The organism is Stenotrophomonas sp. GW821-FHT01H02A (assembly GCF_059422145.1).
In genome coordinates this window covers 55,001-110,181 of sequence record NZ_JBWKWI010000003.1, presented here as the reverse complement: position 1 = coordinate 110,181, position 55,181 = coordinate 55,001, and the positions used below count along the sequence as shown (strand labels likewise).

The following is a 55,181-nucleotide window of genomic DNA, read 5'->3' as shown; positions in this document are numbered from 1 at the left end:
ACCTACCCTGTTCCGCGCATCAATGGGCGCAGCGCGCGTGCATCGATGGCCGCGCGGGTAGATGCCGACCGTTGGTCGGCATCGCTCCTTCCGGTCAGGCCATCTCGACCAGGTTCGGAATCTTCACGTCCGGGCTGACATCGGCGTCGTAATCCACGCCTTCGATGCCGAACCCGAACAGACGCAGGAAGTCGGCCTTGTAGCCGGCCAGATCGCTGATCTCGTACAGGTTCTCATTGGTCACCTGCGGCCACAGCGCGACCACTTCGCCCTGTACTTCCGGCGCCATTTCCTTGTAATCCGCGCGCAGGCGACCGGCGTCATCGATCAGCGCCACCTTGCGACCGCCATCGGTGACCAGATCGTGGCGCAGACGCTCGGTCGCCGTGCCCGTGTCCTTGCCCCCGTAGAGGATGTCGTACAGCGTATCGAGCTGCTCGATGCAGCCTTCGTGCGTGCCCTTGGCCTTCATCACCTTGAACAGCAGCGACAGGTACAGCGGCATGGTCGGGATCGCCGAGCTGGCCTGGGTGACCACCGCCTTGAGCACCGACACGCGCGCATCGCCACCGATCGGGGCCAGCTTCTGACGCAGGCCGACGACCTTCTCGTCCAGATCCTTCTTGGCCGCGCCGATGGAGCCGTTCCAGTAGATCGCCTGGGTGATTTCCTCACCGACGTAGGTGAACGCCGTAGTGGTCGCGCCCTCGGCCAGCACACCGGCCTCGAGCAGCGCATCGATCCACATCTGCCAGTCTTCGCCGCCCATGACGGCCACGGTACCGGCGATCTCTTCCGGGGTGGCCGGTTCGATCGTGGTCTCGGTGATCACTTCCTTGTCGGTATCCAGGCCACGCAGCGTGATCGGCGCACCGATCGGCTTGAGCGTGGAACTGATCACTTCACCGGTCTTGGGATGCTTGCGGCGCGGCGCGGCCAGGCTGTACACCACCTGGTCGACCTGGCCGAGATCCTGCTTGATCAGCTCGATGACCTTGGCCTTGACCTCATCGGAGAAGGCATCGCCATTGACGCTCTTGGCGTACAGGCCGGCCTGCTCGGCGTACTTGTGGAACGCGGCGGTGTTGTACCAGCCAGCCGTACCCGGCTTGGTCTCGGTGCCCGGGCGCTCGAAGAACACACCCAGCGTGGCGGCATCGCTGCCGAACGCCGCCGTGATGCGCGCAGCCAGCCCGTAGCCGGTGGAGGCGCCGAGCACCAGCACCTTCTTCGGGCCGTTGGTGATCTTCGGCTTGGACTGGATGTACTCGATCTGCTGCTTGACGGCTGCATCGCAGCCGACCGGATGGGTGGTGACGCAGATGAAGCCGCGCACACGCGGTTTGATGACCATGTAAACCTCGAGGAGACTGGCGCAGGGCGGACCGGCGCGATGAAAAGGGAGGTCGCGCGCCACCGTAGCGGCTGCGCGGAACGCAAGGGATCGTAGTGCGCAGCGCTGCGGAGTACAACCAACGGGGGTGTATGGGGGTCGCTGCGGACGGGAGAGCAGCCGCGCATGGCGTGGCTCTACCCGTTACACCTGGCGCTGCGCCGGCTGCATTGGACGACAGCGATCACGCACAGAGTAGAGCCACGCCATGCGTGGATGCCGTTGATTTGCTTCGATTCGCCTTGCTCTGCCACCCGCCCTCCAGCACCCTTTCTGGAGGGTGACGGATAGCGATGTGCAGGACCGTTGGAGCGCCATGGATGGCGCTCACGAGCCCCCAGGGATGGGTTTACGGCGGGTCCAGCACAGCGCTATCCGTCGCCCTCCAACAGTGAGCATCCAAGGCGCCGCTCTGGCTTCGGCTCCGGCTCCAGCATTGACCCTGAACAAAAAGAAAGGCCGCGCAATGCGCGGCCTTTCAGATGTCTCATACCACCAGAAAACTTACGGACGACGCTCCAGCGCTTCCACGTCCTTGGCCTTCGGCAGCAGATCCTGCTTGGTCACAGCCAGCGCACCCATCGTCAGCAGCGGGCAGGCAATGAAGATCGACGACAGCGTACCGATCACCGCACCGATCATCTGGCTCAGCGCCAGCCCTTCCAGCGAACCACCGCCGTACAGGTACAGCGCCAGCACCGACAGGAAGAACACCAGCGAAGTGATGATCGTGCGCGACAGCGTCTGGTTGATCGAACGGTTCATCACTTCCAGCGGCTCCACACGCAGGCTGCGGAAGTTCTCACGCACACGGTCGAACACCACGATCGTGTCGTTGATCGAGAAGCCCATCACCGACAGCAGGCCGGCCAGCACCGTCAGATCGAACTCGCGGCCACTCAGCGAGAAGTAGCCTGCCACCACCAGCACGTCGAACAGCGTGGTGATGATCGCCACCATCGCGAACTTCCACTCGAAGCGGAAGCCGATGTAGATCAGGAAGCCGATCAGCACGAACAGCGCCGCGTACAGGCCGTTCAGGGCCAGCTCCTTGCCGACCTGTGGGCCCACGAACTCGGCGCCCACGATGGCGGCCTGGTTGCCCTCCACCGAGATCGCCTTCTGTACCGCTTCGGCGGTGCGGTTGTTGGCTTCGCCGGCGTTCTCGCCTTCGGCCACTTCCTGCGGCTGCAGGCGGATCAGCAGGTTGCTGCCGCTGCCGAAGCTCTGCACCTGGGCACCGGCATAGCCGGCGCCTTCCAGATGGTCGCGCACGGCATCGACGTCAGCCGGCTTGTCGAAACGCACTTCGACCACGGTGCCGCCGGTGAAATCCAGCGCGTAGTTGAAGCCCTTGAAGGCAATGCAGCCGATGGCGGCAATGAACACCAGCGCGGCCAGCGACACGGCCACCCAGCGGGTACGCATGAAGTCGAACTTGGTGTCGTTCGGGATCAGATGCAACGGGAAAAGTTTCATGGTTTCTATTCGCTTCCCGTCAGATGGCCAGGGTCTTGAGCTTCTTGCGGCGGCTGTAAACCAGCACGGCAAGGGCACGCGAGACGGTGATTGCAGTGAACATGGAGGCCAGGATGCCGACGATCATGGTCACGGCGAAGCCCTTCAACGGACCGGTACCGAACGCATACAACGCCACACCCGCCAGGATGCCGGTGAGGTTGGCGTCCAGGATGGTCCCGGAGGCCTTCTCGTAACCAGCCACGATGGCCGTCTTCGGCGGCATGCCCGCCCGCAGCTCTTCGCGGATACGTTCGTTGATCAGCACGTTGGCATCGACCGACAGGCCGATCGACAGCGCCAGACCGGCGAAGCCCGGCAGCGTCATCGTCGCACCGAACAGCGACATCACCGCCACCACGATCAGCAGGTTGAACAGCATCGCCACCGAGGTGATCACGCCGAACATGCGGTAGTACACGGTGAAGAAGATCAGGGTGAACAGGAACGCGAAGCCGACCGCGGTCACGCCGCGCTCGACGTTCTCCGCGCCCAGGCTCGGGCCGACGATGCGCTCTTCGACGAAGTCCATCGGCGCGGCCAGCGAGCCGGATTTCAGCAGCTTGGCCAGGTTGTCCGCCTCGAGCTTGTCCAGGCCGGTGGTCTGGAAGTTCTTGCCGAACACGCCGTTGATGTTGGCGACCGAGATCACCTCTTCCTTGACGCGGAAGCTGCGCACTTCCTTGCCGTCGACCACGTTCACGGTCGGGATGCGTTCGGTGTAGACCACCGCCATCGGCTTGTTCACGTTGGCGCTGGTGAAGTCGAACATGCGCTGGCCGCCGACGTTGTTCAGCGTCACGCTGACCGCCGCCGAACCGTTCTGGTCGGTGGTGGCCTGTGCGGCGACCATCTGGTCGCCGGTCACGATCACGCGCTTGTTGAGCAGGATCGGGCCACGGTTGTCGCGCTGCTGGTAGACCTTGGCCTCCGGCGGGATGCGGCCGCTGGTGATCGCGTCCTGGGCATTACCCTCGACCACGGCGCGATACTCCAGCGTCGCGGTCGCACCGATCATGCGCTTGGCTTCGGCGGTGTCCTGCACGCCCGGCAGCTGCACGACCACGCGGTCGGCACCCTGGCGCTGGATGATCGGCTCGGCCACACCGAGCTGGTTGACACGGTTGCGCAGCGTATTGACGTTCTGCTCGATGGCGCCGTTGGCGATCGCGGTCAGTTCGGTCTCCGGCATGCTCACGGTGATGCGGTTGCCGGCCACTTCGTAGCCCAGCGTCGGCTGCGCCTTGACCATCACCTCGCGGGCACGTGCGGCCGCATCGGCACCGGCGGACGGGCTGATGGTCGCCACGATGGTGTTGTCGCCACGACGCTCGACCGACTGGTAGGCGATGCGGGCATCGCGCAGGCTGCTGCGCACGTCTTCGGCGTAGGCGTCCAGACGCTTGTCCAGTGCCGCCTTCTGGTCGACCTGCAGCACGAAGTGCACGCCGCCCTGCAGATCCAGGCCCAGCACCATCGGCTTGGCGCCGAGGTCGCTCAGCCACTCCGGCACGGTGGAGGCCAGGTTCAGGGCGACCACGTAGTCCTCGCCCATCTCGTCGCGCAACGCATCGTTGGCGGCGGTCTGCGCCTGCAGCGTCGGCAGGCGCACGATCAGGCTGTCGCCTTCCTTGGCCACCGACAGCGGCTCCACGCCGGCCTGCTTGAGGTCACCCAGCACGCGGTCGCGCAGGGCGTCGTCGATCTGCCCGCCACGGTTGGCGGTGATCTGCACGGCAGGGTCCTTCTGGTAGATGTTGGGCAGTGCGTACAACGCACTGACCGCCAGCACGATCAGGATGAGGAAATACTTCCAGCGTGGAAATTCGAGCATTGCTTGGGTCCCGCGCGGTGCCCGTCCCGGCACCGCGGTTGAACGGAAAGGAGGTGGATCAGTTGGCCGACTTCAGCGTGCCGGTCGGCAGCACATTGCCCACGGCGCCCTTCTGCACGCGGATGCGCACGTTCTCGGCCACTTCGATGGTGATGAAGTTGTCGCCGATGTCGGTGACCACGCCGGCGATGCCGCCGTTGGTCAGCACTTCGTCACCGCGCTTGACCTTCTCCAGCATCGCCTTGTGTTCCTTCTGGCGCTTCATCTGCGGGCGGATCATCAGGAAGTACATGATCGCGATCAGGATGATCGGGAACAGCAGGGTGGTCAGACCCATGCCCTGCGGCTGGCCACCGGCGGCCTGGGCGTTGGCGGTGGGAATCAGGAAGGCGAGCAGGTTCATAGTGTGTCCTTGGGTTGGGAGGCGCCCCTCCCCCCTTTGAGGGTCAGGGTGTCGCCGCGAAACGGGGGTCAGCCTCGCAGTATGCCATGGCCCCGGGAGTTCGTCCTTGGGCCGTTTGGCAGGGTCCGCGCGCCGGATCGGCCGGCGGGGGTCACTTTACAGCGGGGGCGTGACCGCGCCACGGGCCGCGTAGAAGGACTCGCGGAAGGCGGCAAAGGTTCCCGCCGCGATCGCTGCGCGCATGTCGGCCATCAACGTCTCGTAGTAGTAGAGGTTGTGGATGGTGCCCAGCATCGGCGCCAGCATCTCGTTGCAGCGGTCCAGGTGACGCAGGTAGGAGCGCGTATAGCCGCTGGTGCAGGCATGGCAGCCGCAGCCCGGCTCGATGGTGTCCATGTCGCGCTCGTAGCGGGCATTGCGGATGCGCACCGTGCCGAACGAGGTGAAATAGTGGCCATTGCGGGCGTTGCGGGTCGGCATCACGCAATCGAACATGTCCACGCCGCGGGCGACGCCTTCGACCAGATCCTCCGGGCGGCCGACGCCCATCAGGTAGCGTGGGCGGTCGGCGGGCAGGATCGGGTGCATGTGGTCGAGCATGGCGTTGCGCTCGTGCTCGGGCTCGCCCACGGCCAGCCCGCCGATGGCGTAGCCGTCGAAGCCGATCTGCTGCAGGCCCTCGGCCGAGCGGCTGCGCAGGTCGTGATGGACACCGCCCTGGACGATGCCGAACAGCGCCGCGTCATTGCCCAGTTCATCGTGGGCGTTGCGGCTGCGCTGGGCCCAGCGCAGGCTCAGCTCCATCGAGGTGCGCGCGACCGGCTCGGTGGCCGGGTACGGCGTGCACTCGTCGAAGATCATCACCACGTCCGAATCGAGCACCTTCTGGATGCGCATGCTCTCTTCCGGGCCCAGGAACACGCGGGCGCCGTCGGTCGGCGAGGAGAAGGTCACGCCCTGCTCGGTGATCTTGCGGCGGTGGGCCAGCGAGAACACCTGGAAGCCGCCGGAGTCGGTCAGGATCGGGCCATTCCACCGCGCGAAGCCGTGCAGGCCGCCGTGGTCGGCAATCACGTCCAGACCCGGGCGCAGGTACAGATGGAAGGTGTTGCCCAGGATGATCTCCGCACCCAGCGCGCGGATCTGCTCCGGCAGGATGCCCTTCACCGAGCCATAGGTACCCACCGGCATGAAGGCCGGGGTTTCCACGGTCCCGCGCGGGAAGGTCAGGCGGCCGCGGCGGGCGCGGCCGTCGGTGGTCTGGAGCTGGAACTGGAGTCGGGACATGGAGCGGTCATTCGGACAGATAGTCTGCCATTGTCGCCGAAAACGTCCGCGCCTGCCCCGCCCCCGTCATTCGCCCTGCGGGAACAGCAGCATCGCATCGCCGTAGCTGAAGAACCGGTACTTCTCCGCGATCGCGGCCTGATAGGCCTCGAAGACGCGGTCCTTGCCGGCAAAGGCGGAGATCATCATCAACAGGGTACTTTCCGGCAGATGGAAGTTGGTCACCATCGCGTCCACGCTGCGGATCCGGTAGCCCGGCGTGATGAAGATCTGGGTTTCCCCGGCGTACGGCAGCAGCTCACCCTCGCGCATGGCACTTTCCAGCGCACGCACCACGGTGGTGCCGACGCCGATCACCCGGCCGCCCGCAGCCCGGGTGCGGCGCACCTGCTGGACCAGTTCGGCGCCGACGTTCAGCCATTCGCGGTGCATCACGTGGTCGGTCAGATCGTCCACGCGGACCGGCTGGAAGGTGCCCGCGCCCACGTGCAGAGTCACATGGCCGAACTCCACGCCCTTTGCCTTCAACGTGGCCAGCAGGGCCTCATCGAAGTGCAGGCCGGCGGTCGGGGCCGCCACCGCGCCGATCTCGCGGGCGAAGACCGTCTGGTAACGCTCGCGGTCATCCACGCCCGGCTCGCGCTGGATGTAGGGCGGCAACGGCAGGCGGCCGGCGTGCAGCAGCCACTGTTCCAGCGCCTCGGGCACATGGAACTGCAGCACATAGAACTCGCCATCGCGGCCCAGCACCTCGGCCTCGCCACCGGCATCCAGCGCGATCCGGCTGCCCGGCTTGGGCGACTTGCTGGCGCCGACCTGGGCCCGCGCCTGCTGGCCGCCGAGCAGGCGCTCGATCAGGATCTCGACGCGGCCACCGCTGGCCTTCTGGCCGAACAGCCGCGCCGGAATCACCCGGGTATCGTTGAACACCAGCAGATCGCCTTCCCGCAGCAGTTCGGGCAGGTCGCGCACCTGGCGGTGGTCGAAGGCGGCCGGGGCCGGCGGCACCACCATCAGGCGGCTGGCCGAGCGCTCGGCGAGCGGGGCCTGGGCAATCAGCTCAGGCGGCAGGTCGTAGTTGAAATCGGACTTCTTCAAGGGAGCGCACGGCAACGTGTAGGCAATGTCGGCCATTGTACGACTGGCCCTCGGTAGCAACGCAGGAGTTGCCGAACGTCGCGCAAAATGCTGCTTTGCAACAGTTTTTGACGGGGTTATCGCGCGAAAAACCGCGTGCTAGCATCGAGCCGGAAGTCTGATGCACGAGCAGGAATGCCCGAAGCGCGCGCGAATAGACGCGCGTTTTGCTTTTCCGCCGTGCCGCCATCGTTTCAGGAGATCTGCAATGAGCTTCATCGAACGTCTCGCCCCACTCCGCGCCCAGCCCGGCACCCGCCTCACCACCGGCCTGGATGACGCCACCCTCGAACGCCTGGCCGCCGGCCACCCTGCCCTGGTCGCCGCCATCGACGCCGCCGCCGCTGAATTCGAGCGCGTGCGCGCCGGTCTGGGCGATCTGCTGGCCCTGGACGAACGCGCCCAGATCGATGCGATGCAGGACGGCTTCGTCAATTTCTATGCCGATGATGCGGTCACCCCGTACGTCGCCCTGGCCGCCCGCGGCGCGTGGGTGGTCACCCTGAAAGGTGCGGTGCTGTACGACGCCGGCGGCTACGGCATGCTCGGCTTCGGCCACACTCCTGAAGCGGTGATGGAGGCCATGGCGGCCCCGCAGGTGATGGCCAATGTGATGACCCCCAACCTGTCCCAACAGCGCTTCATCCAGGCCCTGCGCAAGGAGATCGGCCACCGCCGCGGTGGTTGCCCGTACAGCCACTTCATGTGCCTGAATTCGGGTTCGGAAGCGGTCGGTCTGGCCGCCCGCATCGCCGACGTCAACGCCAAGCTGCAGACCGATCCGGGCGCCCGCCATGCCGGTGCGAAGATCAAGCGGGTGGTGGTCAAGGGCAGCTTCCACGGCCGCACCGACCGTCCCGGCCTGTACTCCGATTCCAGCCGCAAGACCTACATGCAGCACCTGGCCAGCTACCGCGGCGAGGACAGCGTGATCGCGATCGCGCCCTACGACGAAGACGCGCTCAAGCGTGTGTTCGCCGAGGCCGAGCAGAACCACTGGTTCATCGAGGCCATCTTCCTGGAGCCGGTGATGGGCGAAGGCGACCCGGGCCGCTCGGTCCCGCCCGCGTTCTATGCACTGGCGCGCGAACTGACCCGCCAGCACGGCAGCCTGCTGCTGCTCGACTCGATCCAGGCCGGCCTGCGCGCGCATGGCGTGCTCTCGATCGTGGACTACCCGGGCTTCGAAGGCCTGGACGTGCCGGACATGGAGACCTATTCCAAGGCGCTCAATGCGGCCCAGTTCCCGCTCTCAGTGCTGGCCGTGACCGAACATGCCGCGCAGCTGTACCGCAAGGGCATCTACGGCAACACCATGACCTCCAACCCGCGGGCGCTGGACGTGGCCTGCGCCACGCTGTCACTGCTGACCCCGCAGGTGCGCGAGAACATCCGCGTGCGTGGCGAGGAAGCGGTGCGCAAGCTGGAGCAGCTCAAGGCCGAGCTGGGCGGGCTGATCACCAAGGTCCAGGGCACCGGCCTGCTGTTCTCCTGCGAGCTGGCCCCGCAGTTCAAGTGCTACGGCGCCGGTTCCACCGAGGAATGGCTGCGCAACCACGGCATCAACGTGATCCATGGCGGCGAGAATTCGCTGCGGTTCACCCCGCACTTCGGCATGGACGGCGAAGAGCTGGACCTGCTGGTCGGGCTGGTCGGCCGCGCCCTGAAGGAAGGCCCGCACCGGGAGCAATCGCAGGCGGCCTGAGGTCGGCTGCCATTCCCCGGGCTCGATTGGCCTCCACGCCCGTAACGCGCGATAATCACCGCCCGCATCCGCGGAACGACACCCCGTCACGAGACCAGCGCACCGGTCATCGGCGGGGCTTTTTCGTTTCCGCCGCGTCAGTTTCTGAACACAGGAAGATCCAATGAAGTCGATTTGCGTTTACTGTGGTTCCAACCCCGGCAGCAAGCCGGTCTACACCGAGCGCGCCATCGCGCTGGGTGACCGCATCGCCCGGGATGGCCTGCGCCTGGTCTACGGCGGTGGCAACGTCGGCCTGATGGGCACCGTGGCCAATGCCGTGCTCGAAGGCGGCGGCGAAGTCACCGGCGTCATCCCGCAGCAGCTGGCGGACTGGGAAGTGGCCCACCGCGGCCTGACCGAGCTGGAAATCGTGGGTTCGATGCACGAGCGCAAGTCGCGCATGTTCGACCTGTCCGACGCGTTCGTGGCGCTGCCCGGCGGTTTCGGCACCATGGAAGAAATCTTCGAGATGCTGACCTGGCGCCAGCTGGGCATCGGCAACAAGCCCTGTGCGTTCCTGGATGTGGACGGGTTCTACGCCCCGCTGATCGGCATGATCGATCGCATGGTGGAAGAGCGCTTCCTGCACCCGGCCCAGCGTGCCGACCTGTGGTACGGCTCGGACATCGATGAAATGCTCGCCTGGATGCGCGCCTACGAGCCGGCGCAGGCCTCCAAGTGGATCGACGAGAAGCGGGCCAACGCGCTGCGTTGATTCCCCGCTGCCGCGGCGGCTCAGGCCGTCGCGGTGGTCGCCATCGGCGCCGGCCGGCCGAGCAGATAGCCCTGGCCGTAATCGCAGCCCAGCTGCAGCAACGTGTCGTGCTGGGCCTGGGTTTCGATGCCCTCGCCCACCGTTTCGATCCCCAGCGTGCGCGCCAGCGACAGCACGCCCTGCACCAATGCGTGCGTGCTCTGCATGTCCTGCCCATGCAGGCCGGCAATGAACGATTGATCGATCTTCAGCGTCGAGATCGGGAACCGGTGCAGGTAGGACAGCGCCGAGAATCCGGTACCGAAATCATCCAGCTGCACCAGCACGCCCCGCTCGCGCAGGGTCTGCAGGATGCGCAGCGTCCGCGGGCCGTCATCGAGCAGCGCCACCTCGGTGATCTCCAGCCGCAGCCGATGCGGATCGGCGCCGGCAGCCTCGATCAGGCCGAACAGGCGCGTAATGAACTCGGCCGAGCGGAAATGCCGCGGCGATACATTCACCGACAGATAGCCCTGCCCGCCGCGCGCGAGCTGGGTGATCACCTGTTCGTACAGCAGCCAGTCCACCTGTTCGATCAGGCCGCTCTCTTCGCCCAGATCCAGGAATGCGCTGGGCAGCAATAGCCCGCGGCGCTCATGCTGCCAGCGCAGCAGCGCCTCGTGGCCGACCAGTTCGCCATCGCTGAGCCGCACGATCGGCTGGTAGAACGGCATGAAATCGCGGTTGATGATGGCCCGGCGCAGGTCCGCCTCCAGATCCAGGCTGCGCAGCGCCTGTTCGCGCATGGCTTCGTCGAACACCGCACAGCGATCGTTGCCCTGTGCCTTGGCCCGATACATCGCCGCATCCGCATCGCGCACCAGCTCCTCGCCGTTGCGGTAGCGCGAGTTCCACATGGCGATGCCCAGGCTGCCGGAGGGGAACAGCTCGCGCCCCTTCACCCACATCGATTCCTCCAGCGCCACCAGCATGCGCTGCGAGAACTCCAGTGCCGAAGCCAGCCCGTCGCCGCACTGGAGCAGGATCGCGAACTCATCCCCGCCCAGCCGCGCGACCACATCCTGCGCAGAGATCATCGAGACGATGCGCTTGGCCACTTCGACCAGCATCTGATCGCCGGCGGCGTGGCCGATGCTGTCATTGACCAGCTTGAACCGGTCCAGGTCCAGGAACAGCACCGCAAAGCCCTGGCCGTCGCTGCCCCGCGCCCGCGCGATGGCATCTTCCAGCCGATCCAGCAGGTGCAGGCGATTGGGCAACCCGGTCAACGCATCGTGCATGGCCTGGTGGGTGAGGCGCTGTTCGGCACGCAGGCGCTCGCCGATCTGGCCGAGCAGCTTGTCGTTGACGTCGGCCAGCTCGCGGGTACGCTCGTCCACGCGTTTTTCCAGGTCGGCATGCGCATTGCGCAGCCGCTCCTGGTCGCGCTGCCGTGCCAGGCCGTTGCCGATGTTCTGTGCCACGAACGTGAGCAACCGCTGGTCATGGACGGTGAAGACGACGTCCGGCGAATAGCTCTGCACCACGATCACGCCGACCACATCGTCATCGCTCAACAGCGGCACGCCGAGCCAGCAGTTCGAGCGGGCGCCGAACTCGCGGACCACGCCACTCTCGCGCAGTGCATCGATGCGCTCGCGGGTCGCCAGCAGCGGCTGGCGATTGCGCACGATGAACTCGGTCAGGCCTTCACTGAAGGGGCGCGGTGCGCGCGAGGGGTTGTATTCATCCACGGAGTACACGAACTCCAGGCCGTCACCGCTCTCATTGACCAGCGCGATGTAGAAGTTGCGTGCATCCAGCAGGGTGCCGACGACGCCATGCACCTGGCCGTAGTACTGCGACAACGACTCGGCGCTCATCGCCAGCTCGGCGATGTTGAACAGCGCTAGCTGCAGCTTTTCGGCACGGCGGCGCTCGACCACCTCTTCCTGCAGGTTGCGGTTGGCGCGCTGCAGCTCGACGGTGCGGCGCTCGACCTGCCGCTCCAGCTGCACCTGTGCCTGGCGCCGGTCCATCGCGGTCAGGATGTGCTGGGCGACATAGCCCAGCAGGGTACGGTCGGCTTCGCCATAGCGCGCGCGATGCTCGTAGCTCTGCACCACGATCGCGCCACACACGCGTCCATCGCGCAGCATCGGCACACCCAGCCAGTCCAGGCTCTCCGGCCCGCGTTGCGGGTCGTGCTCGTTGTCGAGGATGGCCAGCAGTTCGCGCGATGGGCCGCTCAGCGGTTCGCCATGCCGGAGCAGCGCGAAGGTGAGGCTGCGCGGCATTTCGTGTTCTTCGTAGCTGCGGTCCGGGTCGGCGACGAAATCGTCTTTCTGGTCGGCGAAATACAGGAACCGGACCCGGTGGCGGATGTCGTCGTATTCGACGATGAAGCAGTTCTGGGCGTACATCAGCGAATTGAGCACGCGGTGGAAGTGGCGCAGCATCTCGGCCATTTCCAGGTCCGCACCGGCCAGGTCCGCGATTTCATACAGCGCCTGCTGCAGCCGTTTGGACTCTTCCAGCGAGGCGATCTCGCGACGCTGCCGGGCCAGCGACAACGTGCTCTGGAACAGGCAACGCGCAGCCGTCCACCAACTGTCCGGTGGCGGGGCACTGCTGGCCGGGCTCACCGCCAGCGTGAGCTCGGCACCACCGTGGCTCCACCGTTGCTGCAAGGCCAGCGCGACCGATGCATCCTTCCCGCGTGCCACGGTGGGTGCCGGCGTCGCGGGACCGTCCGCCGGATGCGTCTGGCTGCCCTCGCCCAGCACCGGGTCCGACCACGCCATCGCGATCGCCGACCCGGCCGGCAACAGGGCGCACAGGGCCGTGGCGACCGCGGCAGGGATCACCGCGTCACCGTCCCGTTGCACTGAAGAGGTCACCATCTGGCTGGACACGTTGCTCATCTCTCGGGTGCCGGCTGCCCGGCACCTCCCCTGTGCACCGAGCATAACGCGCGGACCGGGGGGCAGTGGAAGAGCTTCAACCCCATCCTGCCCCGCTGGACGTTGTTACTGCCGTGCTCCAGGTCATCACCATGCCATCCCCTGCCGCCGCCCAGCGCTGCATCGACTATGCGAACACCCCCGCAGCGCTTACTCTGTGCGGCGTGGACGCCCTTGCCCTGCCGACGGATGAAGCACTGATGCTGGCCTGGGCCGGCGGCGACCTGCGCGCGTTCGAGGCTCTGTATGGCCGCCATCGCAGCCGGCTCTACAGCTTCCTGCTGCGCCAGCTGCGTGATGGCGCACTGGCCGATGAGATGTTCCAGGACGTCTGGCAGCGCGTGATCGCCGCACGCGCTGGCTGGCAGCCCGAGGCCGCCTTCACCACCTGGCTGTTCCGGATCGCGCACAACCGCCTGAACGATCACTGGCGTGCCGCCAGGCATCGGCCCTCCGCGCCAATCGACGCCGATGAGCGGGTCGCTGCGATCGCCGATGCGAGCACCCCGGAAACCCGGCTGTCCGAATTCGAACAGCGCCGCCAGCTGCAACTGGCCATGGAGCAGCTGCCGCCCGAGCAGCGCGAGGTCCTGCAGCTGCGCCTGGAGCAGGAACTGAGCCTGGAAGAGATTGCCGAGATCACCGGGGTCGGCCGTGAAACGGTCAAGTCACGGCTGCGCTATGCCATGGACAAACTACGTTCGGGGTTGACCGGATGACCCGCCCCGATCCGCTGACCCCTGAAGAGCGCGAGCTGGCCCGGCTGCTGGGTCGGCCCAGCGCCACCGCCCCCGCTGCGGCGCTCGACGAGGCCGTGCTGGCGGCCGCGCGTACCGCGGTGGATGCCCCGGCTGCGCAGGCCAGCACCTGGGCGCTGCCGCCCGAGGCACCCGCACCGACGCGACGCCCGCGCTCCCGCGTGCCGGCGGTGTTCGGGCTCGCCGCCTCGGTGATCTTCGCGGTCGGCATCGCGTGGCAGCTCAAGCCCGAAGCCCCGCCCGCGCCGCCGCTGGCCGAACCGGTCGCCGCACCGGCATCGACTGCCGCAGTGACCGAGGCGGCGCCGGCGAGGGATGCCACGCCATCGCCGGCCGTGGCACCGCCCATCGTCCAGCAGCCGCGCCAGACGAAGGCAGCGGCACAAGCGTCTGCCCCAGCCGCCGCGCCGCCTGCGCAGCACGTGTCAGCGCCGCGGCCCGAGGCGATCGCCGCGCCTGCGTCACCCGCCCAGGCACCGCCCGCCCCGGCACCAGTGCAGGCACCGGCACCGATGATGTCGGCCCCCGCGCCCGAAGCCGCCTCGTCCTACGCCATGGAGGCAAGCCAACCGGCGCTGGACAGCGTCGTGGTGACCGGCTCGACGACCGACCGTTCGGCGCCGCGTGCCACGCTCAAAAGCACGGCGCCGGCCAAACCGGCACCCGGCGCGCCCGGCGTGATGCGGCGTGCGGCCGCGCCGATGGCGGCGCCCGCTTCGGCAGACGAAGCCGTGCGTGCCCTGCACCAAGCCGTCGCTGCCGATGCCGGGCTGCCGCGCAAGCAGTGGCTCAAGCGCATCCGCGAGCGCCGCGATGCCGGCGATGTGGATACCGCACGCGCCAGCCTGGAACGCTATCTGCAGCAGTACCCGGAAGTGCGCATCCCGCGCGACCTCCGCCAGCTGCTCGAGAACTGACGCTGCGCATACGGTGACCCGGCATCCCCACTAGAATGGTGGGAATGCCCGATACGCTCGCCACCCCCGTCAGCCACAGCCTGGAGATCAAGCACAGCCGCTTCATCGCCCATGCCGCGCCGATCCAGCACGCGGCGGCTGCGCTGGCGTTCCTGCAGCAGGTCGCCGTCGCCGATGCCACCCACAATTGCTGGGCGTACCGCTACGGCAACGACTACCGCTCCAGCGATGACGGCGAGCCGTCAGGCACCGCCGGCCGCCCTATCCTGGCGGCGATCGACGGCCAGGGCTTCGACCGGGTGATGGTGGTGGTGACGCGCTGGTACGGCGGCATCAAGCTGGGCGCCGGTGGCCTGGTCCGTGCCTACGGTGGCACCGCCGCCGAGTGCCTGCGCGTAGCGCCGCGCCTGCCCCTGATCGTCATGGCCGAACTGGATGTCCACGCCGGCTTCGAGGATCTGGGCCCGCTGCATGCCGCATTGGGCGCGCATCTGGCCGAAAAAGTGGGCGAAGCGTTCACCGCCGATGGCGTGAACCTGCACCTGCGCTTGCCGGCCGATCAGGTCGAGCCGTTGAAAAACCGCCTGCGCGACGCCACTCGTGATCGTGTCCGCATTGAATCCCGCATCGAACCAGGCCCATCGAATGACTGACCTCCCCGCTCCGCAAGACACGCCGATGCGCCGACTGGGCAGCTTGAACACGCTGTGGCCGTTCGTGCGCCGGCATGTCGGGCTGTTCAGCGCCTGGCTGGTGGCCCTGGCGGTCTCATCGGTCGCCACCCTGAGCCTGCCGGTGGCGGTGCGCCAGATGATCGATCATGGCTTCAACAGCGGCGGGCAGATCAACAAGGCGTTCGCGCTGCTGTTCCTGGTCGCGGTGGTGCTGGCGCTGGCCACCGCCGCGCGCTTCTTCTTCGTTTCGCTGCTGGGCGAAAAGGTGGTCGCCGATCTGCGCAGCCGCCTGTATGCGCACCTGATCACGCTCGGCGCCGGGTTCCATGACCGCAGCCGCAGTGGTGAGCTGGTCTCCCGGCTGACCGCCGACAGCGAACTGCTGCGTAGCGTGATCGGCTCGACCATGTCGGTGGCCCTGCGCAGCAGCGTCACCGTGATCGGCAGCCTGGTGATGCTGTTCGTGACCAGCCCGCACCTGGCCGCCTGGTCGCTGGTCGGCATCCCGCTGGCGGTGCTGCCGATCATCATCGGCGCCCGCCGCCTGCGCAACATCGCCCGCGCCAGCCAGGACCGCATCGCCGATGCCAACAGCCTGGCCTCGGAAACCCTCGGCGCGGTGCGCACCGTGCAGGCGCACGCACGCGAGCCGTATGAGCGCGGACGGTTCAACGCCGCCCTCAGCGATGCGATCGGCGCCGCGCGGCGCCGCATCCGCGCCCAGTCGATCGTCACCGCCAGCGCCATCGTGCTGGTGTTCGGCGCCATCGTCGGCGTGCTGTGGCTGGGCGCGCACGAGGTGATCGACGGCAACATGAGTGCCGGTACGCTGGGCCAGTTCGTGCTGTATGCGCTGATCGGCGGCGGTTCGGTCGGTGCGCTGGCCGAAGTCTGGAATGAACTGCAGCGTGCCTCGGGTGGCATGGGCCGGATTGCCGAGCTGCTGCAGGAAGACGTGGAGATCACCGCCCCCGCCCATCCCACCCCGTTGCCGCAGCCACTGCGCGGCGAAATCCGTTTCGAGGACGTGGTGTTCCATTATCCGCAGCGCCCGGATACCGCGGCACTGGATCATGTGGACCTGCACGTGCGCCCGGGCGAGACGGTCGCGCTGGTCGGACCCTCCGGCGCCGGCAAGAGCACCATCCTGTCGATGCTGCTGCGTTTCCACGATCCCGCGGCCGGTCACATCCTGGTGGATGGCGTGGACCTGCGCGAAGTCGATCCAGCGCAACTGCGCGAGCAGCTGGCACTGGTGCCGCAGCAGCCGACCCTGTTTGCCAGCAGTGCGTTCGAGAACATCCGCTACGGTCGCCTCGATGCGACCGACGAGGAGGTGCAGCGCGCGGCCGAAGCGGCCGAGGCCGATGAATTCCTGCAGGCCCTGCCCGAGGGCTATGCCAGCGAGCTTGGCGAGCGCGGCGCGCGCCTGTCCGGCGGCCAGCAGCAGCGCATCGCGATTGCCCGCGCCCTGCTCAAGAACGCGCCGATCCTGCTGCTCGACGAAGCCACCAGCGCGCTGGATGCCCAGAGCGAGCGCGCGGTGCAGCAGGCGTTGGAACGACTGATGGCCGGCCGCACCACGCTGGTCATCGCGCACCGCCTGGCCACCGTGCTCAAGGCTGATCGCATCGTGGTGATGGACCACGGCCGCATCGTCGCCCAGGGCACGCACGCTGAACTGCTGGCCGAAGGCGGTCTCTACGCCGAACTGGCGCGCCTGCAATTCATCGATTGATGACGGGCCGGTAACACCGGGCATCGCATCCTGCAGCCCTCACTGGATGCGCTGCAGGAGGTGTTTCATGTCGTTCCGACAGTTTCCCGCCACCGATGCCAACGGCGACGACTACGTCATCATCGAATTCAAGGATGAGCAGGCCGATGCGTCGGCCGGCAACGGCCAGAGTGCGCGTTACGAGCTGGCCGATGGCCGCCATCTGATCCGCGACGGCCGCGAATTCCGCACCGCCGGTGGTGAGCTCACCCTCACCACCTGAACCGCCTGAAAAAAGTTGCACGGATATTGGTCATTTTTTGACCATGTATCTTGACAGCCTTTTCCGTCAAGGCACGGACGCACTTATCCACATGTTTGTGCGCAGATCATCCACACCCCCTGTGGATGAATGTTGCAGTGCACCGCGTCAGCGGAGCAGCACGCGGCCGATGCCGGAGGCGTCGATCTCGATGGCGGCCGCCTGCAGCGCCAGCGCATCACTGCCCGCGACGAAACCCACCCGGAAGTGCACCTCGCCGGCCGGGGTGCGCGAGGAATGGATCGAGGCCAGGCTGACCCGGTGCCGCTCGAACACGTGCAGCAGCTCGCGCAGCGAACCCGGCCGGTCTTCGGGCAGATGCACGCTGATCGCATTGCGCTCGGTCAGGTCGGCCAGCAGATAACCGACCCGCTCGAACGTGTAGTTGCCGTCGGCCAGGACCTGCGCGCCCATGCTGTCCCGGTTGTCCAGCAGCAGCTGCTGGCGGAACGCGGCGCGTGCCGCGTCATCCCCCTGCTCCAGTTGTGCCCGCAGCTGCTGCAATTGCGCCAGCAGCCGGTCCAGCATCGGCGCCACGTGCGGATTGCCGAACTGGATGTCTTCGTAGATCGCCGGATTGAGCGAAAGGATGCGCGCGATGATCGCGGTATCCAGTTCGAACGATGCCGAGCGGTACGGCATCAACGCCGGCAAGGCGCCCAGGATAGGCGCGTACTCGCGCAGCACGCCGGCCTGCGCCAGATGCGTGGCATGCACCATCGCCTGCACCAGCGCCATGACCTGGTCATGATGCTCGGGCGTGGCCTGCACGCACTCGGCTTCCAGCGCATCGCACAGCTGCTGCACGAACGGCTGCCACTGCGACAGGCGCGCCTCGCAGACTACCATCACCCTGCCCTTCAGCGTCGGCGCCTTGGGCGGTGCGGTCATCGGATGCAGGCCGACGACCTCCGCCTGCGAGGCGAGCATCGCCGCCACCGGCGCCGACTTGACCGAAGTGACATCCAGCCACAACCGGCCGGCTTCGCGCCCAGCCGAGCGCGCGACGTACTCGGCGATCAGTGTCGGCGTGTGCCGGATCGGTGCGGAGAAGATCAGCACCTCGGCGCGGTCGAGCAGCGTCTCGGGGCTGTCCGATGCGGCATCGGCCGGGTCATGCCCGATCACGTCCAGACCGAGGCGTTGTTCCAGGAAGCGACGCAACCAGCGCCCGTAGGCACCGTCACTGCCGACGATGCCCACCACGGGGGTCAGGCTCACGCCAGACGCTCGGGAACGAAACGATCGGGCAGTGCCAGCGCCGCCGGCGCCGCGGCCAGTACATCGAACTCTTCGTGGCCGTTGGCCAGCGTGGTCTCCAGCGCGACATGCACGCCGGCAATGGCGCGCGAGATCGACTGTTCGAAGGTTTCCCCACGCAGCAGGAAGGCGACCAGCAGCGACATCAGCACATCGCCCGTGCCGGCCACGTCCACTGGCAGATGCGGCGAGGACCAGCGCCAGATCGCATCGCGGCTGACCGCCAGCGTGACCAGCTGGCCCGGGTCGCCACCGACGCTGTGCGCGAGCACCCATTCCGGACCGCGCGCGAGCAGGGCCTGCGAGGCGGCGATCGCATCGTCCTGGGCCAGGCTCGGCATCCCGGTGAGACGACCGAGTTCGAAGGCATTGGGCGTGACCAGCCAGGCGTGCGGCAGCAGACGTTCGGCGAAGACGGTTTCCAGGCCCGGCTCGACGTACGGGCCGGTGTGGGTATCGCCGATGACCGGATCCAGGCAGTAACGCAGCTGCGGCGAGGACGGCAGCACCGCATCGAGCCAATCGGCGAAGGCCGCACCGTTGCCGACACTGCCGAAGTAACCGGAGACCAGCATCCGCGCGCGCTGCGGCAACCCGCGCTCACCGGCGCCCAGCAGCAGATCGGCGAACCAGTCCGAGGGCAGCACGCGGCCGCGCGTGGTCGCATAGAACGGCGCATTGCTGAGCAGCGTGGTGGGGATTTCGGCGACGCGCACGCCCAGCGCGCGCAGCGGCGGCACCGCGGCGCTGTTGCCGGCATAGCCGTAGACCAGCTGCGACTGGACCGAGATGACGTCGACCGGCGACGGACCGTCCGGGCGCTGGCGGCGGCCGTGGACCAGGTGGCTTTCGAGGGATTCGTTCATGCCGACATTTTACGCCTGCCCCGCGCAGGTGTCGGGAATGCTTGCAGATGCAATCGTACCCACAGCCCACCGTGGGTGCGCACGATGACGATGCGAAGCGCGCGCGACGGCGGGTGGGTCGGGCGGTGGGCCGCCTGGCGGCCCAAAGAAAAAGCCCCCTGTTTCCAGGGGGCCTTCGGTAGTTCACAGCAACCCGTGACGCTTACGACGTCATCCGGTCCCAGAAGCCCTTCACGCCATCGATGAAGGTCGCCGACTTCGGCGAGTGCTTGCGCGCTTCCTCACCGGTGAAGGTGGTTTCGAACTGCTCCAGCAGCTTGCGCTGCTCCGGAGTGAGGTTGACCGGGGTCTCCACCACCACGCGGCAGTACAGATCGCCCTCGCTGCGGCTGCGCACCGAGCGCACGCCCTTGCCACGCAGGCGGAACAGCTTGCCGGTCTGGGTCTCGGCCGGAATGCGGATTTCCGCATAGCCGCCGAGGGTCGCCACGCGCACGGTATCGCCCAGCGCGGCCTGCGAGATGCGGATCGGCACTTCGCAGTGCAGGTCGTCGCCGTCGCGCTGGAAGATCGCGTGCTCGCGCACCCGCACTTCCACGTACAGATCGCCCGCCGGGGTGCCGGCCGGACCGGCCTCGCCTTCACCGGACAGACGGATGCGGTCGCCGGTGTCGACGCCCGCAGGCACCTTGACCGACAACACCTTGTCTTCCTCGACACGGCCGTTGCCGTGACAGGTCTTGCAGGGGTTCTGGATGATCTGGCCACGGCCGTTGCAATGGTGGCAGGCCTGCTGCATCGCGAAGATGCCACGCTGGATGCGCACCTGGCCCTGGCCACGGCAGACCGAGCAGGTCTCGACCTTGCCGTCTTCCGAGCCGGTGGCGTTGCAGTCATCGCACTCGACCAGACTCGGGATCTCGATGCGGCGTTCCACGCCCATCACCGCTTCTTCCAGGTCCAGCTCCATCACATAACCGATGTCGGCACCGCGACGGGCCTGGCGCGGACCGCCGCCGCCGGCGCCACCACCGAAGATGTTGCCGAAGATGTCGCCGAAGATGTCGCCCATGTCCGGGCCACCGGGACCGCCACCGCCGCCCATGCCGTGCTCGAACGCAGCGTGGCCGTGGGCGTCGTACATCCGGCGCTTGTTGCTGTCGGACAGGGTTTCGTAGGCTTCCTTGCATTCCTTGAAGGATGCCTCGGCCTCGCTGTCACCCGGATTGCGGTCCGGATGGTACTTCATCGCGCAACGGCGATAGGCCTTCTTCAGTTCTTCGTCGCTGGCGGTGCGGGACACGCTCAGCACTTCGTAGTAATCGCGCTTGCTCATAGCTTGAATCGGGTTCCGGAAGTCGGGATTCGTCAAAGCGGAAGAGCGGCACCAGGTCCGCTCTTCCGCCGGGCGCCCCGACAGGCCGGGATACGGCTGTCAGGACCAGAAGGGGGATATGACAACGGGACGTTGCCTGCGCAACGTCCCGTGTCGTGTCCGGATCAGGACTTCTTGTCGTCCTTGACTTCGGTGAACTCGGCGTCGACCACATCGTCGTGCGCGCCGTTGTTGGCACCGGCATCCGGGCCCGGCGCCGCGCCGCCCTGCTCTGCCGCCGCGGAGGCAGCAAACAGCGCCTGGCCGGCTTCTTCCAGCACCTTCGACTTGGCTTCGATCTGGGCCTTGTCGTCGCTCTTCATGGCGGTTTCCAGATCGGCCAGGGCCGATTCCACCTTGCCGATCACATCGCCGCCGACCTTGCTGCCGTGCTCGGTGATCGCGGTACGGGTACCGTGGATCAGCGCGTCAGCCTGGTTGCGGGCCTGGACCAGTTCGTGGAACTTCTTGTCTTCTTCGCGGTTGGCTTCCGCGTCGGCGACCATGCGTGCAATCTCGTCCTCGGACAGGCCCGAACCGGCCTTGATCTCGACCTTCTGTTCCTTGTTGGTCTTCTTGTCCTTGGCCGACACGTGCAGGATGCCGTTGGCGTCGATGTCGAAGGACACTTCCACCTGCGGCAGGCCGCGCGGCGACGGCTCGATGCCGGAGAGGTCGAACTTGGCCAGCGACTTGTTGAAGCGGGCCTGCTCGCGCTCACCCTGCAGCACGTGCACGGTCACGGCCGACTGGTTGTCCTCGGCGGTGGAGAACACCTGCGAGGCCTTGGTCGGGATGGTGGTGTTCTTCTCGATGATCTTGGTGAACACGCCACCCAGGGTCTCGATGCCCAGCGACAGCGGAGTCACGTCCAGCAGCAGCACGTCCTTGACGTCGCCGCCCAGCACGCCGCCCTGGATCGCCGCACCCAGTGCCACGGCTTCGTCCGGGTTGACGTCCTTGCGCGGTTCCTTGCCGAAGAACTCGGTCACGGCCTGCTGCACCTTCGGCATGCGGGTCTGGCCGCCGACCAGGATCACTTCGCCGATGTCGCTCGAACGCAGGCCGGCATCGTTCAGCGCGATGCGGCACGGCTCGATCGACTTCTTGATCAGGTCTTCCACCAGCGCTTCCAGCTTGGCGCGGGTCAGCTTGATGTTCAGGTGCTTCGGGCCCGACGCGTCAGCGGTGACGTACGGCAGGTTCACTTCGGTCTGCTGGCTGGTGGACAGCTCGATCTTGGCGCGCTCGGCGGCGTCCTTCAGGCGCTGCAGGGCAAGCGGATCCTTGCGCAGGTCGATGCCCTGGTCCTTGTTGAACTCGTCGACGAGGTACTCGATGACGCGGTTGTCGAAATCTTCGCCGCCCAGGAAGGTGTCACCGTTGGTGGCCAGCACTTCGAACTGCTTCTCACCGTCCACGTTGGCGATCTCGATGATCGAGACGTCGAAGGTGCCGCCGCCCAGATCGTACACAACGATCTTGCGGTCACGGCCGTCACCCTTGTCCAGGCCATAGGCCAGGGCAGCGGCGGTCGGCTCGTTGATGATGCGCTTGACTTCCAGGCCGGCGATGCGGCCGGCGTCCTTGGTCGCCTGGCGCTGGCTGTCGTTGAAGTAGGCCGGCACGGTGATCACGGCCTCGGTGACGGTCTCACCCAAGAACGCTTCGGCGGTCTTCTTCATCTTCTCCAGCACGCGGGCGGAGATTTCCTGCGGGGCCATCTTCTTGCCGTCGCTGGTCTGCACCCAGGCGTCGCCGTTGTCATGGGCCAGGATGCCGTAGGGCACGTGCGCGATGTCCTTCTGGACTTCAGCGTCGGTGAACTTGCGGCCGATCAGGCGCTTGACGGCGTAGAAGGTGTTCTTGGGGTTGGTCACGGCCTGGCGCTTGGCCGAGGCGCCGACCAGGACTTCGCCGTCCTTGGTGTAGGCGACGATGGAGGGCGTGGTGCGATCGCCTTCCGCATTCTCGATGACGCGGGCCTTGCCGCCGTCCATGATCGCCACACACGAGTTGGTGGTGCCGAGGTCGATACCAATGATCTTGCCCATGAGGGAGACTCCTGAAAGTTCTGGGTACATCCGGCAGTTGCCGGGTTATGAATGGGATGTGTGGGACGCTGCGGACACTTTCAAGCCGTCCATCAAACACAGTGTTCGATGGCGACCCAACGCGTTCAGCGTCCGGTCGAGCAGCCGGGGCACGCCCGGCTCACCGGCCCGCGGATCAGTCGCGGGCCACCACGACCAGCGCCGGACGCAGCAGGCGGTCGTTGAGCAGGTAGCCCTTCTGGAACACCTGGACCACGCTGCCGGGCGCCGCGCCGGGCGCGTCGACCTGGCTGATGGCCTGGTGGTGGTCCGGGTTGAAGGTCTGGCCGGTCGGGTCGAGCAGGGTCAGGCCGTTGTCGGCGGCGACCTTGAGCAGCTGCTTGTAGGTCAGTTCGAGACCTTCACGCAGCGGACTCGGCTCACTGCCGGCGGCATTGAGGCCGGCATCGAGGCTGTCGAACACCGGCAGCAGCTCGCCAAGCAGCTTTTCATTGGCGAAGCGGCGCGCCTGTTCCACGTCGCGGGCCACGCGCTTGCGCTGGTTGTCCAGGTCTGCGCGCTCGCGCAGCGACTCCGAACGCAGCAGGGCCAGCTCGTTGTGCAGGCTGTCCAGCTGCTGCTGCAGGGACGGCTCAGCGGCCGGCTCGCCGGCGGGATTCTGGGATGCGATATCTGACTGATCTTGGTTCATTTCCGGATCCTTGGCGGTGACTCTCCGCCTCCACCCACCCCTATGTGGGCGCGGCTCCGGGATTCAAGAGTCCAGGGCTGCTTTATGCGCGATCGCGGGACAATCCGCCGCCACCGGGCGAGCCCAGCGCGGCCCCGAGCACCTGGGCGGTGGCTTCCACCAGCGGAATCATCCGGTCGTAGGCCATCCGCTTCGGGCCGATCACCCCCAGCACGCCCAGCACCTGGCCGTCGGCCGAATACGGGGCGGTGACCAGCGAGACGCTTTCCAGCGGCATCACCCCGGTCTCCTCGCCGATGAAGATGCGCACCCCCGGGGCCTGGATGGTGCGTTCGAGCAGCTGCAGGATCTCGCGCTTGCTGGCGAACACATCGAACAGCTCGCGCAGCCGCTCCAGGTCGGACAGGTCCTGCACGCCCATCAGCCGGGTCTGCCCGGCCAGCACCATGTCGTCGGCCGGCGGCACCATGGCCTGCTCGGCCAGCTCGATGCTGTGCGCCAGCAACTGCTCCATCTCCGACTGCGCATCGCGCAGCTCCAGCAGCAGCCGGGCGCGGATCTCGGCCAGCGGCCGCCCGGCGCAGTTGGCATTGAGGTAGTTGGCGACCTGCTCCAGCTCACCCGGATCGAAGCTGCGGCGCGGCTCGATCACCCGGTTCTGCACTTCATTGTCGGCGAACACCAGGATCGCCAGCACCCGGCGCGCGTCCAGCGCCACGAAATCAATATGCCGGAACGCGAACTGCTCCCGGCGCGGGGCGCTGACCACGCCCACGAAATGGCTCATCGCCGAGAGCAGCTCCGAGGCACTGCCGAGCAGGGCTTGGGTGCCGGTCCCGGTGGCCAGCTCGGTACGCAGGCGGCTGAGTTCGCCCTCGCCCGGTGGCTGCATCTTGACCAGGCTGTCCACGAACACCCGGTAGCCATGCGCGGTCGGCACCCGTCCGGCGGACGTGTGTGGCGAGCTGAGCAGGCCCAGGTCTTCCAGGTCGCCCAGGATGTTGCGGATCGTGGCCGGGCTGACATCCAGGCCGGCATGCCGGGCAAGGGTCTGCGAGCCGACCGGCTCGCCATCCTGGATGTGGCGCGCGATCAGCGTCCGCAGCAGATGGCGGGCACGCGGGGCGAGATGGGACGCGGAAGGATGCATGGAATCAGCCTGTGAGACGCCCACTTAGATAATGGCTGCACGGGGCGATGGCAAGTCATTGGAGACGCCCCCTGCCCATGCTAGCTTGCGCGGCTTGGAGACGCCCCTCGTGTACAACGTAGACCATGCTTAGACATCTATCGATCAAGGATTTCGCGGTCGTCCGCGCCACCGAGCTGGAATTCGGCGCCGGCATGACCGTGGTCTCGGGTGAAACCGGCGCGGGCAAGTCGCTGATGGTGGACGCGCTGGGCTTTCTGTCCGGGCTGCGTGCCGACAGCGGCGTGGTCCGCCACGGGGCCGCGCGCGCCGAGCTCTCGGCCGAATTCGCGCCACTGGCCGACGCCCCGGCGCGCCAGTGGCTGCGCGACAACGAGCTGGACGACGAAGAACAGTGCCAACTGCGACGGGTGATCCGCGCCGACGGCGGTTCGCGCGCCTTCATCAACGGCCGCCCGGTGACGCTGACCCAGCTGAGCGAGCTGGCCGGCATGCTGGTCGAGATCCACGGCCAGCACGAACAGCAGGCGCTGCTCTCGCGGCCGTCGCAGTTGTCGCTACTGGACGCCTTCGCCCGCAACGACGCCGAGCGCGCCCAGGTCCGCCAGACCGCGGCGCGGTGGCAGGCGCTGGTCGATGAGGCCGAGGCACTGTCGCGCCAGGGCGATGTCAGCGACCGGATCGGCTATCTGGAGCACCAGCTCGGCGAGCTCAAGCGCGAAGACCTGGACCCGGCCTCGATCGCCACCCTGGGCAGCAGCCATCGCCGCCAGGCCCATGCCAGCGCGCTGATCGGCGCGTGTGACGTGGCCGCCAGCCGCCTCAACGGCGACGACGAGGTCTCGGTGCTGCAGCTGCTGCAGCAGACCCGGCATGACCTGGCCCGCGTGGCCGAACACGACAGCCGCCTCGGGGAGGTCGATGCCCTGCTCGACAGCGCTGCCATCCAGCTGGACGAAGCGTTGTCCCTGCTCGACCGCGTGCATGACGACCTGGACGCCGACCCGGAGCAGTTCGAGGATATCGAGCGCCGCCTGGGCCGCCTGCACGACCTCGCCCGCAAGCACCGCGTGCCGATGGAAGCGCTCGGCGAGCATCGCGATGCGATGGAGGCCGAAGTCGAGCAGCTGCGCGGTGCCGACGAGCGCCTGCAGACGCTGGCGGGCGAGATCGACCGCGCCGCCGGCCAGTGGAAGACCGTGGCCGAGGTGCTCAGCGCCAGCCGCCGGAAGGCTGCCAAGGCCCTGTCGGACACCACCACCACCCTGATCGGCGAGCTGGGCATGGGCGGCGGTCAGTTCCTGATCGACATCGAGCCACAGAGCGTGGCCAAGCCGGACCCGAACGGGGCCGAGCGGGTCGAATTCCTGGTCGCCGCCAATGCCGGCCAGCCGCCGCGCGCCCTGCGCAAGGTGGCCTCGGGCGGTGAGCTGTCACGCATCTCGCTGGCGATCGAAGTGGCTGCGCTGGGCCTGGATGCCGTGCCGACCATGGTCTTCGACGAAGTGGATTCGGGTATCGGCGGTGCCGTGGCCGACATCGTCGGGCAGAAGCTGCGCGCCCTCGGCGAGAAGCGCCAGGTGTTGTGCGTGACCCATCTGCCGCAGGTCGCCTCCAAGGGCCACGCCCATTACCGGGTCAGCAAGGCGCCGGTGGACGGCATGACACAGAGCGCGGTCGAAAAGCTCGATACCAAGGCCCGCGAAGAAGAACTCGCGCGGATGCTGGGCGGCGTGGAAGTCAGCAAGGAAGCCCGCGCCGCAGCGCGCAAGCTGCTGCAGGTGTAATTCGTCACGACCCGGTAGTGCCGGCCGCTGGCCGGTGCTTCGGGATGCCGGCCACCTGCGCGTCACCCGAGCGGCCTGGCCAGGTCCACCCGCTCCACCAGGAAATCGAGCAGCGCGCGCACCCGCAGCGGCAGGTAGCCACCCTGCCCCTGGAACACCGCATGCACCTCCTCCAGATCGCCGGGATTGGCCGACTCCAGCACCGGCAGCAGGCGCCCGGCCGCCACATCGGCCTGCACCTGGAAGGCCGCCAGCCGGGCCATGCCCACGCCACCGAGGACCAGCCGGCGCAGCGCCTCGCCGTCGCTGGCGCGGGCGTTGCCCTGGGTGGGGACGACCTGCCGTTCGCCGTCGATCTCCAGCGGCCAGCCGGCCTGCGTGCGCGGATGCCCGATATCGAGCCGGTTGTGCGCCAACAGCGCGTCGACGTCCTGGGGCAGACCGTGGCGGGCGACATAGCCCGGCGCCGCCACGATCATCATCCGGGTCGCGCCCAGCCGCCGCGCAACCAGGCTGGAGCTTTTCAGCGGCCCGGCCCGCACCGCTATATCGGTGCGCTGTTCGAGCAGATCGATCACCTCGTCGGTCAGCACCAGGTCCACGCCGACCTGCGGATGCCGGGCGAGGAAGTCCGGCAGCAGCGGCAGCAGGAAGTGCTGGCCGAACGGCACGTTGGCGTTCACCCGCAGCCGCCCACGCGGTGCGGCATGGGCGCTGGCGCAGCGTTCGGCCTCGTCCAGGTCGGCCAGCACCCGCAGCCCACGCTCATAGAAGGCGCAGCCTTCCTGGGTCAACTGCAGCTGGCGGGTCGAACGCTGCAGCAGGCGCGTGCCCAGCCGCTGCTCCAGCCGCGAGACCAGCTTGCTGACCGCCGAGGGGCTCAGATCCAGCGAACGCGCGGCGGCCGAGAACCCGCCGGTTTCGATGACCCGGACGAACACTTCCAGTTCGCCGGAACGGTTGATGTCGGTGCCTGCCATGGGATGAATCCAGTTCACAGATGATTGTCCACAGGCAGTCTAGTTCACAGGTGCAGTGAAGATCACCATGGCGCTCCCTCTCCCACGGATCGCCCGATGAATGCCCTCGCCCGCCTCACCGCCACCGCCCTGCTGGCCACTGCCGGCCCCGCGATTGCCGCCCCTGCGCCCACCTGGGTGGCCAGCTGGCAGGCCAGCCCGCAGCCGGTCTGGGATGCCGACTTCCTGTTCCCCACGCTGATCCCGGCGCACCTGGAGGCCCAGACCTTCCGCCAGACCGCGCGCCTCAGCCTCGGCGGCAGCCAACTGCGGGTGCGCCTGAGCAATACCCATGGCGAGCAACCGCTGCGGATCAGCGCGGCCAGCGTTGCCGCCGGGCCGGGCCAGCGGCCACTGGCTCTCTCCTTCGAAGGACGCGCGGAGACCGTGATCGCACCCGGCAAGGAACGCTTGAGCGACCCGCTGGCGCTGCCAACCGCCTCTCTCCAGGCCGTGCAGGTGAGCGTCTACCTGGCGGACCGCACGCCGTTGCGCACGTTCCATTGGGACGGCCGGCAGACGGCCTCGTTTGCCGCCGGTGACCAGACCCTCGCCACGACCCTGACCCCCACCGCGACCACCACTGCGCGCCTGTTCGTCTCGGGCATCGATGTGCAGGCACCGGCCGGCGCTCGCAGCGTGGTGGTGATCGGCGATTCGATCACCGATGGCGCGACCGCCAGCCTCGACCGCGACCAGCGCTGGACCGACCACCTCGCCGCGCGCCTGGCGCCGCAGCGCGTGGCCGTGGTCAACGCCGGCATCTCCGGCGCCCGCCTGCTGCGCGATGGCATGGGAGAGGCCGCGCTGTCCCGGTTCCAGCGCGATGTACTTGATCAACCCGGCGTGGCCAGTGTCATCGTGCTGCTGGGGACCAACGACATCGGCTGGCCCGGCACCGCCTTCGCCCGCACCGAGGCGGCACCGACCCTGGCCGGGTTGCAGGCCGGGTACCGGGACTTGGTGGACCGCGCCCACGCCCGCGGCGTCCGCATCCTCGGTGCGACCCTGCCGCCGTTTGAAGGCGCCCTGCCCGGCACCGCGCTGGAGGATTACTACCAGCCGGACAAAGACGCGCTGCGGCGCCAGCTCAATGCCTGGCTGCGGCACGACAGTCCGTTCGATGCGGTGATCGACCTGGATGCGGCCCTGCGCGATCCCGCCAACCCGGCCCGGATGGCGGCCGCGTTCGATTCCGGCGACCACCTGCACCCGGGCGATGCAGGCAACCGGGCGATGGCCGATGCCGGCGACCTGCAGGCGCTGCTGGGCGGGAAGGTGCCGCTCACGACACCCTGACAACGAAAAACCCCCGGGCCGGGGCGCGGGGGTTTGATCAGGCACCTGCCTGGACCAGGCCGGTCATTACGACCGGCCCGCCGCCATCAACGGCGCTTTTTGCGGACGTACAGAACCAGCGAGTGCTCTTCCAGCTCGTAGCCGTGGTCGGCCGCGATCTTGCGCTGCAGCTCCTCGATCTCGTGGCTTTCGAACTCGATGATCTTGCCGCTGTCCACATCGACCATGTGGTCGTGGTGGCCACCGCGGTCCAGCTCGTAGACGGCCTGGCCGCCCTCGAAGTTGTGCTTCAGCACCAGGCCGGCGGCCTCGAACTGGGTCAGGACCCGGTACACCGTGGCCAGCCCGATCTCGTCGCCGTGCTCCAGGAGCTGGCGGTAGATGTCTTCGGCGGTCATGTGGTGGCTGGCATTGCGCTGCTCGAGCAGCGACAGGATCCGCATACGCGGATGGGTCACCTTCAGGCCAACTTTGCGCAGGTCGTGGGTTTCCATAGTTCTCCGTTCATTGGCGATTTAGCGCCAGCTGCCTCGGATTGGGTCGCGGCGACACGTCGGGAGTGTATCATCGACTCGATTTCCCCAAACGCCATTCCCCGATGCGCAATCTCCTGCTGGTCGCCGCCGTTGCCCTGTCCACCACGGGCTGCGGCATCATTTACAAGCAACCCATCTATCAGGGCAACCTGATCCGGGAGCAGGCCGTCGGTCAGCTGCAGGTGGGCCAGAGCAAGCAGCAGGTCAACGCCCTGCTTGGCACGCCCTCCATCCCGGACCCGTTCCACGCCCAGCGCTGGGACTACACCGCCAGCCAGCGCGTGAACCGGGTCGGCAAGACGGAAGTGAAGAACTTCACCGTCTACTTCGAAAACGACGCGGTCACCCGCTGGGACGGCGAGTACTTCGCCAGCGACGACGCCCAGCTGGCCCGCAGCACGCTGCGCCAGTTCGGCCGCAACCTGCCCAAGGACAAGAAGAAGCGCGGCCGCTGAGGCCCGCCTTCTGCACTCAGCTGCCGGCGCGGGCGCGCCGGCGGCGGTTGTCTTTCGGGTCGGCCAGCAGCGGACGCAGCAGCTCGACCCGGTCGCCCTCGCGCAGCGCCTGATCCGCCTTGGCCAGCAGGCCATGCACGGCCACGGCCGGGCAGTCCCCGCTGCCGTCGATGGCGGCCAGCGCGATGGCCTCGGCGATCGTGGCGCCCTCGGCCAGGGTCAGCACCCGCGACGCGACCCGATCGGGCCAGGCCAGCACTACCTCGACCGTGATCACGGCTCAGTCCTGGGCGTCGGCGACGCGGACGAAATCATTGACCATGCGATCGGCCAGGCCCTGGAAGCCCAGCGCCAGGGCCGGGCCGAGCAGACGTGAGGTCGGCTCGAACTCCAGCGTCAGCGTGACCTTGCAGGCATCCTCGGCCAGCGCATGGAACTCCCAGCGCCCGTGCAGGCGCTTGAACGGTCCGTCCTTGAGCTGCATATCGATGCTGTGCGGACGCTGCAGCGTGTTCTCGGTCATGAACCAGGTCGAGAACGAACCGAAGCCCAGATCCAGGCGCGCGACCAGGCGGTCCGGGCCGGACTCCAGGATCTGCGAGGCCGAACACCAGCGGAAGCGGCGCGGATAGGCGTCAATATCATTGACCAGGTCGAACATGCGGGCAGCCGAATGTTCGACCAGGGCACTACGGCGGATAGTTGGCATGCGATACAGATGTCGGATGAATCGACCGGGCGTGCCCGAATCGGAGACAATAGGGAAATGAGCAAGAACAGCGGCAAGGATAAAGCAAAGGGCGCGACGGCCAACAAAACCATCGCACTCAACAAGCGTGCCCGGCACGAGTACCACATCGAAGATCGCTTCGAAGCCGGCCTGGCCCTGCAGGGCTGGGAGGTCAAGTCGATCCGCGCCGGACGCGGCAACATCATCGATGCTTACGCCTACGTGCGTGATGGCGAGATCTACCTGATCGGCGCGCAGATCACCCCGTTGATCCAGGCCTCCACCCACGTGGTGGCCAACGACCGCCGGGACCGCAAGCTGCTCCTGCATCGCAACGAGATCGACAAGCTGATCGGCAAGGTGCAGCGCGACGGTTACACGATCGTGCCCACCGCGATGTACTGGAGCAAGAACAAGATCAAGCTAGAGATCGCGCTGGCCAAGGGCAAGCAGACCCACGACAAGCGCGATGCCGAGAAGGACCGCGACTGGGCGCGCGAGAAGTCGCGCACCATGCGTCGCCACAACCGCGACGCCTGATGGCCCCGGTGTCGCCCGCGCCCGCCATCACGCCGGCCAGCGCCGAAGACACCCGCACGGTGTACGCCGGGCTGCTGGCCTTCAACCAGGCCGCCAGTGGCGATGCCCTGGAAGACCAGCCGGTCAACCGGGTGATCCACGATGCCGCCGGCCAGGTCGTGGCCGGGATTGCTGCCGATGTCTGCGGTGGCTGGCTGCTGGTGCATGCGCTGTGGGTGGACGCCAGCCGCCGTGGCGAAGGCCTGGGCCAGGCGCTGCTGGCCGATGCCGAGCAGCAGGCCCGCCAACTCGGCGCACACGCCGTGACGCTGGATACCTTCTCCTGGCAGGCCGAGGGCTTCTACCTCAAGCAGGGCTATGAGGTGTTCGGGCGGCTGCAGGACTTCCCGCCCGGGCACCATCGCCTGTACCTGCGCAAGCCGCTGTAACGCCTGCCCGACCGCTGCCAGCGCCGCGTATCGCCAAGGCCGACCCTGCCCCGCGGCCCCGTCAGGACAACGATCTTTCCCCGCCAACCCCGCACAACTGTCAGAATCCCCGCATTGATACGGAAAGGATCCGCGCGTGACTCTTGAAACTACCCCGGCACCCGCATTGGCGGCGGACGAACTGACCACCCTGCGCGCCGACGTGGCCGCGCTGGAGTTCATCTTTGACGAACTCGCCCGCGCCATGGATCCGGCCGCGCTGCTCAAGGTGCTGACCTACCTCATCCGCAACGCCAAGCGCGTTGCCTCGGAAACGCAGAGCTACGACACCCTGGAGCATCGCCGGCTGGTCGCCCAGGTGGAATCGCTGATGGCCCGGGTCGAACCTCAGGCCAAGAAGCAGGCGATGGCCGTGCGCAACGAGCACAACCGCCTGAAGAAGGAAAAGGCCCGCCACAAGGCCGACAGCCGCCGCCAGCTGCAGAAGTAAGACGCAGACGGGCAAGGTGACTGTTCAGCTGGATTGGAGTAGCATCCAACCCGTCAAGTAGACGTCCGGTGTTGATTTCCGGATGAAGTGCGGTTCTTGAAGAAACCGGGGGTGCATTGGTTTCGACGGGGGTTGTGAAGTTACTTGGTGCATGCCGAGGGGGCAGCTTTCCTCGTTAATCCAGCAGCAAACTTTTAGTTGCCAACGACGACAACTACGGTTCGAACGACTTCGCAATCGCTGCCTAAAAACAGCTTTAGCGTTTAGTTCTACAGCCGCCTAAGGCGAACCCCCGAACCTACTTGTGCCCGTGCTCGTAGATGTAGGGTCATTATCACGGAACCGGTTGTGATGGCTGCCTGTCAGTCACGACTTAACTAAAGCAGGCTGGTCCTGGGGTGCGCTTTGCACACCGTGCTGCCACAGGATGAGATCCAACGGTGAGCTAAGCATGTAGTACCGGGGATGGAGTGCCTTCGGACGGCGGTTCAATTCCGCCCACCTCCACCATTAGACGGTCCCACAAGGACCACAGAAAGCCGGAACCTCCCGTCAAACAAGGGGTTCCGGCTTTTTTGTTGCCTGCCGCCCCGCCACTGCTCAGGGCGAGGCAGGCACTGGCGCCGGGAACATCGTACGCAACGCCTGCAGGGCCGCCGGGTGATAGATCGTGGCGTGGGTCTCGTCCGGCATCGGCTGGTACTTCACCAGCAGCGAGGGCGAGGCCTGCTGCAACAGCGAAGAAAACTGCAGCGTGCTGGCCGCCAGTTGCGGCTGCCCACTGCTGGCCAGGAATACCCGCGGCTGTGCCTGGCGGACAGCCGCCAGTTGCTTCGGTGCATCGGCCAGCAACTGCCCCCGGTTCCACCACAGGCTGGGGTCGAGCGCGATGTAGCTATTGAAAAGCGTGGGTTCCTGCAGCAGCGTTTCGACCACGAACAGACCGGCCAGCGACTCTCCTATCAGAGCACGCTCGTCGGTGGTCGCGTAGCGCTGACGCACTTCCGGCATCAGCTCGTCGCGCAGGAACGTGCGGTATGCAGCCGACCCACCGATGCGAGGTGCGATCTTCCGGTCTTCGGGATCGCTGCTGGGACCGGTCATGTCGCGGCGACGCTCGGTGTTCTCGATGCCGACCAGCAGGAACGGCCGGATGCTGCCGTTGCCGGACAGCACCTGCACCAGCCCCGCCACGTGCAGGAAATCCTCGTCGATACCGCCGTCGGGCATGTAGATCACCGGGAGTGGCGCCTTCGGGTCCAGTCCCCACGGCTGCGGGCGATACACGTTGATGCGGCGGGTTTCACCCAGCACCGTGGAGTGCACGGTGAACGTTTCACCGATGACCAGCGGCGAGCTGGGTGCGCGCGGGGTTGGCTCGGCGGCCAGCAAGGGCGCAACGGATCCGGTAAGCAGCAACAGGGACAGCACGAACAGGCGCATGGCGCGATCCATCAAGGGCAGGCAGCGAGCATAACCGCCGCACCGCCGGAATCGGATCAGCCGGAGCGGCTGGATCACCTGGATCGACACCTGCCCGCTCACGGCAACGTAAATTTCCGCGCCATCCGCAACGGCCACACCGAGGTGAACTGCGCACCGCCCACCAGCCGGTACGCCGCAGACACACTGTGCAGCACGCCCATCGTCTCCAGCACATCCTTGGTCTTCCGGAACGTCGGGCGCGGATCCGCGGTGAACATGAAGAGGTTGATCTCTTTCGCGCTGACGTCATAGCCGTCCAGCGTCGCGGCCTTGCCGAGCGCGGCGGTCAGCTCGGCCTCCAGCGTCGCCAGGAAGGCCTCATCGTCCAGCGACTTGCGCCAGAACTTGATCACAAGCTGGTAATCCATCAGGCGGGTCCGTCGTTCAAGAAGTGAACCGTCAAGGGTACCCGCATGGCGGGCTTCACGCTGTCTTTGAAGCGGCCGCGATCGTCTGCGCCAGCCGGTCGGCGATGGCCTGCCGTACCTCCGGCGCCAGCCGCGAGCGCGACAGCGCTTCGAACACCCACATGCCATCGGCGGCGAGCTTGGCGATGAACAGGTCCAGCGCGGCCGGGTCGCTCAGGTCCTGCGGCGTCGGCGGCGACCAGCGCTCGACCACCGTGGTCCAGGGCTGCATGTTCTCGTCGGTGGCGGCCGCATCGAACATCAGCTGCAGTTCGGCCCGGCTGGCGGTCTGCGCGCAGGTGAGTGCGTAGGCCTGGTAGCGCTCGATCGTTTCCGCGGCCTCGGCCGGCTTGCCGGCAGCATCGATCATGCTCGCCTCCCATACCCCGGCCAGGTGCTGATGGATGCCCTGCAGCAGCGCGTCGCGCGAGGGGAAGTGATACAGCAGTCCACCCCGGGCGATGCCGGATTCGGCGGCGACCGCTTCGAAGGTGAGCGCGGTGATGCCGTCGCGTTCGATCACGCGGACGGCCGCATCCAGGATGTTGGTTCGGTTGCTCGGGCGCATGGGTCAGTGGGCGTGGGAGACAGTGGTGGCGGTGCCGGGGCCATGGCGGCGCAGCAGTGCGCCGGTGACGACGGTGCCGACCAGCAGTACGGCAGCGATCACATACAGTACCGAAACATAGCTGGCGTCGTAGGCGCTGGCGGCGCCACCGAACCACTTCGCATCGGCACCGGACTGCGCGGCCAGTGCGAGCGCCTGCTGGATGCTCTCGCCCGCAGTGGCGTCGACGCCGTCCGGCAGCGAGACGGTGGCCGAGTACAGCGCGGCGATCAGGCTGCCCAGCAGGGAGACGGCGAACAGACTGCCGAACTCATACGAGACCTCTTCCACCGAGGACGCCATGCCGGCGCGGTGCGGCGGCACGTTGCCGATGATCGCGGTGGAGGCGACGGAAATGGTCGCCCCCATGCCCAGCCCGGTCAGCAACAACCCGGCGATGGTCCAGCCCAGGTCGCTGCCGAAGGTTGCCGCGACCAGCAGCACCCCCGCCGCCCCCACGCCGAGCCCACCGGTGATGAACGGCAGCAGCCCGACGCGGTGCAGGAACGCACCGCCGAGGATCGCGCTGGGCAGGCAGCCGAGCGCGACCACCGACACCAGCAGGCCAGCCTGCAGCGGCGTGTAGTCGGCCACCAGCTGGAAGCGCTGCGTGGTCAGCAACTGCAGGCCGGCAATGGCGAACATCGCGAACGCCGCCGAGAGCACACCGGCCAGGAACGGCGCGTTGCGGAAGATCGCCACGTCGAGCATGGGGTACGGCAGGCGACGCTGGCGGCGCAGGAACAGCACCAGGCCGACCACGAAGATCAGCCCCGCGCCCGCGGCAAGCGTCCCGTTCGGCGGCGCGTGCGCGATCTCCTTGATCGCCACCACCAGACCGGACAGGGCGATCAGGCTGAGCAGCGAGGAGATCAGATCCCATGGCTTGCTTGCATCGGGCGTGCCGTGCGGCGCGAACAGCACGGCCCCGACCATGGCCAGCAGCACGATCGGCACGTTGACCAGGAACACCGACCCCCACCAGAAATGGGCCAGCAGCAGGCCCCCGACGATCGGACCGATCGCGCTGCCAACGATGGAGATGCAGCCCCAGACCGCGATCGCCAGATTTCGCTCGCGTTCGTCGTCGAAGGTCAGGCTGATCAGCGCCAGGGTGGCCGGCATCATCGCTGCGGCACCGACTGCGAGCAGCGCCCGGGCGGCGATAAGCAGGTTGGCATCCGGGGCGAACGCGGCCAGCAGCGAGGCGATCCCGAAGATCACCAGGCCGATCAGGAACATCCGGCGGTGTCCCAGCCGGTCGCCGAGGGTGCCCGCACCGAGCAGCAGGCCGGCCATGACCAGCGGGTACGCATTGATGATCCACAGGCCCTGCAATGGCGACGCACCCAGTTCTGCAGTCAGGGTGGGCAAGGCCGTGTACAGGACCGAGTTGTCGAGCGTGATCAGCAACAGGCCGGCGGCCACGGTGAGCAGCAGGCTCCAGCGCTGGGTCTTGGTGGGGGTCATGGGGGCAACGAACACGTCCAAAGGGGTCGTAACTATACAGGACGTCCTGTTTTGTTAAGGGGGCCGGTCGGCGCAGTGTTCAGCCTGCGGCAGGCAGCGCGGTGAGCACACGGGAGGTGGCCGGTCTTCGGGACAACCGGCGTTCGTCAGATGGCAGGGGGGCTCACCCGGGCAGGCACGCCTGGCCGGCATGCACTGTGCTGGGGATCGTTATGGACGGACAGAAAGAGGCCTTTCGGCAGGCACATGCCGAGCTGGAACAGTGCTGGACGCGCGGGCTGTCCGCGGCGGCGCGATGGGCGGTGTACGACGACATCCACGACCGCCTGGTCGCGCAATGGCCGACCGATGCGAACCGTATCGTGGCGATGATGGTGATGTGGGTGACCGAGATTCGCGGCGCCTGCCCTTCATCGCACCGCGCAGCGGAGGCAGGCAGGACCGACGTGCTGCGGCTGCGTGCGTGCCGCATCGACTCCTGAGCCGTCAGGCCATCGGGGGCTGGAAGGGTTCGGTGCGCCCGGCCACTTCCATGTTGACCGCATTGATCAGCGCCGATATGGCGGTCGCCAGACGGCGGCTGTCGGCAATGGAGCCGAAGAACAGGATCGAGGTGCCGTCGAGTTCGACGCCCGCCAGGCCGAGCTCGCCCTTGAGGGCAGCGACGCGTTCGTCGAACAACTTCAGCCAGTGGGCGTCCGGAGCGACATCGAGCATGGCCACGATGGCCTCGTCCGCGCCATGGTCGACAATGGTCTGCAGGGTCGGAACGTCGAAACCCAGCAGGCGCGGCACGCTGCTGTCCGGAACGGGGATGCTCATGCCGTCATGGTAGCCGGTAAGCCGGGCCGGTGCCGTCAGGCGGCCGACGACAGCTGAAGCGTTGTGGTTCGCCAGGACGCACAAAGGCCCGGCCAGATTGACCGGGCCCACGACGCGTACCGCGTGGCCTTATTCTTCCTGATCGTTCTGCTGGCCTTGGCGCTGGCCCTGCTGGTCCTGCTGTTGCTGCTGTTTCTGGGCATCGCGGTCGCGCTGATCCTGCTGGTCCTGCTGGCCCTGCTGCGGGGTATTGCGCTGCGGATCGTTCTGACGCTGCGGATCGTTCTGACCCTGCTGCGGGTTCGGGGTGTTGGCCATTGCCGTATCTCCGGTGTTCGGCATCGAAGTGGTGCCGGTGAATCCACGCTAGGCCTGCCTGCGTTACCCATGCGTGCGTGGCGGACGTGGGGCCATGCACGCGCCGGGCACCTGCGTAAACAATTCAGAACGCAGCGGAAAACGCTGCCGATAGAGCACAGTGCGTTCACTGCGCGCCAGCCTTGAGCTGCAGCGCATCGACAATCCCTTGATGCCGGCGCGCCCATGCTCGGCACGAAACGCCCTTGCCGGGCCCGACCGAGGACTTGCCATGACGCCGCTCCGCTCGCTGCTGTTGATCACCCTGCTCGCCCTGACGCCGATGCTGGCCACGGCGGCGGACAAGGTCACCACCACCCCCGTGCACTTCAGCAAGGGCGCCAGCAGCGCCACGTTGCGTGGCACGTTGTCCGGTTATGACACCGTCCGGTACACGATCGCCGCACGCGCTGGCCAGACCATGGCGGTGACGATCGATGGCAGCCCGAACGCCAACTTCACTGTGTTCGCGCCCGGCGTGACGCCCGGCCAGGGCGAGGCGCTTGGCAGCAATGATGAGAAACGACGCTGGAGCGGCACGCTGCCGGCCACCGGCACCTATGTGGTGCAGGTCTACCAGATGCGCGCGCAGGCGCGCCGCGGCGAGAAGGCGCCGCACAGCCTGACCGTCGCCATCCGCTGAGCCCCGCCCCGGTAGCCTCGGGGGTGTCGGTTTTCCTCCACGCAAGGAGCCCGGGATGGATTTCCTCAAACTGCTGCGGTCGCTGGAAGAGTTTCTCTACGAACTGTGCACCTGGTTCCTGTTCTTCCCGCGCACGCTGTACCGCGTGGTCGTGCATCCGCGGCGGATGGCGCAGTACGTGGATACCGAGCTGAAGGAGAATCTGGAGCGCCGGTTCGACGATGCGATCAGTCCGCCGATGTTCCTGATGCTGGCGGTGCTGGTTGCGCACGGGGTGGAGCTGATGCTGCACCAGCAGGTGGTCGGTACCGGTGCGCTGTCGCGCTCGATCTTCGGCAACGAGGAAAGCCTGCTGCTGTATCGCTCGATCACCTTCGCGATCTGGCCGCTGGTGACCACCACACACCTGCTGCGGCGCAAGCAGGTGCCGATGACCCGCGAGTCGCTGCGCCGACCGTTTTTCATGCAGTGCTACCTGACCGCGCCGTTCGCGGTGACGTTGTCCACCAGCATGGTGTTCGTGCGGTTGCCCGGCGAGATGTCGACCGTGCTCGGCACGGCGGTCGGGGTGGTCGCCGCGCTGTGGTATGGGGTGGTGCAGGCCGGCTGGCTGAAGATGGCCCTGCAGCGTTCCTGGCTCAACACGATCCTGTCCACGCTGTGGGTGCTGGTACTGGGATCGCTGATCAACCTCGTGATCGGGGTGGTCCTGCTCTCCAACTGACCCGGCCGCTGCCCCACTCAACCGCCATGTCGCGCATATCCTTTCCCTGCCCTTCCATGCGACCCTTTGGGAACGTTTTCATGGAATGGAGGGATTCCACATGCTGTCTCGTTTCCACCGGCCGGCGCTGCTGGCCCTGATGATGATCGCCGCCCCGCTGGGCACCGCCTGGGCGCAGGCGCCGGCGGCGTTGAAGGTCATGTCGTTCAATGTCCGCACGCCGGCCGATACCGACCCGGGCAAGCGCTGGGAAGACCGTCGCGATGCGATGGTCACCCTGATCCGCGAACAGCACCCCGAGGTGATCGGCACGCAGGAACTGGTGCAGAAACAGGGCGAGTACCTGGTCGCACACCTGCCCGGCTACGCGCTGTTCGGCAAGGACCGCCGCGGCGGCCACGGCGACGAACACATGGGCGTGCTCTACGACACGTCCCGTTTGAAGGTGCTCGAGTCGGGCGACTTCTGGCTGTCCGATACGCCGGACGTGCCGGGCAGCATCACCTGGGGCAACCTGTTCCCGCGCATGGTGACCTGGGCGCTGTTCCAGCGCCAGGCCGATGGCCAGCGCTTCTACCTGTTCAACACCCACCTGCCCTACCGTGATGAGGACGAGCCGCGCCGCGTGCTCGGCGCCAAGCTGATCGTCTCGCGGCTGGCCGCGCTGCCCAAGGACATCCCGGTGGTGGTCACCGGCGATTTCAACAGTGAGCCCGGCAGCGACACCTACAAGGCGTTCACCGCTGCGCTGGGCGATGCACGCACCCTGGCCGGCAAGGTCGATGGCCCGCGCCTGACCTTCCATGACTTCACTGGCAAACCCACGGTGGAACTGGACTGGATCCTGGTGCGCGGCTTCAGCGTGGACCGTTTCAGCACGCTGGACCAGAAGCCCGGTGGTGTGCTGCCCTCGGACCACTACCCGGTCCAGGCCGAGCTGCGCGTTGCCGCACCCAGCGCTGCCAAAGGCAGATAAGGGGGATCCGCTGGGCGGTCGATCGGCCGTCCAGCAGCATCACACCGCGTCGATGGCGACGGTGCGATAGAGGTTTCTTTCCGCACCGAGGATTGGACCATGGCCCATCGCAGCCGGCTCGCCGGCTTCATCATCGACTGCCAGGACGTGCCGGCCGACCGCGCCGCCGCGTTCTGGTCGGCCGCGCTGGGGTACACCGCGGCGCCGGCCTATCGCGAAGAACAGGCCGAGTACGCGGACCTGCAGGGCGCACCGGCGGGCCTGAACGTGGAAGTACAGCGGGTCGAGCACGCCTCTCGCGTGCATCTGGACATCGAGAGCGACGATATCGATGCCGAAGCGAACCGTCTGGAGAAACTCGGCGCACGCCGGATCGGCTTCGTGAAGCGCTGGTGGGTCATGGAGGCCCCGACCGGGCACCGCTTCTGCATCGTCCGCATGCGCGGCGATGAGGGTCATGCCCCCGCCAACGAGTGGCCGTGACACCGTGGCCCACCGGCTGACGGGGACGGCGCCATCGCCGTCCCCGTCACCTGGGCGGTCAGCGTTGCGTGACCGCCACCGGGGTGTTCGCTGCATCCTGCTGCTGGCCCCAGCCACCCAGCGCCTTGTACACACCGACCACACTGACGTTGACCGTCGATTCGGCCTCGGCCAGTGCATCGTCCGCGGCAAGCTGGGTGCGCTGCGCATCCAGCAGGGTCAGGAAGTCCTCCGAGCCCTCGCGGAAACGGATCTGCGCCAGCTCTTCGGCACGTCCCGCCGCTTGCGCCTGCTCGGCGACGATCGCCAGGCGGGCCTGCTGCTTGGCATACCGCGTCAACGCGTTCTCGGTGTCTTCCAGCGCCAGCAGCACCGCCTTCTCGTACTCGGCTGCGGCACCGTCGGCCTGCGCCTTGCTCGCGCGCAGCCGGGCTTTGACCGTGCCGAAGTCGAACGCAGCCCAGCTGATCGACGGGGTCACCGACCACGCTTTGTTGTTGCCGTTGACCAACCCGCTGGCATCGCCGGAGAGGAAGCCGACGAAGCCACTCAGGCTGATCCGCGGGAACAGGTCTGCGGTGGCCACGCCAACGCGTGCGGTCGCTGCCGCCAGCCGACGCTCGGCCACGCGCACGTCGGCGCGCTGACGCAGCAGATCGGTGGTGTCACCCAACGGCAACGCCTTGGCGTACGGCCGCATCTCGCGCGGCTGCAGCAGGCTGTCCAGTGCGTCCGGGCGCTGGCCCAGCAGCACTGCAAGACGATGACGTGACTGCACCTCGGCTACTTCCAGCAGCGGAATGTCGGCCTCGATCGCCTTCAGGCGCGCACGGCTGCTCTGCACGTCCAGCTCGCTGCCCGCGCCCAGTTCCCACCGGGTTTCGGTGAGCTTCTGGGTGTCGCGCAGATTGACCAGGGTGCGCTTGGCCACCGCGATGCGCTTCTGGGTGCCGCGCAGTTCGAAGTAGTTGCGCGCCACTTCCGCAGCGACGGTGACCTGGGCATCGGCGAGGTTGTCCTGCTCGGCACCCAGGTCCGCACGCGCCGCTTCGGCGGCGCGGCGCTGGCGACCGAACAGATCCAGCTCCCAGCCCGCATCGAAGCCGAGCTGGTAGGTCTCGCTGAAGACGCGCTCGCCACCCACCGTGGCATCCGGCTGCTTGCGGCGGTCATAGCTGCCGCCACTGGTGACGTGCGGCAACTGGTCCAGGCGCTGCTCGACGAACACCGCGCGGGCCTCGCGCACGCGCGACATCGCGATGCGCAGGTCCAGGTTGGTGCCCAGCGCTTCATGCACCAGTTGCTCCAGCACCGGATCGTCGAACTGGGCCCACCAGCTCGCCACCGGCGAGCTGGTGGTGAACACCGGCGCGGCGGCGCCCTGCAGGGTCACCGGCTCGGCCGGTGGCGCCTGGTAGTTGGGGCCGACGCTGACGCAGCCGGCCAGCAGTGCGCTGGTCACGGCCACGGTCAACAGGCGGATCACCATGGCAGCACCTCGCCGAGGTAGGTGAAGCTGCCATTGGGACCCTCGGCATCGATCAGCGCCATGCCGACGCTGGAGCGTGCGCCTTCGCTGATTTCGATCTCGCCTTCGCCGCCGTTCATGTCGGTCTTGACGTAACCCGGGTGCACGGTATTGACCTTGGTGGTGCTGTCGCGCAGCTCATAGGCCAGCTGCACGGTCCAGGCATTCACCGCGCTCTTGGAGGCGTTGTAGGCCGGCACGGCGAAGCCGTAGATCGGCGAGCCCGGCTGGCTGTGCAGGGTCAGCGAGCCCAGGATGCTGGACACGTTGACGATGCGGCCGGCCGGCGAGGCATTGAGCAGCGGCAGGAAGGCCTGGGTGACGGCGATCACCGCGAACACGTTGGTGTCGAAGGTGTCGCGCCAGGTCTGCAGGGTCTGCGCCGACGGGGCCAGCTTGATGTCGTCCAGCAGGATGCCGGCGTTGTTGACCAGGATGTCCAGGCGGCCGTGACGCTCGGTCACGGTCTGCACCGCCGCGGCGATGCTGGCGGCATCGCCCACGTCGAGCTGGATCGCTTCGACCGGCAGGCCCTCGGCCTGCAGCTTCAGCGCCTCGGCCACGGCGACGTCACGCTTGCGCCCAGCCAGCAGCGTATGCACGCCGGCCTGGGCCAGCTGACGGACGGTTTCCAGGCCGATGCCGCGGGTGGCACCGGTGACCAGGGCGATCTTTTGGGTAGCGGTATTCATGTGAAAAACCTCGCGGGGGAAGGAATCAATGGTGGATGGTCGGTTCACCGTGGGTCACCAGCTGCCCGCCGCCGTTACGGCTGACGAACTTGCGCAGGGCCACGTAGAACACCGGGGTCAGGAACAGGCCGAACAGGGTGACGCCCAGCATGCCGGCGAACACCGTGATACCGGTCACCGAGCGGACTTCCGCACCAGCGCCATGCGAGATGACCAGCGGGATGGTGCCGGCAATGAACGCAATGGAGGTCATCACGATCGGGCGCAGACGCAGGCGGCACGCTTCCAGTGCAGCCTCGACGATACCCTTGCCGCCCATTTCCAGTTCGCGGGCGAATTCGACGATCAGGATCGCGTTCTTGCATGCCAGGCCCATCAGCACCACCAGGCCGACCTGCACGAACACGTTGTTGTCGCCACCGGTCAGCCATACGCCGAATAACGCCGACAGCAGGGTCATCGGGACAATCAGGATCACCGCCAGCGGCAGCGACCAGCTCTCATACAGCGCAGCCAGCACCAGGAACGCCAGCAGGATCGCCACCGGGAACACGATGAAGGCGGCCTTGCCCTGGGTGGCCTGCTGGTAGCTCAGGTCGGTCCATTCGGTCTGCATGCCCACCGGCAGCACCTTGCCGGCGATTTCGGTCAGCTTGGTCATGGCCTCGGCCGAGGACAGCATGCGCGGGTCGGCTTCGCCGGCCAGGTCGGCCGCCGGGTAACCGTTGAAGCGCAGCACCGGGTCCGGGCCGTAGGTCTGCTTCACCGTGACCATCGAGCCGATCGGCACCATCTCGCCGCGGTTATTGCGGGTGCGCAGGCGACCGATGTCTTCCACGCTGTCACGGAACTGGCCGTCGGCCTGGGCGATCACCTGCCAGGTACGACCGAACTGGTTGAAGTCGTTCACGTACGCCGAGCCCAGGTAAGTCTGCAGCGTGTCGAACAACTCGGTCAGCTCCACGCCCTGGGCCTTGGCCTTGACGCGGTCCACTTCGGCATCCAGCTGCGGCACGTTGGCCTGGTAGCTGGTGATCGGGAACGCCATGCCCGGGGTCTGGGCGACCGCACCCTGCATCGTGCTCACCGCGGTCTGCAGCGCGCCGTAACCAAGGTTGCCGCGGTCCTGGATGAACATCTGGTAGCCGTTGCCGTTGCCCAGGCCGAGGATCGGCGGCGGCATCATGGAGAACGCGAAGCCCTCCTGCAGCCCGGCGATCTTGGCGTTGATCTCGGCATTGATCTGCGCGGCGGTACGGCCCTTGCGCTCACTGAACGGCTTGAGCGGAACGAAGGCGACACCGGTGTTGGGCGTGTTGGTGAACTGCAGCGCGTTCAGACCCGGGAACTGGATCGTGTGCGCCACGCCATCGGTGTTGCGCGCGATCTCGGCGACCTTGGACAGCATGGCGTCGGTACGTGCGATCGAGGAGCCTTCCGGCAGCTTCACGCCGGCGATCAGGTACAGCTTGTCCTGGGTCGGGATGAAGCCGGCCGGCACCGCCTTGAACATCAGGCCGGTGGCCAGCAGCAGGCCGGCGTACACCACGAACACCAGCCCACGACGGCCCAGCAGGCGGCCGACCGAACCGTGGTACTTGTCCGAGCTGGTCTTGAAGAAGCGGTTGAACGGACGGAAGATCCAGCCGAACAGACGATCGATCAGACGGGTCAGGCCATCCTTCGGCGCGCCGTGCGGCTTGAGCAGGCGTGCCGCCAGCGCCGGCGACAGGGTCAGCGAGTTGATCGCCGAGATCACGGTCGAAATGGCGATGGTGACGGCGAACTGCTTGTAGAACGCACCGGTCACGCCGGACAGGAACGCCATCGGCACGAACACGGCACACAGCACCAGCGCGATCGCCACGATCGGGCCGGACACTTCGCGCATCGCCTGGTGCGCCGCGGCCAGCGGGGTCAGGCCTTCTTCGATGTTGCGCTCGACGTTCTCCACCACCACGATCGCGTCATCGACCACGATGCCGATCGCCAGCACCAGCCCGAACAGGGTCAAGGTGTTGATCGAGAATCCCAGCACGTACAGCGCCGCGAACGTACCCACGATCGACACCGGCACGGCGATCAGCGGAATGATCGAGGCACGCCAGGTCTGCAGGAACAGGATCACCACCAGCACCACCAGCGCGATCGCCTCCAGCAACGTGGAGACCACGGCCTTGACCGAGTCACGCACGAAGATGGTGGTGTCATACACCGCTTCGTACTTCACGCCCGGCGGGAACTGCTTGGTCAGCTCATCCATGGTGTGGATGACCGAGTCGCGGATCTCCAGCGCGTTCGCACCCGGGGCCTGGAAGATACCGATACCGACCGCGTTCTTGCCGTCCAGCTGCGAGCGCAGCGTGTAGTCACCGGCGCCCAGTTCCAGGCGGGCGACATCGGACAGACGCACCACTTCACCGTCGTCACCGGCCTTGAGCACGATGTCGCGGAACTCCTGTTCGCTGCGCAGGCGGCCCTGCGCGTTGATCAGGGTCAGGAAGTCGCTGCTCGGCATCGGTTCGGCACCGAGCTGGCCCGCCGAGACCTGCACGTTCTGCTCGCGCATCGCACGCACCACGTCGCTGGCGGTCAGGCCGCGCGCGGCGATCTTGTCCGGGTCCAGCCACGCACGCATGGCGTAGTCGCCACCACCGAACATCTGCGCATCGCCGACGCCCTGCAGGCGTGCCAGGGCATCCTTGACGTGCAGGCGGGCGTAGTTGCGCAGGTACAGCGAGTCGTACTTGCCATCCGGCGAGGTCAGGTGGACCACCATCAGGAAGGTCGGCGACTGCTTCTGGGTGGAGACACCCTGGCGGCGCACGTCTTCGGGCAGGCGCGCCTGCGCCTGGGCGACGCGGTTCTGCACCTTGACCGCAGCTTCGTCCGGATCGGTACCCGGGCGGAAGGTCACGGTCATCTGCAGCACGCCGTCGGAGCCGGCGACGGACTTGATGTACATCATGTCCTCGACGCCGTTGATCGCTTCTTCCAGCGGCGTGGCCACGGTTTCGGCGATCACCTTGGGATTGGCGCCCGGGTACACCGTGCGCACCACCACCGAGGGCGGCACCACTTCGGGGTACTCGCTGATCGGCAGCATCGGGATCGCGATCAGGCCGGCGGCGAAGATCACGATCGACAGCACCGCCGCGAAGATCGGCCTGTCAATGAAAAAACGGGAAAAGTCCATGGGTGGATTCCTGGGGTTTCACCAGCGCCGGCGTGCACGACCCCGGCCGCTGTCGCAGGCGACAGCGGTGGCGGGTTCCCCTGCACGGGGCGATGGCAGTCACGGTAGAGCCGACCGTTGGTCGGCTGCTATGTAGAACCGACGGTCAGTCGGCTGCCCTTCAGTTCTTTGCAACAGCCGGCGCGGCTACCGGTGCGGCAACCGGCTGCATCGCGACGGCCTTGGCCTGGACCGGCATGCCGGGCATGAAGACTTTCTGCACGCCGTCGATGATCACGCGGTCGCCGGCCTTCAGGCCCTGCTCGACGATGCGCAGGCCGTCGGCATTGCGGCCGAGCTGGATATCGCGGCGCTGTGCCTTGTTGTCCTTGTCGACCACGTAGACGAACTTGCGGTCCTGGTCGGTCAGCACGGCCTTGTCATCGATCAGCATGGCCTGGAACTGGCCGCTGCCCAGCAGCTGCACGCGGGCGAACAGGCCCGGAGTGAAGGCGCGGTCGGCGTTGTCCAGCAGCGCGCGAACCCGGATGGTGCCGGTGCTGCGGGTCACCTGGTTGTCCAGGAAGTCGACCTTGCCTTCATGCGGGTAGCCGTCCTCGCCGGACAGGCCCACCTTCACCGGCAGTTCGCTGTCGCGCTCGCTCGGGCGTTCACCCTTGCGCGCCATCTGGGCGTAGCGCAGGAAGGTGCCTTCATCGGCATCGAAGTACACATGCACCTTGTCCAGCGAGACCAGCGTGGTCAGCACGCTGGCGCTGTCGCCGGCGGTGACCAGGTTGCCAGCGGTCACCATCGCGCGGCCGGCGCGACCGTTGATCGGGGCACGCACCTGGGTGAACTCCATGTTCAAGCGCGCTGCGTCAACAGCGGCCTGTGCAGCCTGCACCTGCGCCAGTGCCTGCTCGGACACCGCACGGCGCTGTTCCCAGGTTTCGGTGGAGATCGCCTGCTGGTCTGACAGGCGGCGGGCACGGTCGGCTTCGCTGCGGCTCACCTGGGCCTGGGTGCGCGCGCGGTTGAGCTCGGCGGTGGCGCGGTCCAGCTCGGCGCGGTAACTGCGTGCGTCGATGGTGAACAGCACATCGCCCTTCTTGACCTCCTGGCCTTCGACATAGTTGACCTTGTCGATATAGCCGGAGACGCGCGGACGCAGCTCAACGCTTTCGACCGCTTCGACGCGGCCGCTGAAGTCGTCCCACTGGCTGACCTGCTTGACCAGCACCGGCGCGGCACTGACCGACGGCGGCGGCGGCATGCCGGCTTCTTCAGCGTGGCTGCCACTGCAGGCGGTCAGCACCGCGGCGGCAAGGATCGAAACGCCGGCCATGGCCAGCCGTCGGGTGAAACGTTGCGGGGAGGAGTTGGAAGTCATGACATGCATCCGTACGTAGGGGTGGTGATACAGAATCGAAAACGTGGGGCGACGTGGGGGCGTAGCCTGGGACCTGAACCTCGGTAGAGGTCAAGCCGTGCCGGCCGTGTTGCGCGACAGCGGTGGAGGACGGTCGAGGTGCAGCAGTCCGCGCGGCAGTTCGGCATCGCGCGCGTCGCAGCGCACGATCGCGCGGTTGTCCGTGCAGTTGTCGAGCAGCGAGACCACGCGACGGCCGACCAGCAGCGCGCTCGGCCATTCGATGCAGGCCTTCGCTGCATTGGCCGGGGTGCACACGGGATCGCACACTTCCAGCATCTGCGCGCGCACGCCCAATGCCTGGGCTTCCTGGTGCAGGACCTGCGCGTACATGCGCGTGGCCGACATGGTGATCGACGACTCGCCATGCCCGGCCCACGGCTTGAAGCCGGCCGGGCCGCCGACCAGGACATAGCGCCGCGCCTGCGCACCACCGCGCACCAGCGGCAGCAGATGCCGCCCGGCGTGCACGTGCGGCATCACATCCGCCTGCAGCGCCTGCAACAACGCATCACCGCTGCGATCGGTCACCCGCCCACGGTTGTAGGGGCCGCCCATCGCATCCACCACCGCGGCCAGCGCGCGCGGCCGCCCGCCGATGCGCTCGGCCACGCTGCGTGCCGAGCCGTCATCGCCCAGCGAGCCGAGCAGGACTTCCAGGCCCGGCTCATCGGCGAACTGCTCCTGCAGCGCAGCCAGACGGCCGGGGTCGCGGCCGACCACCAGCACGGGGCTGCCGGCCTCCAGCAAGGCCGCCACGATGCCCTGGCCCACGCTGCCGGTGCCACCGAGCACCAGCACCTCGGGGGCCAATGTCCCATTCATGGGACTTTCACTCCCGTCGCCGGGATAATCCCAATTCGACCCAGTCGGTCGCCACTGCGGGCGCCGAGCTGGATGCTGCCACCGCGCTGCATGTTGGCAGGCGGAGTGAATTCCCGGAAAGCCTTACGGGACAAGGAACCCGGACGGGCTTCCACGGTCATCGCGAGGTCGAGCGGGGCGTTGGGGCCGCTACGCAGGCGGCCTAGAATGTTCCGCAACCACATGGTTGTCGTCCTTCATATCTGGAATGGCGCCAGATTAGTCCTCAAACTCCCCCTTGATTAGTCCGGATTTAGGGGAATAATCATCCCGTGCCCGGCACAATCATTTGCGGCACTCTTTCCCTCCCCCGACTTTGGATCCCGTCATGGCCCACGATCTCAACGACACGCTGATCTTCGTCAAAGTGGTCGAGCAAGGCAGTTTCATCGCCGCCGCCACTGCACTGGGGCTACCCAAGACGACGGTCAGCCGCAAAGTGCAGGAACTGGAAACGCGCCTCGGCGCGCGCCTGCTGCACCGGACCACCCGCCGCCTCGGCCTCACCGAGGCCGGCTCGGTCTATCACGAGCACTGCCAGCGCATCGCACGCGAACTGGAAGAAGCCGAAGGCGCGGTCAACCAGCTGCAGTCCGGTCCGCGTGGCTGGCTGCGCTTCACCGTGCCCTATTCGATCGGCATCACCTGGATCGCGCCGCTGCTGGGTCAGTTCCATGCGCAGTACCCGGAAATCCAGCTGGACATGCACCTGGGCAACGAGAAGCTCGACCTGATCGCCGGTGAGGCGGATCTGGCGCTGCGGGTGGGCACCCTGCCCGACTCCAACCTGGTCGCGCGCAAGCTCGGCAGCCTGCGCACGCAGGTGTTCGCCAGCCCGGCTTACATCGAACGCTATGGCGAGCCGCTGCATCCGGACGAGCTGCAGTTCCATCGCATCCTGGCGATGCGCAAGGCGCGCAACCTCAACAACAACCGGTTCTTCTGGCAGCTGGGCGAAAACGGCGGCGAACTGCTGGATTTCCCGGTGAATCCGCTGCTGGTGGCCAATGATCCGTCCGCGTTGAACGGTGCGCTGGTGTGTGGCGAAGGCCTGCTGCTGACCGGTGACGTGATGGCCAAGCCGTTCGTCGAATCGGGCATGGTGCGCCGCGTGCTGGCCGGTTGGACCGGGCCGGAAGTGGACTTCAACGCGGTGTTCGCCGGCGGCCGGCTGGTCTCGCCGAAGGTGCGCGCGTTCGTCGATTTCCTGGTCGAGAAGATGAACTTCGACGCCAACTACATGCTGGCCCAGTGCCCGGCGGCGAAGCTGGCCAAGCAGCAGCAGACGCAGGTGGAAACCGAGCTGCAGGCGACCGGGAAGCGGATTCTGGAGACGGTGACGGCGGTGTGATCCTGGCGATGCTTCATCAGTACAGTGCCGCATGAACGACAACGCCGCCCTTGGGCGGCGTTGTCGTTTTGGCGTTCCGTTCCCGCTTGCGGCGCGAACGTTGCAACAAGACCCGTCGCGTTATTGCTGCAACGGAATCACACGGATTTCGACGCGGCGGTTCTGCGCGCGACCGGCATCGGTGTTGTTGTCGGCAATCGGGTAGGCCTTGCCGGCACCGAGGGTTTCGATGCGGGCGCGCTGCACGCCCTGGCCGGCCAGGTAGGCGGCGACCGAATCGGCGCGTTCCTTGGAGAGACGGTTGTTGACTGCGTCGCTGCCGATGCTGTCGGTGTGGCCGACCACTTCGATCATGGTCTGGTTGTACTCGGCCAGCGTGCTGGCCACGCCGTTGAGCGAGCTGTAGAACTGCGGCTTCAGGGTGGACTTGCCGAAGTCGAAGGTGATGCCGTCCGGCAGGTTCAGGACCAGGTTGTCGCCATTGCGGGAGACGTCGATACCGGTGTTGGCGGTACGTTCGCGCAGCGCGCGTTCCTGACGGTCCTGGTACTGGCCGACCGCCGCGCCGCTGAGTGCGCCGATACCGGCACCGATCATGGCGTGCTGGCGGCGCTCGGTGGCGCTGTTGCCGCTGAGCAGGCCGGCGGCGACGCCGACGGCAGTGCCGATCAACGCGTTGCGGCCGGTGCGGTTCTGCTGTTCGACGGGGTTGCCGTACTGGTCACTCTGCACGTAGGAGCCACCGGTGGCGCAGGCCGTCAGGGCGGCAGCAGTCATCAGGGCCAGGGCCACGTTGCGGGTTGCGGGTCGAATCATGAGGTTTCTCCTTGGTTACCGGACGGCGCCGGCGTGCGGGCCGTGAAGAGCATAAACAGCCCAACGCGATGCCGGCATGATGAATGGAATGCTCGGCAGCTCCCTGTTCAGGTAATCGTTTACGGCTGCCATGCTCGATCCGGGGTGTGGGTCACGCTCCGCCCGTGTGGCGATACGCGGCCAAGGCGGCATCCCGACCCTCGGACAGATCCACCAGCGGCAAGGCCGGATAGCCTGGCGCGCACTCGGCCAGCAACTGCGGTGACTGCCACGGAGCAAAGCGCGCCTTGACCGGCAATGCGGCCAGCTCCGGCACCCAGCGCGAGATGTAACGCGCCTGCGGGTCGAACTTCTGCGACTGCGTGACCGGATTGAAGATCCGGAAGTACGGCGCGGCGTCCGCCCCGGTGCCGGCAACCCACTGCCAGCCCATGGTGTTGTTGGCCAGGTCCGCATCGACCAGCGTGTCCCAGAACCAGCGTGCACCTTCGCGCCAGTGCTGGCGCATGTGCTTGCACAGGTAGCTGGCGACGATCATGCGCACGCGGTTGTGCATGTAACCGGTCGCCCACAGCTCGCGCAGGCCGGCATCGACGATCGGGATGCCGGTACGGCCCTGCTGCCATGCACGCAGCGCGCCCGCATCGGGCTTGGCCCACTCGAACTGATCGAAGCGTGGGTTGAGATTGTGATCCGGCGTCTGCGGGAAATGATGCAGCAGGTGATACGAAAACTCGCGCCAGCCCAGCTCGCGGATGTAGCCGTCGATGTCGGCATCCCGGCTGGCACTGCGCTCGCCCTGCAAGCGGCGGACGATCTGCCACGGGGCGATCTCGCCGAAATGCAGGTGCGGCGACAGCAGCGAGGTGCCGACCCGGTCCGGCAGATCACGTTGCTCGCGATAGCCGTTGAGGGCACCGTCGATGAAGACCGTCAGTGCCTCGTGGGCGCCGGCTTCGCCGGGCTGCCAATGCGTCCAGAACTGCCGGTCCCATGGGATCGCCGGCGCCAGGCCCAGTGACTCCAGCGTTCCGCCGCTCGCGCTGTGCCCGGGGAACCGGTCCGGTACACCGCTCGGCGCCGGCAACTGGAGGCGGGTCAGCGCATTGCGCCAGAACGGGGTGAACACTTTGTACGGCCCGCCCTGCTGGGTTGCCACGTCCCACGGCTCGAACATCAGGCTGCCGTTGTGGCTGTCGGCCTCGATGCCCTGCTCGCGCAGTTCGCGCTTGATCTTCGCATCGCGCGGTTGGGTGGCCGGTTCGTACTTGCGGTTCCAGTAGACCGCCACCGCACCGGTCTGCTCGATCAGCGCCTGGAGCTGCGACTGACTGTCGCCCTGGCGCAGCACCAGCGAAGAACCGCGCGCACGGAGGTCAGCGTCCAGCGCCGCCAGCGAACGATGCAGCCACGCGTTGGACGCGCCACCGGGCGCCCAATCGCCCTCTTCGTGTGGCGCGTGGATGTAGACCGGCACCGGCACATGGCCGGCATCCAGGGCGGCCTGCAGGGCCGGGTTGTCCTGCAACCGCAGATCACGGCGAAACCACACCAACGCTACCGACACGAGACTACCCCGGAAGATTCGAGAGGCAATCATAGCCAGTGCAGGTGAAGGACAGGCAGCGGGTACGCGCGGATGGCCCGCACTGTTCCACATCGCCACGCTTGACCTCAATCACGCTTGAGGTTCTATCGTGGCGTCCTCCCTTCCGCTCCCCCCCCTGGAGATGCACATGGCCTACACCCTCCCCGCCCTGCCCTACCCCTACGACGCACTCGAACCGCACTTCGATGCACGCACGATGGAAATCCATCATGCCAAGCACCACCAGACCTACATCACCAATCTCAATGCCGCGCTCGCCGATGCCGGGATCGAGAACACGGATATCGACGCGCTGATCGCCGATATCGGGTCCCTGCCCGAAGGTGTGCGCAACGCCGTCCGCAACAACGGTGGCGGGCATGCCAACCACAGCCTGTTCTGGACGGTGCTGACCGCCAACCGCGGCACGCCGGAAGGCGCCTTGGCCGAAGCGATCGATCGCGACCTCGGCGGCTACGCCGCGTTCAAGGAGGCCTTCACCAAAGCCGCGCAGACCCGCTTTGGCAGTGGCTGGGCGTGGTTGACCTTGAGCCGCGATGGCAAGCTTCTGGTGGAGAGCAGCCCGAACCAGGACAACCCGTTGATGGGCGAGGTCGCGGGCCTCTCCGGTGGCACACCGATCCTGGGGCTGGATGTGTGGGAGCACGCTTACTACCTGAACTACCAGAACCGCCGCCCGGATTACATCGCCGCCTTCTTCGAGCTGATCGACTGGGCCGAAGTCGCGCGCCGTTACCAGGCCGCCGGCGGCCGTTGATGGACACGGGTCCTGCACTGGGCCTCGGCACGCAGCCCTCCGCCACGTTGTCCGAGGCTGCAGTGCTGGACCCGCCGCTGTCTGCGGCCGCGCTGCGCCATGCCTTCGGCCAGTACCCGACCGGGGTCGCCATCGTCGCCACTCACAATGACGACGATGCCCTGTTCGCGATGACGATCAACTCCTTTGCTTCGTTGTCGCTGGACCCACCGCTGCTGCTGTGGAGCCTGTCGAACCGCTCGCCCGATGTGGCCGTGTATCGCATCGGCAGGCCATTTTCGATCAGTATCCTGGCCGCCCGGCAGATCGCGTTGGCGCGGCATTTCGCCGATGGAAAACGGCGGCGCGTGCCGGTGCCCGGCACGATGATGGTGCACCCCAGTGGCGTACCGCTGGTCCGCGGCGCGGTTGCGCAGCTGATCTGTACGGTCGAACAGACCCTGTCCGCCGGTGATCATGTGCTGGTCATCGGCCAGGTGGTGCAGTTGGATACCGCTCCCGGCGACACCCTTGCCTTCCACCGCGGGCGCTACGCCCGCGTCACCACTGCCTGAGTCTGCGTCGAATGGATATCTCCGCACTGCAACGTCTGCTCGCACAGGGTCGCGACAGCGCCCTGCTCCGCTTCGGTCTGGGCAAGGCCCTGCTCGACGCGGGTGACACCGCGGAGGCGGTCATCCATCTGCAGCGCTGTGTCGCACAGGATCCACAGTACTCGGCGGGCTGGAAATGGCTGGGTAAAGCGCATCTGGCGGGCGGCGACAAGGCCGCCGCGGCCCAGGCATGGCAGGAAGGCCATCGCGTCGCCGGGACCAATGGCGACAAGCAGGCGGTCAAGGAGATGGCCGTGTTCCTGCGCCGGTTGCAGAAGGCGGACGTGGGCCGGGCGTGAGCGCCCGGTACCGCGCCCGCGCTGGTCAGTCGCCTCTGGCGCGGCGCTGATGGGCGTCAAAACGCTGCATCGAGGCGCGGATCAGGGCCTTGGCCTCGGCGGCGTTGCCCCAGCCGTTGAGCTGGACCGGATTGCGCCCGGCCGGCAGGTCCTTGTAGACCCGGAAGAAGGCTTCGATGCGCTGCCGTTCGATCAGCGGCAAGTCATCCAGGTCACGGATGTTGGCGTAGGTCGGGTCGATCTTGTCGGTCGGCACGCCGATCACCTTTTCGTCCTGCTCGCCGTCATCGACCATCTTGAGGAAGCCGATCGGGCGGAAGCGGACGATCACCCCCGGATGCAGCGGCTCACGGGTCAGCACCAGTGCGTCCAGCGGATCGTTGTCGCCGGCCAGGGTGCGCGGCATCGAGCCGTAGTTGGCGGGATACGCCACCGGCATCGACTGGAAGCGGTCCACATGGACCAGACCGTCGTCCTTGATCTCGTACTTGGTGAAGCTGCCGGCCGGGATCTCCACGGCCAGGTTGACCTCCTCGGGCGCGGTCTTCGGTTGCGCAGCGAGGAACGGGTGCAGCACCGCGTTGGCGGCGACGCCCGCGCCGGCGATGAGCAGCAGCACGGTGGCAAGCGCTGCCAGCGGGAGGGTGCGTCGATGGATCATCTCGGTCTCCATGAATGGCCGGGCACGCCGCAGCGGCCCGGCCGATCAGTCATTCCCAGCAACGGTCGGCACGGCCCTTGAGGGTCTGGGCGCGCGTGCAGTCACGGGGGGCGATGCGGCCCTGCATCAATTCGGCCTTCTGTTTGCGACCATCGGCGCCACGTGTCAACTCGAAACCGTCGTACAGGCGTCCGGTAACGGTGCGCGCCTCGTAACGCAGGTGCGTCGGATCGATCTTCAGTACCTGGAACAACTGCGTGTCCTCTCCGACCGGCGCCATGGTGGCGCGGGCCTCATCGGACAGCCGGTACTGCTTCGGCCCGGCCACGGTGACCACGAACTGCGGCGTCGCGTCCTGCCCTTCGCCACGGCGGCCGTAGGTGTGGTCATGCCCCTGCAGGACCAGATCGACCTGGTAGCGGCGCACCACCGGCAGCAGCACATCACGCAGCTCAGTGTTCTCGCGGCCTTCGCGCGGCGAATAGAACGGCTGGTGCAGCAGCACGATGCTCCACGGCTGCGGGTTGTCCGCCAGTACCTTGTCCAGCCACGCCGCCTGGGCGTTCGCCGTGCCCAGGTCGAGCGCGGAGGTGCCATCCAGCACGGCGATGCGCACGCCCTGGTAGTCGAACCAGTAGGTACTGGTGTCGGCGGCGTCCACGCCATTGCGCGGCAGCGCGAACGTCACCGGCCAGTGGCGACCGAGCACGCGACGCTCCTGCGGGGTGTCTTCGAACTCCTCGACGTACTCGTGGTTGCCGATCGCCGGGGCGACCGCGGTTTCCTGCGGCAGCCAGCCGGCGGCGGCGAACCACTCGCCCCACTCGCTGTCATCCTGGCCGTCGCCGCCACTGACCAGGTCCCCGGCGAACAGGCTCAGGCGCGCGTCCGGGGCGGCCTTGAGGCCGGCCCGCATGACCCGGGAGACGTGGCTGAGGTTCTTGTTCTGGGTGTCACCGAAATACAGCAGGGTCAGCGGCTGCTCGGCGCGGCCGGCGGTACGCAGCTGGTTCCAGGCACTCCAGGTGTTCTGGCCCTGTACGCGCCACAGGTACAGGGTGTCCGGCTGCAGGCCGGTCACGTCGGCACGGTGATGATGGGACGCGCCGAGTTCAGTGGTCAGCGCCTGGGTGGTCGCGGTGATGCGGGTCGGCGTGCCGACATCCGGCGAATCGCCGGCCACGACCCATTCCAGCACGGGCGACTTCACCGAGGTGTCGGTGCGCCAGGCGACCGAGAAGTCGCGCGCGGCGTCCTGTGCCGGCGAGGCGACCAGCCGGTCCGGGAAACCGGTCGCCGCGTAGTGGCGGTTGCCCGCGGGTACCTGGGTGTTCGGCTCGGCGCCGTTCTCGGCATCTTTTTTCGCCACGGCACTGCCGCTGCACA

The 55,181-nt window shown here is 67.2% G+C and carries 54 protein-coding genes and 1 other RNA gene (1 of these 55 cut by a window edge); 23 read left to right on the top strand and 32 right to left on the bottom strand.

What is annotated here, in order from left to right; genetic code table 11:
* Positions 1-94: 94 nt before the first annotated feature.
* The 6 genes from fabV to queA form a co-directional block, all read right to left on the bottom strand.
* Positions 95-1,354, bottom strand: a complete 1,260-nt coding sequence (fabV, locus tag AC07WC_RS06095; RefSeq protein WP_495209205.1) for an enoyl-ACP reductase FabV — start codon at positions 1,352-1,354, stop codon at positions 95-97.
* Between the two features lie 543 nt (positions 1,355-1,897).
* Entirely contained in the window at positions 1,898-2,872 is a 975-nt protein-coding gene (secF, locus tag AC07WC_RS06090; RefSeq protein ID WP_495209204.1) for a protein translocase subunit SecF, read from the bottom strand.
* A 19-nt stretch (positions 2,873-2,891) separates the two neighbouring features.
* A complete protein-coding gene (secD, locus tag AC07WC_RS06085) occupies positions 2,892-4,745 on the bottom strand; it encodes a protein translocase subunit SecD (protein WP_495209203.1) in 1,854 nt (617 codons plus the stop codon).
* Between the two features lie 58 nt (positions 4,746-4,803).
* Complete coding sequence (gene yajC / locus AC07WC_RS06080) at positions 4,804-5,148, bottom strand: preprotein translocase subunit YajC (protein ID WP_019183141.1); 345 nt, start codon at positions 5,146-5,148, stop codon at positions 4,804-4,806.
* Between the two features lie 156 nt (positions 5,149-5,304).
* Positions 5,305-6,435, bottom strand: coding sequence for a tRNA guanosine(34) transglycosylase Tgt (gene tgt, locus AC07WC_RS06075; RefSeq protein ID WP_495209202.1), 1,131 nt, complete (start codon positions 6,433-6,435; stop codon positions 5,305-5,307).
* A gap of 66 nt (positions 6,436-6,501) precedes the next feature.
* Positions 6,502-7,533, bottom strand: coding sequence for a tRNA preQ1(34) S-adenosylmethionine ribosyltransferase-isomerase QueA (gene queA / locus AC07WC_RS06070; protein WP_495209201.1), 1,032 nt, complete (start codon positions 7,531-7,533; stop codon positions 6,502-6,504).
* 247 nt (positions 7,534-7,780) lie between these two features.
* Between queA and AC07WC_RS06065 the strand changes: the two genes are divergently transcribed.
* Together AC07WC_RS06065 and AC07WC_RS06060 are read left to right on the top strand one after the other, a co-directional pair.
* A complete protein-coding gene (locus tag AC07WC_RS06065; RefSeq protein ID WP_495209200.1) occupies positions 7,781-9,277 on the top strand; it encodes an aminotransferase class III-fold pyridoxal phosphate-dependent enzyme in 1,497 nt (498 codons plus the stop codon).
* Positions 9,278-9,440: 163 nt separating this feature from the next.
* Positions 9,441-10,034, top strand: coding sequence for an LOG family protein (locus tag AC07WC_RS06060; protein WP_123729018.1), 594 nt, complete (start codon positions 9,441-9,443; stop codon positions 10,032-10,034).
* A 20-nt stretch (positions 10,035-10,054) separates the two neighbouring features.
* On the opposite strand, the gene AC07WC_RS06055 is transcribed toward AC07WC_RS06060, so the two are convergent.
* Complete coding sequence (locus AC07WC_RS06055) at positions 10,055-12,937, bottom strand: EAL domain-containing protein (RefSeq protein WP_495209199.1); 2,883 nt, start codon at positions 12,935-12,937, stop codon at positions 10,055-10,057.
* A 203-nt stretch (positions 12,938-13,140) separates the two neighbouring features.
* Here AC07WC_RS06055 and AC07WC_RS06050 point away from each other — a divergent pair, with 203 nt between their 5' ends.
* The 5 genes from AC07WC_RS06050 to AC07WC_RS06030 all read left to right on the top strand — a co-directional run bounded on the left by AC07WC_RS06050 (position 13,141) and on the right by AC07WC_RS06030 (position 17,325).
* Positions 13,141-13,695 (top strand): RNA polymerase sigma factor, encoded by a 555-nt coding sequence (locus AC07WC_RS06050; protein WP_495209413.1) that lies wholly within the window; start codon positions 13,141-13,143, stop codon positions 13,693-13,695.
* On the top strand, positions 13,692-14,651 hold the full coding sequence (locus tag AC07WC_RS06045; RefSeq protein WP_495209198.1) for a hypothetical protein: 960 nt from the start codon (positions 13,692-13,694) through the stop codon (positions 14,649-14,651). Before AC07WC_RS06050 ends, AC07WC_RS06045 begins: the two co-directional genes overlap by 4 nt.
* Before the next feature lie 44 nt (positions 14,652-14,695).
* On the top strand, positions 14,696-15,304 hold the full coding sequence (locus tag AC07WC_RS06040) for an IMPACT family protein (RefSeq protein WP_495209197.1): 609 nt from the start codon (positions 14,696-14,698) through the stop codon (positions 15,302-15,304).
* Complete coding sequence (locus tag AC07WC_RS06035; protein WP_495209196.1) at positions 15,297-17,063, top strand: ABC transporter transmembrane domain-containing protein; 1,767 nt, start codon at positions 15,297-15,299, stop codon at positions 17,061-17,063. Before AC07WC_RS06040 ends, AC07WC_RS06035 begins: the two co-directional genes overlap by 8 nt.
* 67 nt (positions 17,064-17,130) lie before the next feature.
* Positions 17,131-17,325: a hypothetical protein gene (locus AC07WC_RS06030; protein WP_495209195.1), complete on the top strand. Its 195-nt coding sequence runs from the start codon at positions 17,131-17,133 to the stop codon at positions 17,323-17,325.
* A 147-nt stretch (positions 17,326-17,472) separates the two neighbouring features.
* Here the strand turns inward: AC07WC_RS06030 and AC07WC_RS06025 are convergent, their stop codons facing one another.
* The 6 genes from AC07WC_RS06025 to hrcA all read right to left on the bottom strand — a co-directional run bounded on the left by AC07WC_RS06025 (position 17,473) and on the right by hrcA (position 24,760).
* Complete coding sequence (locus tag AC07WC_RS06025) at positions 17,473-18,585, bottom strand: prephenate dehydrogenase (protein WP_495209194.1); 1,113 nt, start codon at positions 18,583-18,585, stop codon at positions 17,473-17,475.
* The gene (pdxY, locus tag AC07WC_RS06020) at positions 18,582-19,490 is read right to left on the bottom strand and encodes a pyridoxal kinase (protein WP_495209193.1); all 909 of its coding nucleotides are present in this window, start codon (positions 19,488-19,490) and stop codon (positions 18,582-18,584) included. The genes AC07WC_RS06025 and pdxY overlap by 4 nt, the downstream gene beginning before the upstream one ends.
* A gap of 202 nt (positions 19,491-19,692) precedes the next feature.
* A complete protein-coding gene (dnaJ, locus tag AC07WC_RS06015) occupies positions 19,693-20,826 on the bottom strand; it encodes a molecular chaperone DnaJ (RefSeq protein WP_495209192.1) in 1,134 nt (377 codons plus the stop codon).
* Positions 20,827-20,990: 164 nt separating this feature from the next.
* Entirely contained in the window at positions 20,991-22,919 is a 1,929-nt protein-coding gene (gene dnaK / locus AC07WC_RS06010) for a molecular chaperone DnaK (protein ID WP_019183156.1), read from the bottom strand.
* 175 nt (positions 22,920-23,094) lie between these two features.
* Entirely contained in the window at positions 23,095-23,610 is a 516-nt protein-coding gene (gene grpE / locus AC07WC_RS06005) for a nucleotide exchange factor GrpE (protein WP_176989744.1), read from the bottom strand.
* 82 nt (positions 23,611-23,692) lie between these two features.
* A complete protein-coding gene (gene hrcA / locus AC07WC_RS06000) occupies positions 23,693-24,760 on the bottom strand; it encodes a heat-inducible transcriptional repressor HrcA (protein ID WP_019183158.1) in 1,068 nt (355 codons plus the stop codon).
* A gap of 125 nt (positions 24,761-24,885) precedes the next feature.
* On the opposite strand from hrcA, the gene recN reads away from it, so the two are divergent.
* Positions 24,886-26,547, top strand: coding sequence for a DNA repair protein RecN (gene recN, locus AC07WC_RS05995; RefSeq protein WP_495209191.1), 1,662 nt, complete (start codon positions 24,886-24,888; stop codon positions 26,545-26,547).
* Between the two features lie 62 nt (positions 26,548-26,609).
* Here the strand turns inward: recN and AC07WC_RS05990 are convergent, their stop codons facing one another.
* On the bottom strand, positions 26,610-27,527 hold the full coding sequence (locus tag AC07WC_RS05990) for a LysR family transcriptional regulator (protein ID WP_495209190.1): 918 nt from the start codon (positions 27,525-27,527) through the stop codon (positions 26,610-26,612).
* Between the two features lie 96 nt (positions 27,528-27,623).
* Between AC07WC_RS05990 and AC07WC_RS05985 the strand changes: the two genes are divergently transcribed.
* The gene (locus AC07WC_RS05985) at positions 27,624-28,865 is read left to right on the top strand and encodes an SGNH/GDSL hydrolase family protein (protein WP_495209189.1); all 1,242 of its coding nucleotides are present in this window, start codon (positions 27,624-27,626) and stop codon (positions 28,863-28,865) included.
* Positions 28,866-28,951: 86 nt separating this feature from the next.
* On the opposite strand, the gene fur is transcribed toward AC07WC_RS05985, so the two are convergent.
* Positions 28,952-29,359, bottom strand: a complete 408-nt coding sequence (fur, locus tag AC07WC_RS05980; protein WP_019183162.1) for a ferric iron uptake transcriptional regulator — start codon at positions 29,357-29,359, stop codon at positions 28,952-28,954.
* 104 nt (positions 29,360-29,463) lie between these two features.
* Here fur and AC07WC_RS05975 point away from each other — a divergent pair, with 104 nt between their 5' ends.
* Entirely contained in the window at positions 29,464-29,856 is a 393-nt protein-coding gene (locus AC07WC_RS05975) for an outer membrane protein assembly factor BamE (RefSeq protein ID WP_019183163.1), read from the top strand.
* 16 nt (positions 29,857-29,872) lie between these two features.
* On the opposite strand, the gene AC07WC_RS05970 is transcribed toward AC07WC_RS05975, so the two are convergent.
* Positions 29,873-30,133, bottom strand: a complete 261-nt coding sequence (locus tag AC07WC_RS05970; RefSeq protein WP_495209188.1) for an RnfH family protein — start codon at positions 30,131-30,133, stop codon at positions 29,873-29,875.
* A gap of 3 nt (positions 30,134-30,136) precedes the next feature.
* Positions 30,137-30,565: a type II toxin-antitoxin system RatA family toxin gene (locus tag AC07WC_RS05965; protein WP_026069778.1), complete on the bottom strand. Its 429-nt coding sequence runs from the start codon at positions 30,563-30,565 to the stop codon at positions 30,137-30,139.
* A gap of 57 nt (positions 30,566-30,622) precedes the next feature.
* On the opposite strand from AC07WC_RS05965, the gene smpB reads away from it, so the two are divergent.
* From smpB to ssrA, 4 genes are all read left to right on the top strand, one after another.
* On the top strand, positions 30,623-31,126 hold the full coding sequence (smpB, locus tag AC07WC_RS05960; RefSeq protein WP_019183166.1) for an SsrA-binding protein SmpB: 504 nt from the start codon (positions 30,623-30,625) through the stop codon (positions 31,124-31,126).
* Complete coding sequence (locus tag AC07WC_RS05955) at positions 31,126-31,554, top strand: GNAT family N-acetyltransferase (protein ID WP_495209187.1); 429 nt, start codon at positions 31,126-31,128, stop codon at positions 31,552-31,554. The genes smpB and AC07WC_RS05955 overlap by 1 nt, the downstream gene beginning before the upstream one ends.
* Before the next feature lie 136 nt (positions 31,555-31,690).
* Positions 31,691-32,044 (top strand): hypothetical protein, encoded by a 354-nt coding sequence (locus AC07WC_RS05950; protein ID WP_019183168.1) that lies wholly within the window; start codon positions 31,691-31,693, stop codon positions 32,042-32,044.
* Between the two features lie 107 nt (positions 32,045-32,151).
* Positions 32,152-32,554, top strand: a transfer-messenger RNA (tmRNA) gene (ssrA, locus tag AC07WC_RS05945).
* Positions 32,555-32,644: 90 nt separating this feature from the next.
* On the opposite strand, the gene AC07WC_RS05940 is transcribed toward ssrA, so the two are convergent.
* The 4 genes from AC07WC_RS05940 to AC07WC_RS05925 all read right to left on the bottom strand — a co-directional run bounded on the left by AC07WC_RS05940 (position 32,645) and on the right by AC07WC_RS05925 (position 36,013).
* Positions 32,645-33,487 (bottom strand): alpha/beta hydrolase, encoded by an 843-nt coding sequence (locus tag AC07WC_RS05940; RefSeq protein WP_495209186.1) that lies wholly within the window; start codon positions 33,485-33,487, stop codon positions 32,645-32,647.
* A 98-nt stretch (positions 33,488-33,585) separates the two neighbouring features.
* Complete coding sequence (locus AC07WC_RS05935; RefSeq protein WP_495209185.1) at positions 33,586-33,897, bottom strand: hypothetical protein; 312 nt, start codon at positions 33,895-33,897, stop codon at positions 33,586-33,588.
* Between the two features lie 55 nt (positions 33,898-33,952).
* Complete coding sequence (locus AC07WC_RS05930; protein ID WP_495209184.1) at positions 33,953-34,504, bottom strand: TetR/AcrR family transcriptional regulator; 552 nt, start codon at positions 34,502-34,504, stop codon at positions 33,953-33,955.
* Between the two features lie 3 nt (positions 34,505-34,507).
* The gene (locus AC07WC_RS05925) at positions 34,508-36,013 is read right to left on the bottom strand and encodes an MFS transporter (protein WP_495209183.1); all 1,506 of its coding nucleotides are present in this window, start codon (positions 36,011-36,013) and stop codon (positions 34,508-34,510) included.
* A gap of 212 nt (positions 36,014-36,225) precedes the next feature.
* Between AC07WC_RS05925 and AC07WC_RS05920 the strand changes: the two genes are divergently transcribed.
* Entirely contained in the window at positions 36,226-36,495 is a 270-nt protein-coding gene (locus tag AC07WC_RS05920; protein ID WP_495209182.1) for a hypothetical protein, read from the top strand.
* Between the two features lie 4 nt (positions 36,496-36,499).
* Here AC07WC_RS05920 and AC07WC_RS05915 read toward each other — a convergent pair whose 3' ends face one another.
* On the bottom strand, positions 36,500-36,835 hold the full coding sequence (locus tag AC07WC_RS05915; protein WP_495209181.1) for a hypothetical protein: 336 nt from the start codon (positions 36,833-36,835) through the stop codon (positions 36,500-36,502).
* 129 nt (positions 36,836-36,964) lie between these two features.
* Entirely contained in the window at positions 36,965-37,153 is a 189-nt protein-coding gene (locus tag AC07WC_RS05910) for a hypothetical protein (protein WP_495209180.1), read from the bottom strand.
* A gap of 271 nt (positions 37,154-37,424) precedes the next feature.
* On the opposite strand from AC07WC_RS05910, the gene AC07WC_RS05905 reads away from it, so the two are divergent.
* From AC07WC_RS05905 to AC07WC_RS05890, 4 genes are all read left to right on the top strand, one after another.
* Positions 37,425-37,835, top strand: a complete 411-nt coding sequence (locus AC07WC_RS05905; RefSeq protein WP_495209179.1) for a g-type lysozyme inhibitor — start codon at positions 37,425-37,427, stop codon at positions 37,833-37,835.
* 55 nt (positions 37,836-37,890) lie between these two features.
* On the top strand, positions 37,891-38,559 hold the full coding sequence (locus AC07WC_RS05900; protein WP_495209178.1) for a hypothetical protein: 669 nt from the start codon (positions 37,891-37,893) through the stop codon (positions 38,557-38,559).
* Positions 38,560-38,659: 100 nt separating this feature from the next.
* Positions 38,660-39,535 (top strand): endonuclease/exonuclease/phosphatase family protein, encoded by an 876-nt coding sequence (locus AC07WC_RS05895; protein ID WP_495209177.1) that lies wholly within the window; start codon positions 38,660-38,662, stop codon positions 39,533-39,535.
* Positions 39,536-39,634: 99 nt separating this feature from the next.
* Positions 39,635-40,018, top strand: coding sequence for a VOC family protein (locus AC07WC_RS05890; RefSeq protein WP_495209176.1), 384 nt, complete (start codon positions 39,635-39,637; stop codon positions 40,016-40,018).
* 58 nt (positions 40,019-40,076) lie between these two features.
* Here the strand turns inward: AC07WC_RS05890 and AC07WC_RS05885 are convergent, their stop codons facing one another.
* From AC07WC_RS05885 to AC07WC_RS05865, 5 genes are all read right to left on the bottom strand, one after another.
* Positions 40,077-41,507: an efflux transporter outer membrane subunit gene (locus AC07WC_RS05885; protein ID WP_495209175.1), complete on the bottom strand. Its 1,431-nt coding sequence runs from the start codon at positions 41,505-41,507 to the stop codon at positions 40,077-40,079.
* A complete protein-coding gene (locus tag AC07WC_RS05880; protein WP_495209174.1) occupies positions 41,501-42,238 on the bottom strand; it encodes an SDR family oxidoreductase in 738 nt (245 codons plus the stop codon). The genes AC07WC_RS05885 and AC07WC_RS05880 overlap by 7 nt, the downstream gene beginning before the upstream one ends.
* Before the next feature lie 25 nt (positions 42,239-42,263).
* The gene (locus tag AC07WC_RS05875) at positions 42,264-45,434 is read right to left on the bottom strand and encodes an efflux RND transporter permease subunit (protein ID WP_495209173.1); all 3,171 of its coding nucleotides are present in this window, start codon (positions 45,432-45,434) and stop codon (positions 42,264-42,266) included.
* A 160-nt stretch (positions 45,435-45,594) separates the two neighbouring features.
* Positions 45,595-46,806 carry an efflux RND transporter periplasmic adaptor subunit gene (locus AC07WC_RS05870; RefSeq protein ID WP_088432181.1) on the bottom strand — a complete coding sequence of 404 codons (1,212 nt, stop codon included), beginning with the start codon at positions 46,804-46,806 and terminating at the stop codon, positions 45,595-45,597.
* 90 nt (positions 46,807-46,896) lie between these two features.
* Positions 46,897-47,670 carry an SDR family NAD(P)-dependent oxidoreductase gene (locus AC07WC_RS05865; protein WP_495209172.1) on the bottom strand — a complete coding sequence of 258 codons (774 nt, stop codon included), beginning with the start codon at positions 47,668-47,670 and terminating at the stop codon, positions 46,897-46,899.
* 367 nt (positions 47,671-48,037) lie between these two features.
* Between AC07WC_RS05865 and AC07WC_RS05860 the strand changes: the two genes are divergently transcribed.
* Positions 48,038-49,060, top strand: coding sequence for a LysR family transcriptional regulator (locus tag AC07WC_RS05860; protein ID WP_495209171.1), 1,023 nt, complete (start codon positions 48,038-48,040; stop codon positions 49,058-49,060).
* Between the two features lie 120 nt (positions 49,061-49,180).
* On the opposite strand, the gene AC07WC_RS05855 is transcribed toward AC07WC_RS05860, so the two are convergent.
* On the bottom strand, positions 49,181-49,876 hold the full coding sequence (locus tag AC07WC_RS05855; protein ID WP_088432184.1) for a YiaD family glycine zipper/OmpA-like lipoprotein: 696 nt from the start codon (positions 49,874-49,876) through the stop codon (positions 49,181-49,183).
* A gap of 151 nt (positions 49,877-50,027) precedes the next feature.
* A complete protein-coding gene (locus tag AC07WC_RS05850; RefSeq protein WP_495209170.1) occupies positions 50,028-51,443 on the bottom strand; it encodes a cryptochrome/photolyase family protein in 1,416 nt (471 codons plus the stop codon).
* Positions 51,444-51,612: 169 nt separating this feature from the next.
* On the opposite strand from AC07WC_RS05850, the gene AC07WC_RS05845 reads away from it, so the two are divergent.
* The 3 genes from AC07WC_RS05845 to AC07WC_RS05835 are packed head-to-tail and all read left to right on the top strand — an operon-like array spanning position 51,613 to position 53,134.
* Entirely contained in the window at positions 51,613-52,242 is a 630-nt protein-coding gene (locus AC07WC_RS05845; protein WP_495209169.1) for a superoxide dismutase, read from the top strand.
* Positions 52,242-52,796 carry a flavin reductase family protein gene (locus AC07WC_RS05840; RefSeq protein WP_495209168.1) on the top strand — a complete coding sequence of 185 codons (555 nt, stop codon included), beginning with the start codon at positions 52,242-52,244 and terminating at the stop codon, positions 52,794-52,796. The genes AC07WC_RS05845 and AC07WC_RS05840 overlap by 1 nt, the downstream gene beginning before the upstream one ends.
* A gap of 11 nt (positions 52,797-52,807) precedes the next feature.
* Positions 52,808-53,134 carry a tetratricopeptide repeat protein gene (locus tag AC07WC_RS05835; protein WP_495209167.1) on the top strand — a complete coding sequence of 109 codons (327 nt, stop codon included), beginning with the start codon at positions 52,808-52,810 and terminating at the stop codon, positions 53,132-53,134.
* Positions 53,135-53,159: 25 nt separating this feature from the next.
* Here the strand turns inward: AC07WC_RS05835 and AC07WC_RS05830 are convergent, their stop codons facing one another.
* Positions 53,160-53,795, bottom strand: coding sequence for an inorganic diphosphatase (locus tag AC07WC_RS05830; protein WP_495209166.1), 636 nt, complete (start codon positions 53,793-53,795; stop codon positions 53,160-53,162).
* A 49-nt stretch (positions 53,796-53,844) separates the two neighbouring features.
* A protein-coding gene (locus tag AC07WC_RS05825; RefSeq protein ID WP_495209412.1) for a purple acid phosphatase family protein crosses the window boundary here: on the bottom strand, positions 53,845-55,181 show its 3' portion. 13 nt of this gene lie beyond the right edge of the window; the window shows 1,337 of its 1,350 coding nt (coding positions 14-1,350); the start codon falls outside the window, past its right edge; it ends in the stop codon at positions 53,845-53,847.

What these genes read in the sequence shown, in the direction of transcription:
- fabV (WP_495209205.1), bottom strand. Translation starts at nt 1,354, where the DNA reads ATGGTCATCAAACCGCGTGTGCGCGGCTTCATCTGCGTCACCACCCAT.
- secF (WP_495209204.1), bottom strand. Translation starts at nt 2,872, where the DNA reads ATGAAACTTTTCCCGTTGCATCTGATCCCGAACGACACCAAGTTCGAC.
- secD (WP_495209203.1), bottom strand. Translation starts at nt 4,745, where the DNA reads ATGCTCGAATTTCCACGCTGGAAGTATTTCCTCATCCTGATCGTGCTG.
- yajC (WP_019183141.1), bottom strand. Translation starts at nt 5,148, where the DNA reads ATGAACCTGCTCGCCTTCCTGATTCCCACCGCCAACGCCCAGGCCGCC.
- tgt (WP_495209202.1), bottom strand. Translation starts at nt 6,435, where the DNA reads ATGTCCCGACTCCAGTTCCAGCTCCAGACCACCGACGGCCGCGCCCGC.
- AC07WC_RS06065 (WP_495209200.1), top strand. Translation starts at nt 7,781, where the DNA reads ATGAGCTTCATCGAACGTCTCGCCCCACTCCGCGCCCAGCCCGGCACC.
- AC07WC_RS06060 (WP_123729018.1), top strand. Translation starts at nt 9,441, where the DNA reads ATGAAGTCGATTTGCGTTTACTGTGGTTCCAACCCCGGCAGCAAGCCG.
- AC07WC_RS06055 (WP_495209199.1), bottom strand. Translation starts at nt 12,937, where the DNA reads ATGAGCAACGTGTCCAGCCAGATGGTGACCTCTTCAGTGCAACGGGAC.
- AC07WC_RS06045 (WP_495209198.1), top strand. Translation starts at nt 13,692, where the DNA reads ATGACCCGCCCCGATCCGCTGACCCCTGAAGAGCGCGAGCTGGCCCGG.
- AC07WC_RS06040 (WP_495209197.1), top strand. Translation starts at nt 14,696, where the DNA reads ATGCCCGATACGCTCGCCACCCCCGTCAGCCACAGCCTGGAGATCAAG.
- AC07WC_RS06035 (WP_495209196.1), top strand. Translation starts at nt 15,297, where the DNA reads ATGACTGACCTCCCCGCTCCGCAAGACACGCCGATGCGCCGACTGGGC.
- AC07WC_RS06030 (WP_495209195.1), top strand. Translation starts at nt 17,131, where the DNA reads ATGTCGTTCCGACAGTTTCCCGCCACCGATGCCAACGGCGACGACTAC.
- pdxY (WP_495209193.1), bottom strand. Translation starts at nt 19,490, where the DNA reads ATGAACGAATCCCTCGAAAGCCACCTGGTCCACGGCCGCCGCCAGCGC.
- dnaJ (WP_495209192.1), bottom strand. Translation starts at nt 20,826, where the DNA reads ATGAGCAAGCGCGATTACTACGAAGTGCTGAGCGTGTCCCGCACCGCC.
- dnaK (WP_019183156.1), bottom strand. Translation starts at nt 22,919, where the DNA reads ATGGGCAAGATCATTGGTATCGACCTCGGCACCACCAACTCGTGTGTG.
- grpE (WP_176989744.1), bottom strand. Translation starts at nt 23,610, where the DNA reads ATGAACCAAGATCAGTCAGATATCGCATCCCAGAATCCCGCCGGCGAG.
- hrcA (WP_019183158.1), bottom strand. Translation starts at nt 24,760, where the DNA reads ATGCATCCTTCCGCGTCCCATCTCGCCCCGCGTGCCCGCCATCTGCTG.
- recN (WP_495209191.1), top strand. Translation starts at nt 24,886, where the DNA reads ATGCTTAGACATCTATCGATCAAGGATTTCGCGGTCGTCCGCGCCACC.
- AC07WC_RS05990 (WP_495209190.1), bottom strand. Translation starts at nt 27,527, where the DNA reads ATGGCAGGCACCGACATCAACCGTTCCGGCGAACTGGAAGTGTTCGTC.
- AC07WC_RS05985 (WP_495209189.1), top strand. Translation starts at nt 27,624, where the DNA reads ATGAATGCCCTCGCCCGCCTCACCGCCACCGCCCTGCTGGCCACTGCC.
- fur (WP_019183162.1), bottom strand. Translation starts at nt 29,359, where the DNA reads ATGGAAACCCACGACCTGCGCAAAGTTGGCCTGAAGGTGACCCATCCG.
- AC07WC_RS05975 (WP_019183163.1), top strand. Translation starts at nt 29,464, where the DNA reads ATGCGCAATCTCCTGCTGGTCGCCGCCGTTGCCCTGTCCACCACGGGC.
- AC07WC_RS05965 (WP_026069778.1), bottom strand. Translation starts at nt 30,565, where the DNA reads ATGCCAACTATCCGCCGTAGTGCCCTGGTCGAACATTCGGCTGCCCGC.
- smpB (WP_019183166.1), top strand. Translation starts at nt 30,623, where the DNA reads ATGAGCAAGAACAGCGGCAAGGATAAAGCAAAGGGCGCGACGGCCAAC.
- AC07WC_RS05955 (WP_495209187.1), top strand. Translation starts at nt 31,126, where the DNA reads ATGGCCCCGGTGTCGCCCGCGCCCGCCATCACGCCGGCCAGCGCCGAA.
- AC07WC_RS05940 (WP_495209186.1), bottom strand. Translation starts at nt 33,487, where the DNA reads ATGCGCCTGTTCGTGCTGTCCCTGTTGCTGCTTACCGGATCCGTTGCG.
- AC07WC_RS05935 (WP_495209185.1), bottom strand. Translation starts at nt 33,897, where the DNA reads ATGGATTACCAGCTTGTGATCAAGTTCTGGCGCAAGTCGCTGGACGAT.
- AC07WC_RS05930 (WP_495209184.1), bottom strand. Translation starts at nt 34,504, where the DNA reads ATGCGCCCGAGCAACCGAACCAACATCCTGGATGCGGCCGTCCGCGTG.
- AC07WC_RS05925 (WP_495209183.1), bottom strand. Translation starts at nt 36,013, where the DNA reads ATGACCCCCACCAAGACCCAGCGCTGGAGCCTGCTGCTCACCGTGGCC.
- AC07WC_RS05920 (WP_495209182.1), top strand. Translation starts at nt 36,226, where the DNA reads ATGGACGGACAGAAAGAGGCCTTTCGGCAGGCACATGCCGAGCTGGAA.
- AC07WC_RS05915 (WP_495209181.1), bottom strand. Translation starts at nt 36,835, where the DNA reads ATGAGCATCCCCGTTCCGGACAGCAGCGTGCCGCGCCTGCTGGGTTTC.
- AC07WC_RS05910 (WP_495209180.1), bottom strand. Translation starts at nt 37,153, where the DNA reads ATGGCCAACACCCCGAACCCGCAGCAGGGTCAGAACGATCCGCAGCGT.
- AC07WC_RS05905 (WP_495209179.1), top strand. Translation starts at nt 37,425, where the DNA reads ATGACGCCGCTCCGCTCGCTGCTGTTGATCACCCTGCTCGCCCTGACG.
- AC07WC_RS05900 (WP_495209178.1), top strand. Translation starts at nt 37,891, where the DNA reads ATGGATTTCCTCAAACTGCTGCGGTCGCTGGAAGAGTTTCTCTACGAA.
- AC07WC_RS05895 (WP_495209177.1), top strand. Translation starts at nt 38,660, where the DNA reads ATGCTGTCTCGTTTCCACCGGCCGGCGCTGCTGGCCCTGATGATGATC.
- AC07WC_RS05890 (WP_495209176.1), top strand. Translation starts at nt 39,635, where the DNA reads ATGGCCCATCGCAGCCGGCTCGCCGGCTTCATCATCGACTGCCAGGAC.
- AC07WC_RS05885 (WP_495209175.1), bottom strand. Translation starts at nt 41,507, where the DNA reads ATGGTGATCCGCCTGTTGACCGTGGCCGTGACCAGCGCACTGCTGGCC.
- AC07WC_RS05880 (WP_495209174.1), bottom strand. Translation starts at nt 42,238, where the DNA reads ATGAATACCGCTACCCAAAAGATCGCCCTGGTCACCGGTGCCACCCGC.
- AC07WC_RS05875 (WP_495209173.1), bottom strand. Translation starts at nt 45,434, where the DNA reads ATGGACTTTTCCCGTTTTTTCATTGACAGGCCGATCTTCGCGGCGGTG.
- AC07WC_RS05870 (WP_088432181.1), bottom strand. Translation starts at nt 46,806, where the DNA reads ATGACTTCCAACTCCTCCCCGCAACGTTTCACCCGACGGCTGGCCATG.
- AC07WC_RS05865 (WP_495209172.1), bottom strand. Translation starts at nt 47,670, where the DNA reads ATGAATGGGACATTGGCCCCCGAGGTGCTGGTGCTCGGTGGCACCGGC.
- AC07WC_RS05860 (WP_495209171.1), top strand. Translation starts at nt 48,038, where the DNA reads ATGGCCCACGATCTCAACGACACGCTGATCTTCGTCAAAGTGGTCGAG.
- AC07WC_RS05855 (WP_088432184.1), bottom strand. Translation starts at nt 49,876, where the DNA reads ATGATTCGACCCGCAACCCGCAACGTGGCCCTGGCCCTGATGACTGCT.
- AC07WC_RS05845 (WP_495209169.1), top strand. Translation starts at nt 51,613, where the DNA reads ATGGCCTACACCCTCCCCGCCCTGCCCTACCCCTACGACGCACTCGAA.
- AC07WC_RS05840 (WP_495209168.1), top strand. Translation starts at nt 52,242, where the DNA reads ATGGACACGGGTCCTGCACTGGGCCTCGGCACGCAGCCCTCCGCCACG.
- AC07WC_RS05835 (WP_495209167.1), top strand. Translation starts at nt 52,808, where the DNA reads ATGGATATCTCCGCACTGCAACGTCTGCTCGCACAGGGTCGCGACAGC.
- AC07WC_RS05830 (WP_495209166.1), bottom strand. Translation starts at nt 53,795, where the DNA reads ATGATCCATCGACGCACCCTCCCGCTGGCAGCGCTTGCCACCGTGCTG.